Source organism: Lutibacter sp. B1 (genome assembly GCF_012524075.1).
Taxonomy (GTDB): domain Bacteria; phylum Bacteroidota; class Bacteroidia; order Flavobacteriales; family Flavobacteriaceae; genus Lutibacter.
Window position 1 is genome coordinate 57,672 of sequence record NZ_JAAZUI010000004.1, and the last position, 57,671, is coordinate 115,342.

Genomic DNA, 57,671 nt, shown 5'->3' on the forward strand with positions numbered 1-57,671 from the left:
AATAGGTCAAAAAGCATCTACTGTAGCAGGAATAGCTACCTTATTAGAAGAAAAAGGTGCAATGGCTTACACAACTATTGTTGCTGCAAATGCTTCAGATCCTGCATCAATGCAGGTATATGCACCAATGGCTGGAGCTGCTATTGGAGAATATTTTAGAGATACAGGTCGTCCGGCTTTAATTATTTATGATGATTTATCAAAACAAGCTGTTGCTTATCGTGAAATTTCATTATTATTACGTCGTCCACCAGGACGTGAAGCATATCCGGGAGACGTTTTCTATTTACACTCTCGTTTATTAGAGCGTGCTGCAAAAATTATCAATGATGATACTATTGCTGCTCAAATGAATGACGTTCCTGATTCATTAAAAGGAAAAGTTAAAGGTGGAGGTTCACTTACTGCATTACCAATTATAGAAACTCAGGCAGGTGACGTATCAGCTTATATCCCAACAAACGTAATTTCAATTACAGACGGACAAATTTTCTTAGAATCTGATTTATTCAACTCTGGTGTACGTCCTGCGATTAACGTAGGTATTTCGGTGTCTCGTGTTGGTGGTAATGCTCAAATTAAGTCTATGAAAAAAGTTGCGGGTACTTTAAAATTAGACCAAGCTCAATATCGTGAATTAGAAGCGTTTGCTAAATTTGGTTCTGACCTTGATGCTGCAACAATGAATGTTATTGAAAAAGGTAAACGAAATGTTGAAATTTTAAAACAAAAACAAAGCGACCCTTTTAAAGTAGAAGATCAAATTGCAATTATTTACGCAGGCTCAAAAAATTTATTAAAAAAAGTTCCTGTTGATAAAGTAAAAGAATTTGAAAGCGATTATATTGAATATTTAAATGCTAAGCATAGAGATACTTTAGATACTTTAAAATCTGGTAAATTGACAGATGAGTCTATTGAAGTATTAACAAAAGCAGCAAAAGAAGTATCAGCAAAATACGCATAAAACCTAAATTGTCATTCCCGTGAAAGTGGGAATCTCATGATTTGAAGTTCATTTAAAATGATTCCGCATAAAGTTCGGAATGACAAACAAAATTGAAATGGCAAATTTAAAAGAAATACGTAACAGAATTACATCAATTGGATCAACAATGCAAATTACCAGTGCCATGAAAATGGTATCTGCAGCAAAGTTGAAAAAAGCACAAGATGCAATTACTCAAATGCGCCCTTATGCAAATAAGTTGACCGAGCTTTTACAAAATTTAAGCGCAACTTTAGAAGGCGAAATTGGAGGTGTGTATTCTGAACAAAAAGAAGTATCAAAAGTATTATTAGTTGTAATTACTTCAAATAGAGGTTTGTGTGGAGGTTTTAATTCTTCTATAATTAAAGCTTCTGTAAAAAATATTGAAGATAATTACAAAGGTAAACAAGTAGACCTTTTAACTATAGGGAAAAAAGGAAACGATATTTTATCTAAAACGTATACAGTTATTGAAAATGATAATGAAATTTTTGATGATTTAACTTTTGAAAATGTTGCTGTTGTTGCAGAAAGACTTATGAATCTTTTTGCTACAGGAAAATACGATAAAATTGAGTTGGTTTACAACCGATTTAAAAATGCAGCAACGCAAATACCAACTATAGAACAGTTTTTACCAATTATTCCCGTAAAAGAAAGTTCAAATGTAAATATTGATTATATTTTTGAACCATCAAAAGCTGAAATAGTTTTGGAATTGATACCAAAATCATTAAAAACACAATTATTTAAAGCCATTAGAGACTCATTTGCATCTGAACATGGGGCTAGAATGACTGCAATGCATAAAGCTACAGACAACGCTACTGATTTACGTGACGAACTATTATTAACATATAATAAAGCTCGCCAATCAGCTATTACTAATGAAATATTAGAGATTGTTGGAGGAGCTGAAGCTCTTAATAATTAAGTAGAGTTTAATCAAATATAAAAAAGCCTTTTAAATTAATTTAAAAGGCTTTTTTATTTTAAAATACACCAATTAAAGTGTTGATATACAAACATAAAGGGTTATTAGTTTTGTTTATATGTTTTTTGGCATAGAATTTGAATTTTCAATATCATAATCCGTAAAACAAATGATTATGAAAGCTTTAAAATTACTTTTCGCAACTCTTATTATAGGAATATCATTTACATCATGTAGTGATGATGTTCATTATATAGACGATCCATATTATGTGACTTTGGAAGATGTAGTTACAGCTTATGATTTATGGTATATAGATTATAACAGTACTATTGGCACCGGTGATGTTCCTTTTTTATCACGAGCTTTCACAATATCATTTATCAATGGTAAACTGTACGCTAACAATAATTTGGTTGATATAGGATATACAGGAAACGGTTACGGAATACAAATAGGGTATTATGATACCTACGATGGAGTTTTAAAAATAGATCATGATATTTATGGATATTACACTTTAGAAGTTATTCAATTGTCAGATGATAGAATTAAAATAAGAGATAATTATGAAAATGTTACCTATTATTTAGAGGGTTATCAAAAGTATAATTTTAATTATGATCAAATTTTTTACGACAATATAGAGTATTTTTTACAAGAATATGATGCTTGGGAAAAAACGTATACAAGCCAAGAAGGAGAGATAAATGAATTTGATAATGAAAACTTTTTAAAGTTTACACCAGATAATATAACAACCTTTTATTCATCACAAGACGATTTTGGCACAGATATTGGAGAGATATATTGGGATTATGTAGGAGATTATTATGTGGCAAATGTACAAGGATATAACAATCTTAAAATTTTAACATTAGATTATGATTCTTGGGGCAATGAAGAGTTTGAATTGAGCGTTATTAATGATGGAAAAATAAGTTTGTATCATGTAGAATCAGGAACAACCTACGAATTCACAGGAAGAGGGTACATACAATACTTAAAATCAAGTTCGTCAAAAAGTACGATTGATGAAGGAAGAAAACGAACAAAAGTACATAGAGAAACAAAGATTAGAAGAAATTTAAAATAAAGTTTGGTTAGTTGATTTTTGGTTGGTTATTTATTAACCAATTGATGAAAACCGCTCCTTCATCGGAGCGGTTTTTTTGTATCTTTATGGTGCATAAAGTTATATATATGAATCAAAAAACAGCATTTATTACGGGAGCCACATCTGGTATAGGAAAAGCAACAGCAGAAATTTTTGCAAAAAATGGAATTAAATTAATTCTTTGTGGAAGACGGAAAGAAAGATTATTAGCGTTGCAAAAAGAGTTAAGTAAGTTAACACAGGTTACTATTTTAGCATTTGATATAAGTAAAAAAGAGGAAGTATTTGATGCTATAACATCTTTATCAAAAGATTTTCAACATATAGATATTTTAATAAATAATGCTGGTAATGCTCACGGTTTAAGCACAATACAAGAAGGGAATATAGATGATTGGAATGCAATGTTAGATATTAATGTTAAAGGGTTGCTATATGTTTCAAAAGCAATATTGCCTCAAATGGTTGTGAGGAAAAGTGGTTTTGTTGTAAATATTGGCTCTATTGCGGGTAAAGAAGTGTATCCTAACGGAAATGTGTATTGCGCATCTAAACACGCAGTAAATGCTTTAAATAAAGCGATGCGGATAGATTTAAACAAATACAATATTAGAGTTTCGGCAATTCATCCAGGAGCTGTAGAAACAGAGTTTTCTGAAGTCCGTTTTAAAGGTGATGTTGAAAAGGCAAAAAATGTGTATGCAGGTTATAAAGCTTTACAGGCAGAAGATATTGCAGACATTATTTATTTTGTTGTAACTAGACCTTCTCATGTAAATATAGAAGATTTAATTGTTTACCCAACGGCGCAGGCATCGGCAACAATTTTGAATAAAAATTAAGCTTAAAATGATTAACAAGCGTCTATTAATAAAAAATTTATTAGCCTACAATGATGAAAACAGCTTTTACGATAAAAAGCAAAAAATTTCATTAGATTCTAAAGAAGGTAAAGCAAAGTTTTTAAAACATGTATGTGCTTTATCTAACTCTAACCCAGAAAATAATTCTTACATAGTTGTTGGAGTTGAGGATAAAGAGAATAAAATTAAAGGAGTAGATTTTTTTGATGATAGTAAAATTCAGAATCTTATTGATGCCTATTTAAAAAATCCTCCAAAAATTCAATACGAAAATGTAGCTTTTCCTAGGTTACAAAGACATAAAGTTGTTGGATTGGTTACTATACTTCCTAACAACAAAGTTACATCACTAAAAAAAACGATATGGAAATATGTTAGAGGCAAAGTTTTTTATAGAAGAGGAAGCAATTCTATGTCTACTTTAGGTAAGTACGAATTAAGAAGTACAAATAAATCTATTGTTGAAGCTCTAGAAAAAAGTGCCAGCAATAATATTCAGTTAACATTAGACGGTGTTTTTGATTTTTTTGGAAGACATAAAGAAGAATACAATCCAACATATAAAGTATTTAACGAACAAGTTGTACTATGTTGGGCCGGAAATAAAAAAGAAGTTGATGGAAAAACTTTTTACTCTCGTGTAGATATAGAACTTATTAACGAGCAGATTAGATTGTTTTATTCTGCTTTAGATGAAGTTAAAATTGAATTTAACAAACGTTCTTTTATTATAACAGAATATGTGTATTTGGGAATAAAGGATAAATATGATTTTTATCCGTTTGAAAAAACTGTTATAAATTTTAAAGATAACGGCAAACACAATATTGTTAGTGAAATGCTTTTTCAACCACCTCAGTTTGATAGGTTTGTTTTGTTACATCTATTTAATAGCTGTAATGCAATTTTAGAAAAAATGAAGAAGAATTTACCCTTAACTCAAAACGAATTATTTGACGCTCAAGAGTTACCTACAAATTATATGATTTGTGTTTTGAATAAAATACCTAACGCTTTTGCTAAATTAAATGAAGCAAAAATCTACTTAAAAGAATTAGAAGATAAAACTAGTTATATAAAATATAAAGAAGCTGTTAGAGTTTTAAGAAAAGTTAAGTACAGATAAAAACGCTCCTAAAATGGAGCGTTTTTAATTGAATATTTTTTACAGATCGAATTTAATACCCTGCGCTAAAGGCAACTCTGTAGTATAATTTATGGTATTAGTTTGGCGTCTCATGTAAATTTTCCAAGCATCAGAACCCGATTCTCTTCCGCCACCTGTTTCTTTTTCACCTCCAAATGCACCTCCAATTTCAGCGCCAGACGTTCCAATGTTAACATTAGCAATTCCACAATCTGATCCTGTTTGAGATAAGAATTTTTCTGCTTCACGTAAATTATTGGTCATAATAGCAGAAGATAATCCTTGAACAACTCCATTTTGAATTTCAATGGCATTATCAACATCACCAGAGTATTTTAATAAATATAAAATAGGAGCAAATGTTTCGTGTTGCACTATTTTATAATGATTTTCAGCTTCAACAATGGCAGGTTTAACATAGCAACCACTTTCATATCCTTTACCGCTTAAAACACCTCCTTCAACCAAAATAGTTCCTCCTTCTTCCACAACTTTAATCAAAGCATCTTCATACATTTTAACAGCATCTTTATCTATCAAAGGTCCAACATGATTTTTGGCATCAAGCGGATTTCCTATACGTAACTGTTTGTACGCATCAACCAGAGCATTTTTAAGTTTATCATATATTGATTCGTGAATAATTAATCTTCGAGTTGAAGTACAGCGTTGACCTGCAGTACCAACGGCACCGAAAACCGCTCCAATAATTGTCATTTTAATATCAGCATCAGGTGTTACAATAATTGCATTGTTTCCTCCTAATTCTAAAAGCGATTTTCCTAAGCGTTCTGCTACTGTTTTTGCAACAATTTTACCCATTCTAATAGAGCCTGTAGCTGAAATTAGTGGAATATTTTTATCGGCAGTCATAAACTCTCCTACCCTATAATCACCGTTAATTATGTTAGAAATACCTTCAGGTAAATTATTTTCTTTTAGTATTTCAGCAATTATATTTTGACAAGCAATACTGCATAGTGGTGCTTTTTCTGAAGCTTTCCAAATGCAAACATCACCAGAAATCCAAGCTAACGCAGTATTCCAACTCCACACAGCAACAGGAAAGTTAAAAGCTGAGATAATACCAACAATGCCTAATGGATGGTATTGATCGTACATTCTATGTCCCGGACGTTCAGAATGCATTGTAAAACCGTGTAATTGACGAGATAAACCAACGGCAAAGTCGCAAATGTCAATCATTTCTTGTACTTCACCCAATCCTTCTTGCAACGATTTTCCCATTTCATATGAAACTAATTCACCTAAAGGTTGTTTAAGTTCTCTAAGTTTTTCACCAAATTGACGTACAATTTCACCTCGTTGAGGGGCAGGTTTTAATCGCCAAGTTTTAAATGCAGTTTGGGCAGTTTCTATTACTTTGGTATAATCTTCTTTAGTTGTAGTAGTTATTTTGCCTATTAATTTTCCATCAACAGGAGAATATGATTCAATAATTTCACCATTCCCAAAAAAATCATTGCCTGTAGATGTTCCTTTATTTATGTCTTTTACGCCTAATTTGTTTAAGGCATCTTGTATTGTTTTTGTAGTTGTTTCTATTTCCATGATATGGATTTTTATATATGATTCTTACAAATTTACAAATAAAATGTGTTAAAAAAGGAAAGCCGTTTCAAATTTGAAACGGCTTTCTTCATTCAATATTTGGTAACCAACCAAATAATAAACCAACTAAAACTTATAATTTAAACCCGTATAAACTCCTAAGTAATACGGTTGAAAACTCCCGGAGTTTTTTGAAAAGGTATTAGTCTGAACTTTAAACATAGGTGATATATTTATATAAAAGTTTTTCTTGATTGAATAATCTATATCTATTCCAATATTTCCACTAAAATTAAGATCTCTTAAATTATTTGAAGATCCTAAACTTTGACTAAAACTGTTGGTTTCAATAAAAACTTCGTCTCTATTTAAAAGTAATGTACTAAAACCTCCAACTAAATTTACCCCTAATTTACCATCAGTTACACTGTATTTTATTTCAACAGGTATTTCAATATAGCCAAAAACCTGATTTAAACTACCAACATTATCCTCTACTAAATTAGAATTTGCGGCTTGTGAAGACTTTGCATTTTCTGTTCTGGCAACTACAGGATTAGTAGATAAATTTGAAAAACCGACAACGGCAACGCCCGGAGTTACGTAAACATTATTAGTTTTGTAACCCAAATTAATAAGGTTAACGCCTGATTGTAAACTGAATTTATTAGTAATTTGATAAGCAAATTTTACGCCGTAAGAGTATGAAGAACTTATAGATGTAGGATTGTTTTTAAATTGTTCATCAATACCCGATCCATCTCCAAATGAGTTAAAATATATAGGAGCAAATATAGTTGCTACAGTAAATTTACTTTCTTTAACACTTTCTTTTTCTGGACTTTCAATGCTATTAATATCTTTAAGAGGTAAATTTTTTGTGTCTGCCAACAAATTATTTGTTATGGTTTTTTTATTAAATGTAGTTTCTTTTTCAAGTTCGGTTTGTTTATTTTCTACATTAGTAAGTTTCTCTTCCTTAAAGGTTTTAATATTATCTATTTTTTGTAATTTTTTTGTAGTTGGGCTTATTTTATTTTGTGAATTTGTATCAACAGAATCTTTATCATTAATAATTTCATTAGGGTTGTCAATTTTAGACATCAAATTTTTGGTGAAATTATTTTCAGGTATAAAGTAAATTGCTCCAACGGTAAAAAGTAACATTAAAACAGCAGCAATACTAGATAACTTTACCCAAATAGGTATGCGTTTCTTTTTTGGGGTCGAACTTAATCTTTTTTCAATAGCATCCCAAGATTTATTAGGTGGGAAAACTTCAAAATCTTTTAAGTTTTCTTGAAAAATTCTATCAATATTTTTATAATCTCTCACAACTCTCTTTTATCTTAAATAGATTGTCGATCTTGTTGATGCAATTCAATCTTTTGTTTTAAAATAGCTCTTGCTCTGGCCAAATTAGATTTGGATGTACCCTCGGCAATGCGCAACATTCCGGAAATCTCTTTATGAGAAAACCCATCTAAAACATAAAGGTTAAAAACCAATCTGTACCTTTCGGGTAACTCAGTTATGAGATTTAACAAAAAATCTAAAGAAATTGCTTCATCATCAACATCAACAACCACTTCATCGGGTATCTCTTCAGTAACAATATTTAATACATTTTTTTGTCGATACTTTAACAAAATTGTATTTACCATAACACGCTTTAGCCAACCTTCAAATGATCCTTTGAATTTAAACTGCCCAATTTTATCAAATATGGTTATAAAACCGTCTTGAAAATTATCTTGAGCCTCTTGTCTATTTCTAGAATATTTCAGGCATATCGAAAACAACTTACCCGCAAAAAGCTGGTAAATTTCTTTTTGTGCTTTTCGATCATTATTAGCACATTGTTTTATGAGTTTATTTAAACTCAAATGCTAGCGTTTTAATTGTTAATAAGATACCTAAAAAGACAATAGGTTGCGTAAATTTACATTACTTTTGCAATGATTCCCAATTTTTATGAAAATAAACAATATTTTTAATAATACTATAATTGATAATTTTGAAGATGCTGCACTTGAAATATTTCGATTTCAAGCAAAAAATAATAGTGTTTATAATGAATTTTTAAATCATTTAAAAGTTGATATAAATGAAGTAAAGCAATTAAATCAAATTCCTTTTTTACCAATACAGTTTTTTAAATCGCACCAAATTCTTTCTTCCAAAGAAAAAATTCAACAAGTTTTTTTAAGTAGTGGAACTACAGGGAGTGAGCAAAGTAAGCATTATGTTACAGATTTAAAGATTTATAAAAACAGTTTTACAAAAGGCTTTGAACTTTTTTACGGACCAATTAAAAATTACACTGTTTTAGCTTTATTGCCTTCTTATTTAGAAAGAGAAGGTTCTTCATTAATATATATGGTTGATAATTTTATTAAAAAATCAAACAACCCAAAAAGTGATTTTTATCTAAACAATTTAGACGAATTATACACAACTTTAACTGAGTTGGATACTGCAAATGAAAAAGTATTGCTTATTGGTGTTTCTTTTGCTTTGTTGGATTTGGTTGAGAGCTATAAATTCAACTTAAAAAATACAATTGTAATGGAAACGGGCGGTATGAAAGGCAGAAGAAAGGAATTAATTCGAGAAGAATTACATAAAATTTTATGTGAAGGTTTTGGCGTTGAAAAAATTCATTCGGAATATGGAATGACAGAATTGTTGAGTCAGGCGTATTCTAAAGGAGACGGAATTTTTCAATGCCCACCTTGGATGAAAGTGATGACTAGAGATACCGAAGATGCGCTTACACTTTTACCTAACGGAAAATCAGGAGGAATAAATGTAATTGATTTGGCAAATATAAACTCATGCTCTTTTATTGCTACGCAAGATTTAGGTAAAGTTTATGCAAACAATACTTTCGAAATTATTGGCCGTTTTGATAATTCTGATATCAGAGGCTGTAATTTAATGGTACTTTAAAATTAGTCACCTATAAAATAAGAACTTAATTCTTGCGTATTTGTTATTGATTGTGAAGTTGGTATATCAAACTCAACTCCTAATGTTTCAAGTAATAAAATTGTTGTAGAATCCAATTCAAATTCAATAATTGCATTAGCTTTTATCAAACCAATATTTTCTGCATAATAAGAATCAATAGACAATATATCTTGACTGTCAATTAAAGAGAATTCTGTTTCATTACCTTGAACTTCAATTGTTGTATGCATTGAAACATTTAAAGCAATATTTGTACCTATAACGTTTGTATATGTGTTGTTATTAACTTTTAAGGAGTTTTGATTGTCAATTTTAGTGAAAACAAGTTTATATTCAATAGTTATTGGGAAACCCTGAAGTTCTTTTGTAAATTCTCCATCATATAATGATAAGGTTTCGTTTCTGTCTGCATTTAAATCGTATAAAACAGCACTGTTAAAGTCTATTGAAAAATCATCAAAACCTTCAATTGGCAATTGCAATTTTCCTTTTTCGGTTAAAGTAGATTCAGTTTTATAAAGCGTACCATTAGTTAACAAAATATTCATTGTACCATTAGCTATATTGCCGCTGTTAGCTTCTAATACAAAACTTGTTGAAGAACTCGATTTAACTGCAATAAAGTCTTGAGATTGTGTATCATCGGCATTATTATCTTTTGTTTTCACATCATAATTCCAATAATTATTTTCAGTTGACGGGTAATAATCGCCTGTAACAGATTTTTTGTCATTATCATCATCAGAACATGCTGTTAAAAACAGTAATGCAATAATTGTTGTTAGTAGTTTAAATTTTTTCATGACTTTATTTTTTTAAAGTTATACAATTTTCAATATAAAATAACTTTTTTTACCTCGCTGTAATAAAACATAATTATTTGCTATTAAATCTTTTATGGCTATAATACAGTCTTCATTTACTTTTTCTTTATTAACAGAAATAGAGTTTTCCTTTAAAGCTCTTCTAACTTCACTGTTCGATTTTAAAAATCCGTTATCTGCAAAAGCAGGTACAATTTCTAAACCATTTTCTATAATTGAACGTTCAATTTCTGCTTGTGGTACACCTTCAAAAACATCTAAAAAAGTTTGTTCATCTAATGTTTTTAAATCTTCAGCAGTTGACTTTCCAAACAAAATACTTGAAGCTTTGATAGCATTATCAAAAGCCTCTTTACCATGAGTCATAATAGTTACTTCTTCCCCAATTTTTCGTTGTAAAATACGTAAATGAGGCGATTCTCTGTGTTCAGCAATTAAAGTATCAATAGTTTCTTTATCCAAAAAGGTAAATATTTTAATGTACTTTTCTGAATCTTCATCAGATGAATTTAACCAATATTGATAGAACTTATAAGGCGATGTTCTTTTTGCATCTAACCAAACATTACCGCCGGCAGTTTTACCAAATTTTGTACCATCAGCTTTTGTAATTAATTTACACGTTAATGCAAAGGCTTTTCCTTGAGCTTTTCTTCTTATTAACTCAGTTCCGGTAGTAATATTGCCCCATTGATCGGAACCACCCATTTGAAGCATACAATTTTTTTCTTTGAATAAGTGGTAAAAATCGTAACCTTGAAATAATTGATAGGTAAATTCGGTAAAACTCATTCCGGTTTGAGAGTCGGAATCCAAACGTTTTTTTACTGAATCTTTTGCCATCATGTAGTTAACAGAAATGTGTTTTCCTACATCTCGAACAAATTCAATCAATGAAATTTCTTTCATCCAATCGTAATTGTTAACCATTTCTGCTGCGTTTTCCGATGTATTATCAAAATCTAAAAAACGAGCTAACTGTGCTTTAACTCCAGCAACATTTTTATTTAAAGTTTCTTCGTCTAACAAATTTCGTTCTTCGGATTTTCCTGACGGATCTCCAACCATACCTGTTGCGCCTCCAACTAAAGCTATTGGTTTATGTCCGGCTTTTTGAAAATGCATTAATATAATAATTGGCACCAAGCTGCCAATGTGCAGTGAATCGGCAGTTGGGTCAAAACCTATATAACCAGTTGTTTTATTTTCTAATAAATATTCTTCAGTTTCGGGCATAATATCGTGTAACATGCCTCTCCAACGTAGTTCTTCAACAAAATTCATTCTAAAATTTTTAAATTTTAGCAAAGATAAAATTTTAGTTATTAGTTAATGCCTTTTAACAGGTAGTTTTTTATATTTTAGTTCCATGATTTTAGTAACAGGCGGAACCGGTTTTGTTGGCTCACACTTATTGTATCTTTTAACTTTAGAAAATGATGCCGTAAAAGCTATTTATAGAAAAAAAAGCACTTTAAATGCTGTAAAAAAAATATTTAGCTATTATTCTGATAATTTTGAATCACTTTTTAATAAAATTGAATGGATTGAAGCTGATCTAATGGATGTTTGCTCCTTAGAAAACGCTTTTAAAAATGTTACGCACGTATATCATGCAGCCGCCTTGGTATCTTTTAACCCAAAAGATTATAAGTTAATGCGTAAAATAAACATTGAAGGAACTTCAAATATTGTGAATTTATGTGTAACTGGTGGTGTAAAAAAACTATGTTTTGTAAGTTCCATTGCAACGATTGACAAATCGTTAAACACTAAAATTATAGATGAAAATTGCGAATGGAATACCGAAAATAACAATTACAGTTATGCAATTACAAAATATGGAGCCGAAATGGAGGTTTGGAGAGCAACTCAAGAAGGTGTTGATGTAGTAATTGTTAATCCGGGAATTATTTTAGGTGCCGGTTTTTGGAAAAGCGGCTCGGGAGAAATGTTCTCAAATATTTATAACGGTTTCAAGTTTTATGCTGATGGTGTTACCGGTTTTGTTGCAGTTAAAGATGTTGTTTTTGCCATGATACAATTAATGAAAAGTGACATTAAAAATGAACGTTATATTCTGGTTTCAGAAAATAGGAGTTTTCAAGATGTGTTTTTTCAAATTGCCGACACTTTTGGCGTAAAAAAACCTTCAATAAAAATTACTAAATTAATAAGTTCTATTGCTTGGAGAGTAGATAAAATAATAACTGTTTTAACCAACAAGTCTCCAATAATTACTAAGCAATCGGCAAAATCAATTCATAGCAACTATTATTATTCTTCAAAAAAAATAACAGAAGCACTAAATTTTAGATTTCAACCAATTTCTGAAACTATAAAAGACGTTTGCAGTTTGTATAAAAAAGATTTATAATGAACTTGAATTTACATCAAATTATTAAAGAATGGACTGATAATCAATCTTTTGATGATAAAATTATCACGCTTTTTAATAAAGTTCGTGATATACCTTATGGAGATATAGGCTCCAGAAATCCGCTTGATGTTATTAAAAATAATAAAGGAACATGTTCCGGTAAACACGAATTGCTAAAAGCTATTTATAAAGAATTGGGTTTTGAGGTTAAAGATTTTATAATTATACATAAGTTTAACGATTTACCTGTTAGATTTCCCGAAAATATTAGAGCAATACTTGATAAAAACCAAATAGTTGACCCACATAATTTTTTTAAAATTAAAAGAAATGATAATTGGTTTGTTGTTGATGTTACTTGGGATAGTAATTTAGAAAAATTAGGTTTTCCTGTAAATAAAAATTGGGATGGTGTATCTGATATGAATATTTCAGTTGCTTTGGGAGGTGAAATTTATGAAACAGTAAAACCACTTGAGTTAAAAAGAGATTTGATTGCTAAACTTCCAACAGAAGTTCAAAAAGATAGAACGTTGTTTTTAAAAGAACTCACTAAATGGTTAGATTTTGAAAGAACAAAAGCCGAAGTGTAAATTATTTTATTTTAGGCAAATCGGGCCTACTAATTTTTTTAATAGGTTTTTTAAGCCTATTTATCGAATCTTGTATTTTACGTTCATCATCATATTGCTTTTTTAAAGCCTTAAGTCGTTCTTCAACCTTTGCTAAAATTTCATCATAATCATCTATTCTCGAAGTATAGTAATAATTGCTTTCCTTAAATCTAGTGCTGTCAATATTGTATTTTTCAAAAACCAAAGGAAAATAATTTACATTTCGTTCAAGATTTAAATTTTTGATATTTTCGGCTCCGGCAGCAATATACATATCGGTTAATAAATCAACCATTTGTTTTTTAGGAATTAAATTATCGGGTTTTTTTATAATTGTATTACTGGTACAGCTTACAAAAAAAGCAATAAAAAGTAGTATGTATATTGGTTTATTCATTTGTTCTATTAAACAATAAACGTTTCCCTTTTATTGTATCATTAAATTTTCCGTTGTCATAAATTAAATTTCCATTAACAAAAGTGTGGGTAATTTTTGAATAAAATGTAGTTCCTTCAAAAGGAGACCATCCGCATTTATACAAGATATTATCTTTAGTAACAGTCCAAGGCGAAGCTATATCAATTAATACCAAATCGGCATAATATCCTTTTCTTATAAATCCTCTTTTTTCAATTTTGAATATTTTAGCAGGATTATGACACATTTTTTCAACTATTTTTTCAATTGAAATTTTTCCGTTCCTGTACACTTTTAATAATGCCGGTAATGCGTGTTGTACTAATGGTCCGCCACTTGGTGCTTTTGTGTAATTTTGTTGTTTTTCTTCTTTGGTGTGTGGAGCATGATCTGTAGCAATAACATCTATTCTGTCATCTAACAATGCTTTCCAAAGTCCTTCTTTGTCTTTTGTAGTTTTTATAGCAGGATTCCATTTTATAAAAGTTCCTTTCTCGGCATAATCACTTTCGTCAAACCAAAGATGATGCACACAAACCTCAGCGGTAATTTGTTTTTTTTCTACAGGAATTTTATTTGTAAAAAGCTCTGTTTCTTTAGCGGTTGATAAATGAAAAACATGCAAACGTGCACCTGTTTTTTTTGCTAATTTTATTGCTTTTGATGATGAGATATAACAAGCTTCTTCACTTCTTATTTTGGGATGTAATTCTATAGGAATTTCATCACCATATTCTTGCAGGTAAGTTTCAAGATTATTTTTTATGGTTGTTTCATCTTCGCAATGTACAGCTATCAACATTTTAGTTGATGAAAATATTTTTTCTAACACGTTTTCATCATCAACCAACATATTTCCGGTTGAAGAGCCTAAAAATAATTTAATTCCCGCTACATTAGAAGGATTTGTTTTTAATAATTCTTCTAAATTATCGTTTGTTCCACCAAACATAAATGAATAATTGGCGTACGATGATTTTGAAGCAATATCAAACTTTTGTTCCAATAACTCTTGAGTAGTTGCCTGCGGAACAGTATTTGGCATTTCAATAAATGAAGTAATACCACCTGCAATAGCAGCTTTACTCTCCGTTTCAATTGTTGCTTTATGAGTTAAGCCGGGTTCTCTAAAATGAACCTGATCGTCAATTGCTCCCGGAATCAAATATTTTCCCTCAGCATCAATAACTTTTGTGTTAGAAGATTTTAAACTTATTGAAGTATCAATATCAACAATGTACTCTCCGTCAATCAATACATCACCTTCAATAATTTTTCCTTCATTAACTATTTGAGCATTTTTAATAAGTATTAAACTCATAATGGTACATTTCTTTTTATTTAAGCAATTCTCGAAATCTCATTTTAATAACACCAAAAACAGCTTCAGAAATTATTGAAGCGCTCATTTTGGATGTTCCCTTTTTTCTGTCTGTAAAAATAACTGAAACTTCTTTATGTTTGAAATTTCTTTTCCAAGATTTGAATTTCATTTCAATTTGAAAAGCATAACCTACAAATTTAATTTCATCTAATTCTATGTTTTCCAGCACTTTACGTTTATAGCATACAAATCCAGCAGTTGTGTCAAAAATAGGAATTTGTGTAATAAATTTAACGTATCGGGAGGCAAAATATGATAAAAATAACCGTTTAAAATCCCAATTAACAACATTAATTGAATTATTTAAATACCTTGAGCCAATTGAAAAATCGGCACCATCTTTGTCACAAGCATTGTAAAGTTTAATTAAATCGTTAGGGTTATGAGAAAAATCGGCATCCATTTCAATTATATATTCATAATTTTTATTTAAAGCCCATTTAAATCCATGTATATAAGCAGTTCCAAGTCCTGTTTTTTCATTTCTTATTTCCAAAAATAAATTAGGAAATTCTTTCTGTAACCTTTGAACAATTTTTGAAGTTCCGTCAGGAGAATTATCGTCAACAACCAGTATGTCAAATAGCATTTCTTGAGAAAATACGGCTTTAATTATAGCCTCAATATTTTCTTTCTCATTGTATGTAGGTATTATTACAAGCGTGTTCGACATATAAAAAATTTACCGCCAAAGATAAAACAAATTATTGCTAATTTTGCTGAAATTAAAAACTTAACCTAATGTTTGAATCATCTGAAATAATTTATCAAAACAAAGATTGGATGGCTCTTGTTTTTTTAATTATTTTTTTTGTTTTAACTACGCTTAAAATATTGTTTAATGAAAGATTGTTTAATACAGGAACATTATTTTTCTCTAAAAAATATCTTTCTATTTATTTTAATAAAGAAAAAAGTAATGTATTAAACCTGTTTCAAGCTTTATTTTTTTTAATACAAGTTTTAATACTGTCATTACTATTTTATTTTATTGAGGCACACTATGAGCTTTTTAGAGAGTATTCTAATTTTGAAGCGTATGTATTTATTTTTATAATTATTGCAGACTATTTTTGTTTTAGGTTTTTAATAGGTTTGTTTTTGTCTTATATTCTAGATTTAAAACCTATTTATAATAAAATTTTATATCAAAAGATAAGCTATTTTAATAATGTAGTTTTATGGATATTACCATTTTTAATAGCCACTGCTTACACACCAATTTTAAGAGATTTCTTTTATAATATAACAATTATTTTGTTCATATTTTTATTGATTTTCAGGTATAGTTTAATGATTTACAACAATAAAAACCTCATTTTTAACAACTTGTTTTATTTTATTTTGTACCTTTGCGCACTTGAAATTACACCTTTAGTAATTATTTTAAAATTAACTATTTAAAACAAAATTGAAGTTTATGAAAGTGAAAACAATTTTGGTTTCTCAGCCAGCACCAAAAACTGAAAACTCACCTTATTTAGAATTAATGGAAAAACAAAAAGTTAAAATTGACTTTAGACCATTTATTCATGTAGAAGGAGTGCCAGCAAAAGAGGTAAGGGCTCAAAAAATTGACCTGAAAAATTACACTGCAATTATTTTAACCAGTAGAAATGCGGTTGATAATTTTTTTAGAATTGCAGAAGAAATGCGTTTTAATGTTCCGGATGATATGAAATATTTTTGTGAATCTGAAGCTGTTGCGTATTACTTACAAAAATATGTTGTTTATCGTAAACGTAAAATTTATGTTGGTGAGCGTACATTTATGGATTTGGCTAAAATTATTAAAAAATATAAAGACGAAAAGTTTTTATTACCATCATCTGACAAATTAAAAGATATTGTTCCTGAGACTTTAAATGAAATTGGCGTAAACTGGACCAGAGGTATTTTTTATAGAACTGTTGTAAGTGATTTATCAGATTTGGAGAATGTTTTTTATGATATTTTGGTTTTCTTTAGCCCTTCAGGAATAGATTCATTATTTAAAAATTTCCCTGATTTCAAACAAAACAATACACGAATAGCCGTTTTTGGAAATTCAACTGTAAAAGCAGCAACTGAAGCAGGTTTAAAGTGTAACATAGAAGCTCCAACACCAGAAACACCTTCTATGACAATGGCTTTAGAAAAATATATCTCTGAAGTAAATAAAAAATAATTTTTAATAAATAAAATAAAAAAACCGAGATTAATCTCGGTTTTTTTATGTGAATAAATTAGCAAAAATATCTTCAACCTTTGTAACCTTAACAATTTTAATGGTATAATTAGGTTTACTTATTTTATTAAATTTTGATATAAATATTTTATGAAATCCAAGTTTTTCAGCTTCTAAAATACGTTGCTCTACTCTGTTAACAGGACGTATTTCTCCGGCAAGACCAATTTCGGCAGCAAAACAAAAATCTTGTGGAATTGCCTCATCTTCATTTGATGATAAAATAGCACTTATTACAGCCAAATCTATTGCAGGATCATCAACTTTTATACCTCCCGCAATATTTAAAAACACATCTTTTGCTCCTAATCTAAAACCTGCTCTTTTTTCTAGAACAGCTAAAAGCATGTTCAATCTTTTTAGGTCGTAACCTGTTGCTGATCGTTGAGGTGTGCCATAAACAGCAGTGCTAACCAAGGCTTGCACTTCAATCATTAAAGGTCTAACTCCTTCTAAAGTTGCTGCAATAGCGGTACCACTTAAATCATCTTCTTTTTGAGATATTAATATTTCTGAAGGATTGTCAACTTCACGTAAACCAATGCTTTGCATTTCGTAAATTCCAAGCTCTGAAGTTGATCCAAACCTGTTTTTATTTGCTCTTAAAATTCTATACGTATGATTTCTATCTCCTTCAAATTGCAATACAACATCAACCATATGTTCTAAAATTTTAGGTCCCGCAATATTTCCATCTTTAGTAATATGCCCAATTAAAAGTACCGGTGTAGCAGTTTCTTTAGCAAATTTTATAAGCTCTGCTGTTGTTTCTCTAATTTGTGAAATAGAGCCCGGAGAAGCATCAATATAATCGGTATATAAAGTTTGGATAGAATCAATTACAATAACTTCAGGAGTTACTTCTTCAATAGCTCTAAAAATATTTTGAGTATTAGTTTCAGTTAAAATTAAACAGCTAGTGTTGTTTTTTTGAATACGTTCAGCTCTCATTTTAATTTGAGACTGGCTCTCTTCTCCCGAAACATACAGCACTTTTTTAGGCATTGTTAATGCAATTTGCAACAACAATGTTGATTTTCCAATACCGGGTTCTCCACCTAATAAAAGCATTGATCCTTTTACTAAACCGCCTCCTAATACTCTGTTTAGTTCGTTATTTTTTGTTGAAATTCGGTCTTCTTTATCTAAAGAAATTTCATTTATCGCTAAAGCTTTGTTTGCTTTTTTGATAGATGTTGTTTGTTTCCAGTTTCTTTTCTCCTCTTTTTGAATTACTTCTTCAACAATGGTATTCCATTCATAACACGATTTGCATTGTCCCATCCATTTTGCATATTGAGCACCACAATTTTGGCAAAAAAAAGATGTTTTGGTTTTAGCCATTTTTAAGTTTTATTGTAAAAAGTAAATATAGAAAGAAATACCTGTTATTTTTTGTATTTGTTATAGATTGGTATTAAAAAGAAAGATAAACTTCCAAAAATAATAATCATCAAAGTTTGAGCAGTCCACATTATCCAACCAAAAGCGCGTGCCGGATTGTCTTCAACACTATATAAAATAAGTGCACTTGCTACAAATATTGGATATGTTCCCAAACCTCCGTTGGTTAAAGCCATGCTTAAGCTCCCTACTACAAATCCAACAATAATTGCCGCAAAAGGTAAGTTTGTGGTTTCTGGTAAAGCAAACGTTACTACGTAAAACATAAGTACATACATCACCCAAATAAAAATAGTATGAAAAATGTATTTCCATTTCTTTTTCATGGTTAAAATACTTTTTACTCCTGATATGAGTCCGTTTACAAATGAAATTATTTTTTTTACAAAGGTGTTTTGCGAATTTTTAAAAAACCTGTAAATAAAAAACCCGAGTATAGGAAGTACAACAAAAAAGAATATTTTAGAATAAATACTACTTTCTTTTTCGTTATTAAAAATATAGCTTCCTATTAACTCCGTTTGAAAGAAAAATGCAATTCCAATAGTAAACAACAACATAATTACATCTGTTACTCGTTCAGCAACTATAGTTCCAATTGCTTTTTCAAAAGGAATTTTTTCGTATTTTTTTATGCTTGCTGCTCTGGCAATTTCTCCTGATCGAGGAATAAATAAGTTTAGTAAATAAGCAATTAAAACAGCCATAATGCTATTGACATATTTAGGTTTATAACCCAAAGGTTCTAACAAGAACTGCCAGCGATAAGCTCTGGATAAATGACTTAAAATACCAAAAAGTAACGAAACTGCAACCCACCAATAATTAGCGGTTTTAAACGATTCTTTTATAGATTGAATATCACTTGGTGTAAGTCTGGAAAAAGAGTACCAAATTAAAAAAACTCCCAATGCTATTGGGAGTGTAATGAAACTTATTTTTTTTAAATGCTTATTCAATTTATGTTAATGAATTGTCGTTTTCATTAGGGAAAATAAGCGTTGGTTTAAACGATTTTGCTTCTTCAAAATCCATAATTCCATATGAAATAATGATTACAATATCGCCTTTAGCTACTTTTCGTGCAGCAGGACCGTTTAAAGTTATTTCTCCACTTTTTCTTGGGCCTGGTATTGCATATGTTTCAAGACGCTCTCCATTGTTAATATTTACAATTTGAACTTTTTCTCCTTGAATAATATTAGCAGCCTCCATAAGATCTTCATCAATAGTTACACTGCCGATATACTGTAAATCAGCACCGGTAACTTTAACTCTGTGAATTTTTGATTTTACTACTTCTATTTGCATGGTGCAAAATTAATAATTTTGTGTTAATTAGTTAGTATTTATAAACTTATATTATCAATAAGTCTAATTTTTCCAGCAAAAACGGCTATAAAAGCTCTATACTTTTGCGATGTTTTTTTATTTTCAATTGGTTGAAGGGTTTCTTCATTTGCAATTTCAAAATATTCCAGTTCAAGTAATGGATGTTTTTCAAATTCATTTTTAACCCATTCTGTTACTTCTAATGCATTTTTTATGCCAAACTCAATTTTTGCTTGTTTTAGTGTTTTATAAATAAATGGGGCGGCCTTTCTTTGTTCATATGTCAGTCTACTATTTCTTGAACTCATTGCTAAGCCATCTTCTTCTCTAAATATATCACAGCCAATTATATTTACAGGAATCTGATTTTTTTGCACCATTTTTTTAATGATTTGCAACTGCTGAAAATCTTTTTCGCCAAAATAGGAGTTATCAGGCGTTACAATTTCAAATAAACGTTTAACAATGGTGCCAACGCCGTCAAAATGTCCTTTTCTGAATTTCCCTTCCATTTGATGTTCTAAGCCGTCAAAATCAAACTGTTGAGATTTAATATTATCGGCATAGATTTCTTTTGCTGTAGGAACAAAAACAATATTGCAACCAACAGATTTTAAAAGAGATAAATCTTTATCAATTGTTTTTGGGTAATTTATTAAGTCTTCTTCTTTATCAAACTGAGTGGGATTAACAAAAATACTAACAACTACTATGTTATTCTCAATTTTTGCTTTTTCAATAAGCGATAAATGTCCACGATGTAATGCTCCCATAGTAGGAACAAAGCCTATCTTAGTTCCTTTATTTAAGGAATTTATTTTTTGTTGTACAGATTTTATTTTTGCGAAAACTAACATAACGATTTGTTAATAAACGTTAAAAGCGTGCAAACTTACATTTTTAAAGCTAAATTCTGCATAAATTTTCGTAATTTTGCATATTCTTTATAATAAGAGTTGATATATGAAAGATAAGAGAGTATTGATTGTTTCTTCAGAGGTTGTACCATATTTACCCGAAAATGAATTGTCAACAACTTCATTTGAAGCAGCAAAAATAATTCATAGTAAAGGGGGGCAAACAAGAATTTTTATGCCTCGTTATGGTCTAATTAATGAAAGAAGACATCAATTACACGAAGTGATTCGCTTATCGGGGATGAATTTAGTAATTAATGATATGGATATGCCATTAATTATTAAAGTAGCTTCAATTCCAAAGGAAAGAATGCAGGTTTATTTTATTGACAATGATGAGTATTTTAAAAGAAAAGCTTTATACTCTGATGAAGATAATAATTTATTTGATGATAATGACGAAAGAGCCATATTTTTTGCTAAAGGTGTGGTAGAAACGGTTAAAAAATTAAATTGGTCTCCGGATATTATCCATGTACATGGTTGGATGGCTTCACTTTTGCCACTGTATATCAAAGAATATTATAAAGACAATCCGCTGTTTTCTGAAAGTAAAATAGTTACTTCTTTATACGATAATGGTTTTGAAGGTTCATTAAATGCCACATTTAATGAAAAAGTTAAATTTGATAATATAAATGAATCTAAAATTGAATCACTTACTACTCCAAATTATACAAATATTTTAATAAATGCAATTGAAAATTCTGATGCAGTTATCAAATCGAGCGAAAAGATTCCTGAAGAATTGTCGGCGTTTTTAAAAACAAGTAACAAACCTGTTTTAGAGTACTTTAAAGAAGAAGATCGTAAAGATGCCTATGCAGATTTTTACTTAAACAAAGTTTTATAGCTTAATTATTAAAAAAATCAATAAAAATATATGACAACAAGAGTTGTAGATGCATTAAAATACTTTGGACTATTTTCTTTAGTATTTTTTACCTTAATATCTTGCGAAAAAGAAATCGAAAGTATAGGAGTAAATTTAGTAGATAGCAATAACTTTAGTACCAATAAATTTATTTCAGAAGTTATAACAACTAATATAAATATTGAAAGAGTTCCAACAAATGGTGCACAACAATATTTACTGGGAGTTTATTCTGACAAAGAATTTGGGAAATTAAAAGCATCAATTGTAACACAGTTAAGTTTACCTTTAATTACAGATGAATATACGTATGGTACAAATGCAAAAATAGATTCTGTAATTATGAGTATTCCATACCAATCTACTGCTGAAGATGATTATAGTGATGGAAAACCAAAATTTTCGATTGACTCCGTATTTGGGAATACTGATACAGAATTTCAATTAAATGTTTATGAACTTAAAACATTTTTAAATACATTAGACCCTGAAGACCCAACAAAAAATGCTGTTTATTATTCTGATAAAGTTTTTGAAAAGGGAGAAACTCCTTTTTATTCAGGTAATTTTAAAATAAATCCTGATGATACTGTTTCTTACATAAACAGATATTTAGCCGATGGAAATACTGTTTTTGATAAGGATACAATAAAAGAAGATAGTAAAAAGCCGGTAATCAAATTACCGTTAGATGAAGATATGATTAAACAAATTTTTGTTGATAATGCTAATGATGCCGGATTTGATTCATATAATGATTTTATTCATTATTTTAGAGGATTTTATATTGAAGCTAAAGAATTAACAACTGATAACTCACATTTGATATCTTTAGATATGTCAAATTCTAAAATGACTATTTACTATTCAAATGATGAAGATGAAGCAGCTGAAGAAGATTTAAATGAAAATGGAATTAATGGAGAACAAGGTATTAGAATTAAACATGATTATGAGTTTTCTTTTGGAAGTCTTAAAACAAACGTAATTGAAAGGGATTATACAGTTTCGCATGAAAGTGGAGAAGAAAGACTATACCTTCAAGGAACTGCCGGTTCAATGGCTACAGTAGAATTGTTTAGTAATGAAGATTTAGCTGAATTACAAAATAAAAATTGGTTGATTAATGAAGCAAATTTGAGTTTTTATGTAGATAAAAACGCTTCAAGTGATATTTTGCCAGAGCAATTGTATGTGTATAATTATAGTGATAATGAACAGATTTTAGATATTCTATCAAGCGGAGGCAGTTTATCGTCAATTGGAGGGACTTTAGAAAGAGATGATGATGGTAATCCATATCGATATGTTATCAAAATAACAGATTATATTTCAGAATTATTAAAATCGGATGAACCTCTTGATTTGGTAAAATTAGGAATTAAGGTATATAATCCTGGGGACTTACCAACTGATTATACCGATATAAAAGTTCCTGAATATAGTTGGACTCCGAAAGGTGTTGTTTTATTCGATAATAATACTAATTCAGGAGATAAAAGAGTTAAACTCGAAATATTTTATACAGAATTGAATAATTAAATAGTATGTGCGGAATTGTTGGTTATTTAGGTTTTAGAGAAGCATATCCAATAGTTATTAATGGATTGCAACGTTTAGAATATAGAGGTTATGACAGTGCAGGAATTGTTTTAACATCTAATAAAAATGCGAACCTATTTAAAACAAAAGGAAAAGTATCCGACTTAAAAAAAATAGCTCAAAAAGGGAATGTTGAAGGTAATTTAGGTTTAGGACACACCAGATGGGCAACACATGGTATTCCAAATAAAGAAAATGCACATCCTCAAGTTTCAAATTCAGGAAATTTGGTGATAGTTCATAATGGAATTATTGAAAATTATGTTGCAATAAAAAAAGAACTTTTAAAAAGAGGGTATACCTTTAGTAGTGATACAGATACTGAAGTATTAGTTAATTTAATTGAAGAAGTAAAAAAACAGAATAATTGTAAGTTAGGTAATGCTGTTCAAATGGCACTAACAAGTGTTGTGGGGGCTTATGCAATAGCCATTTTAGATACCACCAATCCAACCGAAATAATTGTTGCTCGTTTAGGTAGTCCAATAGCTATTGGTATAGGTGAAAACAATAAAGAATTCTTTCTTGCTTCTGACGCTTCTCCTTTTATAGAATATACAAAAGATGCTATTTATTTAGATGACGAGGAACTTGCAATAATTAAGTTAGATAGAGATATTAGGGTTAGAAAAATAAATGATGATTCTTTTGTTGAGCCAAATATTCAAGAACTCAAACTTAATTTAGAGCAAATTGAAAAAGATGGATTTGATCATTTTATGCTGAAGGAAATCCACGAACAACCAAATGCAATTTCAGATACTTTTAGAGGAAGACTTTTAGCAGATCAAGGCATTATTAGAATGGGTAGTGTTGATAATAATATTACTAAATTTTTAAATGCAAACAGAATAGTAATTGTAGCTTGCGGAACATCATGGCACGCAGGTTTAGTTGCAGAATATTTATTTGAAGATATAGCACGAATACCTGTTGAAGTCGAATATGCTTCAGAATTTAGATATAGAAATCCAATTATAAATAAAAACGACATAGTTATTGCAATATCTCAGTCTGGAGAAACAGCAGATACTTTAGCTGCAGTTAAATTAGCAAAATCTAAAGGCGCATTTGTTTACGGAATTTGTAATGTTGTTGGTTCTTCAATCGCTAGAGAAACAGATTCGGGTTCATATACACATGCCGGACCAGAGATTGGCGTAGCTTCAACCAAAGCTTTTACAACTCAAATCACGGTGCTTACTTTAATGGCTTTAAAACTAGGACATTTAAAAGGGGAAATATCAAACTCTAAGTTTCATAGTTGTTTGCAAGAAATGAAACTTATTCCGTCTAAAGTAGAAAAATTATTAGGTATCAATGCCGAAGTTGAAAAAATAGCCGCCATTTATAAAGATGCCCCAAATTGTTTGTATTTAGGAAGAGGATATAATTTTCCGGTAGCATTAGAAGGAGCTTTAAAACTTAAGGAAATTTCATATATCCATGCAGAAGGTTATCCTGCCGCAGAAATGAAACACGGGCCAATTGCCTTAATTGATGAATTTATGCCTGTTGTTGTTATTGCAACTAAAAAAGGACATTATGATAAGGTAGTTAGCAATATTCAGGAAATTAAATCTCGTAATGGAAAAATTATAGCAATTGTAACTAAAGGAGATACCATTGTAAAAGATATTGCAGACCACGTAATTGAAATTCCGGAAACAGAAGAAGCTTTTACACCTTTATTAACCACAATACCTTTACAGCTTTTATCGTATCATATTGCTGTAATGAGAGGTTGTAATGTAGATCAGCCTAGGAATCTAGCAAAATCAGTTACGGTAGAATAAAAAGTAACATTTAAATATAAAAAAAGCCAGTTTTTGAAACTGGCTTTTTTTATTTTATAACATCGTGTATCATTGTATGATTTCCGTCATTCCAAAGAGTTAGAATATCTGTTCCTACCTGAGCTCCACTTCCAGCTGCAATTGCATACTGACTGCGCCACCCTGCCAAAATTCCAGCAACATAAATTCCTTCTTCAATTAAATGATTAAAATTTTTAAGCATAATCTTATCTTTTTCAATTGGTAATTGAATATGAGATTCAACATATTGAGTTAAGCCAACTATATCAAACATTTTAGATGGTCCAACAGCAACCACAACTATTTTTGTCTTATAGGAATCCTTGTTTGTTATAACAAGTAATGATTTATCTTCTAAACGTTTAATTTCTACAACTTTTTCTTTATGAATTTGTTCTACATGAGGAAAATCATTAGCTAATTGCTCAAGACCTTCATTTAAAATTTCATTTCCTTTTGTTCCTTTTTTAAAACCTAGCACATTATTTAACTCCGCATTATTTAAAGCAGCACTTTTTTGATGCGCAAAAATTCCAATTTTTTTATCCTTTGCAAACGGTTTATTAACTGCTGATCCTAAAATTAGAGCGCAAGATAAACCTGCTGCACTCCCTCCAATTATTAAAACATCAAATTTTTTCATTTTTTAAGAATTTAGTTAGTGAAATAATCCTTGAATATTTGAGACAAATAATTTTACAGCAATAGCTAACAATACAATTCCAAATATTTTACGAATTACATCAATGCCTGATTTACCGATAAGTTGTTCTATTTTTTTTGATGATTTTAAAACCAAGTAAACAAAAATTGTATTTATAAAGATAGCAATAATTATATTAATTGTTTCAAATTCAGCTTTTAAAGATAATAAAGTTGTCATTGTACCTGCACCTGCAATTAATGGAAAGGCTAAAGGTACCACACTTGCAGTTTCAGGATGTTCATCTTTAAAAAGAGTGATGCCCAAAATCATTTCAAGTGCAAGAAAAAGAATTACTATGGAACCTGCTACTGCAAATGAATGTACATCAATACCTATTAGTTTTAAAATACTTTCACCTACAAATAAAAAAGCAATCATAATTATAATAGCAACAATTGAAGCTTTTTCCGATTGAATATGTCCAACTTTGTTGCGTAACTCTATTATTATTGGAATACTGCCAATAATATCAATTACTGCAAACAATACCATTGTTGCAGTTAAAATTTCTTTAATATCAAATCCCATTGTTTTCATTTTTTAAAATGTTGGCAAAAGTATATAAATCTAATTAAATTAACAGAAAAAATTATGTGAAAAAATAGTTTATTTTTGTAGCATGTTTCAGTTAGGAAAAACCATAGTTTCAGAAGATATTATAGAGAAGGAATTTATCTGTAATTTAGCTGCTTGTAAAGGTAAATGTTGTATAGATGGTGAAGCAGGTGCGCCTTTAGAAGAAAATGAACTTCAAATTCTTTTAGATATTTATCCAAGAGTAAAACCTTTTTTGCGAAAAGAAGGAATTAAAGCTATTGAAGATCAAGGACTCTTTATAACTAATGAAGGGGAGTATGAAACTCCTTTGATTGATGATAAAGATTGCGCTTATGTTATTTTTGACAAGAATAATATAGCTAAATGTGGTATTGAGGAAGCTTACAACCAAGGAGTTATAAAATGGAAAAAACCTATTTCCTGTCATCTTTATCCAATTCGCATTATGGATTACAGCGAATTTTCAGCAGTTAACTATCATAAATGGCCAATTTGTGATGATGCTTGTACTTTAGGAAAAGAATTACAAGTTCCGGTATACAAATTTGTAAAAGAAGCACTAATTAGAAAATTTGGTAAAGATTGGTATGCCGAACTTGAAAGTGTAGCCATAAAATATTGTAAAGAATGAAATAATTATTTAATACGAAGTATCGCCTCAAAAAAGAGTACATTTTTTTGTACTCTTTTTTTATAATCAGTTGTTTTTAATTAATCTCAATAAAACCGGCTTACACAGCTGTTTTTTATTCATAACTACAAGTGTATCAATCAGTTGTATATATTTAATTTTATAAATTTCTCTAGTAATGTTAAAAACTTGTAAGCAAATGTGAATAAGTAAGTCTTTTTTGGTGTTTGTTTTTTTTCAATATTTGTTTTTCCCAATTCTATTAAAAATAACTATTAACTAACAACCCAATTAAAACTCTAATTAATGTCGTTTATTGAGCCTATTTTAAAAGAAAATAAAGATCGATTTGTAATTTTTCCTATTCAACACCAAGATATTTGGGAATGGTATAAAAAGCAAGAAGCCAGTATTTGGACTGCCGAAGAAATTGATTTACATCAAGATGTAATAGATTGGGAATCAAAATTAAATGATGACGAACGTTATTTTATAAAACATGTATTGGCATTTTTTGCTGCTTCAGACGGTATTGTAAATGAAAATTTAGCCGAGAATTTTGTAAGCGAAGTACAATATACTGAAGCTAAATTCTTTTACGGTTTTCAAATAATGATGGAAAATATTCATTCTGAAGTTTATTCATTATTAATTGACACCTATGTTAAAAATGAAGTAGAAAAAAGTCAGTTATTTAAGGCAATAGAAGTTTTTCCTGCCATAAAGGAAAAAGCAGAATGGGCTTTAAAATGGATTGACAGCCCTAATTTTTCTGAACGATTGATTGCATTTGCAGCTGTAGAAGGAATCTTTTTTTCAGGTAGTTTTTGTTCTATATTTTGGTTGAAAAAAAGAGGGCTGATGCCTGGATTAACATTTTCTAACGAACTTATTTCTCGTGATGAAGGATTGCATTGCGATTTTGCAGTGCACTTACACAATAATCATATTGTAAACAAAGTACCTAAAGAACGTATTACTGAAATTTTAACTAATGCTTTAGACATAGAGCGTTCATTTATTACGGAATCTCTTCCTGTTAGTTTAATTGGAATGAACGCAAAATTAATGACACAGTATCTGGAATTTGTAACAGATAGATTATTGGTTGAATTTGGTTGTGAAAAGGTTTATAATTCAACAAATCCTTTTGATTTTATGGAAATGATTTCTTTAGAAGGAAAAACAAACTTTTTTGAGAAACGTGTTTCCGATTATCAAAAAGCAGGCGTTAAAAGTGGTGGTACAGGAAATATAAGTTTCGACGCAGATTTTTAGTGTTATTTAAAAAATAATCATCAATTCAAATTATAACTTTATCATTATTGAGATTTGAATCATTCAAAAATCAATGATATACGTTATGCTTTTGATTTTAAAAGAATTACAAATAAACAAACAAGTATAATTTATGTATGTATTAAAAAGAGACGGAAGAAAAGAGCCTGTGATGTTCGATAAAATCACGGCAAGAGTTAGAAAAATGTGCTATGGTTTAAATAGCCTTGTTGACCCTGTAAAAGTTGCCATGAGAGTTATTGAAGGCTTATACGACGGTGTAACAACCTCTGAGCTTGATAATTTAGCTTCTGAAATTGCAGCAACTATGACAGTCCAACACCCGGATTATGCCAAACTTGCAGCTCGTATTGCCGTATCAAATCTACATAAAAATACTAAAAAAACGTTTTCTGATGTAATGACGGATTTGTACAATTATATAAATCCACGTACAGGAAAAAAAGCACCATTATTATCTGATGAAACCTATAAGATAATTATGAATAATGCTTCAAAATTAGACTCTACAATTATTTATAACAGAGATTTTGGATACGATTACTTTGGCTTTAAAACATTAGAACGCTCGTATCTGTTAAAAATTAACGGTCAAATAGCTGAACGACCACAGCACATGTTAATGCGTGTTGCAGTAGGAATTCATCAAAATGATATTGATGAAGCTATTGAAACATACGAATTAATGTCTAAAAAAATATTTACACACGCCACACCAACTCTTTTTAATGCAGGAACTCCAAAACCTCAAATGTCATCGTGTTTTTTACTGCAAGTTCAAGACGATAGTATTGATGGAATTTATGACACTTTAAAACAAACGGCTAAAATATCGCAATCTGCCGGTGGTATTGGTTTATCAATTCATAATGTACGAGCAACGGGCTCTTATATTAGAGGAACTAACGGTACTTCAAATGGAATTGTACCCATGCTAAAAGTATTTAATGATACAGCTCGTTATGTTGATCAGGGTGGAGGTAAACGCAAAGGTTCTTTTGCAATTTATATGGAACCTTGGCATGCTGATGTTTTTGAATTTTTAGACTTGCGCAAAAATACCGGAGCTGAAGAAATGCGCGCACGTGATTTGTTTTACGCTATGTGGATTCCTGATTTATTTATGAAACGTGTTGAGGAAGATGGAGAGTGGACATTGATGTGTCCGAATGAATGTCCTCATTTGTTTGATACTTATGGAGATGAGTTTGAGAAATTATATACAGGTTACGAAAAAGTTGGAAAAGGACGCAAAACAATAAAAGCACGTGAACTTTGGGAAAAGATTTTAGAAGCTCAAATAGAAACGGGTAATCCTTATATGTTGTATAAAGATGCGGCTAACCGTAAATCTAATCAAAAGAATTTAGGAACTATCCGTTCATCAAACTTGTGTACTGAAATTATGGAATATACAGCAAAAGATGAAGTTGCTGTATGTAATTTAGCTTCAATTGCAATTCCTATGTTTGTAGAGCAAAATGAGAAGGGTGTTAAATTCTTTAATCATCAAAAATTATTTGAAGTTACCAAAAAAGTTACCAGAAATTTAGATACAGTAATTGACCAAAATTATTATCCTGTGGTAGAAGCTGAAAATTCGAATTTAAGGCATAGACCAATAGGACTGGGAATTCAAGGATTAGCAGATGCATTTATATTATTACGTTTACCTTTTACAAGTGATGAGGCCAAAAAATTAAATCAAGAAATTTTTGAAACCATTTATTTTGCTGCTGTAACGTCATCAATGGAAGTTGCTAAAATAAAAGAACCTTATTCAACCTTTAAAGGTTCTCCTATTTCACAAGGAGAATTTCAATTTAACATGTGGGGAGTTTCAGAAGACGATTTAAGCGGAAGATGGGATTGGAAATCATTACGTAAAGATGTGATGACGTACGGAGTTAGAAATTCATTATTGGTAGCCCCTATGCCTACAGCTTCAACATCGCAAATTTTAGGAAATAATGAAGCTTTTGAGCCTTACACCTCAAACATATACACTAGAAGAGTATTAAGTGGTGAGTTTATTGTGGTAAATAAACATTTGTTAGAAGATTTAGTAGAGTTGGGTTTATGGAATAATGATATGAAAGAGGATATTATGCGCGCTAACGGTTCAATTCAACATATTGAAGAAATTCCACAAAACTTAAAAGATTTATACAAAACAGTTTGGGAAATGAGTATGAAAGATATAATAGACATGTCTCGCCAAAGAGGTTATTTTATTGATCAATCCCAATCGTTAAATCTATTTATGCAAGATGCCAATTATGCTAAATTAACATCAATGCATTTTTATGCTTGGAAATCAGGTTTAAAAACAGGGATGTATTACTTACGTACTAAAAGTGCTGTAAATGCAATACAGTTTACTGTGTCTAATAAGAAAAAAGAAGAAGAAAAACCTCTTTCTCCTGAAGAATTAAAGCAAATGATTATGCAATCAAAAGATAACCCTGATGATTGTTTAATGTGTGGTTCGTAAAACAATAAATAATTAACCCTATTTTTAAACAAGCCCTAACTTTTATAATTAAAAGTTAGGGCTTGTTTTTAGTAAAAAGTTTAATTTTACAGTTAATTGCAATCATTAATTCTGGCTGTTAAACAATTCGCCATTGTTAACATTAATTTAATATATACTACTTATAATGAAAGTAATTTTGCATAACAAATTTTAAATACAAAATGGGAGATATTTACATTTTAATGCTTGTAGCTCTTACGGTACTTGCAGTAATCGATTTAGTTGTTGGAGTTAGTAATGATGCAGTAAATTTTTTAAATTCGGCAATAGGTTCCAAAGCAGTTTCAATACGTACACTTATGATAGTGGCAAGTATTGGAATTTTTTTTGGTGCAGTTTTTTCAAGTGGAATGATGGAAGTTGCCAGAAAAGGAATTTTTGTACCTAGCCAATTCTATTTTAATGAAATCATGATCATTTTTATGGCTGTGATGATTACAGATGTTATACTGTTAGATTTGTTTAACACCCTTGGTATGCCAACATCTACTACTGTATCTATAGTATTTGAATTATTAGGTGCTGCTGTAGCAATGGCTTTAATTAAAATAGGCGGTTCTGATACAGAAACTATGGCTAATTTAGGAAAATACATTAATTCTGAAAGTGCATTGTTGATTATATCAGGGATATTATTATCTGTTGTAATAGCTTTTACAGTAGGAGCCATTGTTCAATATTTTACACGATTAATTTTTACATTTCATTATGAAAAAAGAATGAAATATTTTGGAGCTATTTTTGGTGGTTTAGCTTTAACCGCTATAACATACTTTATATTCATGAAAGGATTAGGCGGAACACCATTTTATGATGATATCAAGCATTTATTGGTTGGAAATGAATTTATCATTATTGGAATTAGTTTCGTTTTTTGGTTGATTGTTTCTCAACTTTTTTCAATCCTGTTCAAAAAGAATATACTTGTTTTAGTTATTCTTGTTGGAACTTTTGGACTTGCATTAGCTTTTGCAGGAAATGATTTGGTAAATTTTATTGGGGTACCAATGGCTGCCTTACATTCTTATAGAGCATGGAGTGTTTCGGGTATTGAAGCAACTGAATTATCAATGGGAGTTTTGGCTCAAAAAGTACCAACAGAGTCTTTACTATTATTTATAGCAGGAGCAATAATGGTTGTGACATTATGGTTATCTAAAAAAGCTAGAAGTGTAACAGAAACAGAAATTGGTTTAGCAAGACAAGGTGACGGACATGAAAAATTTCAACCCAACTTCTTTTCAAGACTTATTGTAAGAGGTTCAGTAAATATTTCACAAGCTTTTAAATTTATAATTCCTAACTCTGTTGTAGATAAAATTGATCAGCAGTTTCAAAAACCTGTAGTTACATTACCAAAAGATAAAGAGTACGAATTACCGGCTTTTGATATGATAAGAGCTTCAGTTAATTTAATGGTCGCAGGTATATTAATTTCTATAGCAACATCCTTTAAATTACCATTATCTACAACATATGTAACTTTTATGGTGGCAATGGGTACATCTTTAGCCGATAGAGCTTGGGACAGAGAAAGTGCAGTTTATAGAGTTGCCGGAGTTGTAAATGTTATTTTAGGATGGTTCTCTACTGCTATAATTGCTTTTTTAGCATCAGCTACATTTGCGTACTTAATTTATTTGGGAGGAGGTATTGTAATTGCCTTATCACTTATTTTAGTTGGATTTTTATTGGTAAGAGGTTATTTGGTTCATTCTAGAAAACTAAAAGAAAAAAATAAAAAGCGCTATATGAAAAGAGCCGAATTAATTACTATAAGTGGTGTAATTGAAGAAAGTTCAGGTCATATTTCAGAAGTTATTAAACGTGTAAATAAGCTATATACAAGTGTTGTTGATGATTTAGCATCACATGATTTAAATAAATTAGCAAAAACCGAAAAACATGTAAAGAAACTTAATAAAGAAGTGAATGAACTAAAAGAAGATGTTTTTTACTTTATCAAATCTTTAGATGATGCTTCTGTTAAAGCCAGTAGATTTTATATTTTAGTTTTAGGGTACTTACAAGATGTAACACAATCTATAGAGTACATATCTTCTTCAAGTTTTAGGCATGTTAATAATCATCATAAAAATTTAAAGAAAAGTCAGATTAACGACTTAAAATCTATTAATGAAAAACTAAAAGAACTATTTGATCAGATAGAGATTGATTTTAGCGAAAAATCCTTCCAAGATTTATCTAGAATTCTTGAAGAAAAGCAAGAGTTACTTAATCATGTTTCTGAATCTATTGATAATCAAATTGGAAGAATTAGAACAGAAGAAACAAGTCCAAAAAATACCACTTTGTATTTTGGAATTTTACTAGAAACTAAAGATCTAATTTCTGCTTTAATGAACTTATTGCAACTATACCATGAGTTTTATGTTCTTGAAAAGAAAAAGTTGGGGAATAACTAAAAAAACTACAACAGTATAAATAAAAAAGCCTTCAAATTTTTGAAGGTTTTTTTTATTTCCTATGGTGTAAAAACTATTTTTTTATAAGTATTAATAGCGATTCTTAACTTAAATTTTATGTTAACAAATACATATATTTTAAAAAACCAAATTTTTAAGCATTAAACAATTTTGACATAATATACTGTGTATCAAAACATTAAATATTATAATAAAAAATTTAATGTAAACTTAACGTTAAGAAAGGATTAAGTAAAGGTAAATTATATACATTTGTTATGTAGTTCAAAATTAGTATTAACTTAAAACCAAAAGGTATGAAAGCATTAATAAACATAGTAGTATTGTTATTCTGTGTAACAGCATTTTCACAAGAGCAAAAGGTAGATTATAAAAAAATTGAAGATAATATGGTAAAAGCTACGTATTATTTTGCAGATAACAGTAATGTAATTGAACGTGAAGGGTTTTTTAATAGTGAAGGGAAGTTACATGGTACTTGGATAAGTTATGATTTACAAGGAAATAAAACAGCAATTGCAAATTATAAAAATGGAGTAAAAGATGGTGTATGGACTTACTTTAAAAAAGATAAAATTAGTTTAGTTACTTATAAAGAAAATAAGATAACAAATGTTGAAGAAAAAGCAGTTGCTTTTAACTAAAACAACAAAGTGTTGTGCAAAAAATAAAAGAGGCTCATTTGAGCCTCTTTTATTATATAAAAAACATTAAATTTAAATTGTTATTCAACTGTCCAACCAGCTCCCCAGCTATCATAATCTGTTCCAGTACCATTACCATCACCTGAAATTAAATCAGCTTCAGTAAAATCAAAGCCAGTATTATTACTCATTTTTACAGTAACATTTGTAAAAGTTACATCAACTATTTGTAAAAGATCATCAACAACACCTTGACCGGTTGGGTTATCAGTAGCATCTCCATCTAATTTAATAGCTTCTTCATAGTTTTCAATAAGAATATTTGTAAAAACCCCTTGAGTTCCAGCTCTTAAGTGCATAGCAGAACCTCCATTTCCAACAATAGTAACATCACTTACAGTTGGAGCAGAGAAATATATTGGATTGGAGTTATTACCTATATCAGTATTATAACCGTCACATTCAAAAGCTTTGTCGTGATCAGCACCATGCTTTACGTAAGCGTTAGTGATAGTTCCTGAGTAACCTTCAGTCCAGTCGATAGAATCATCTCCTGCATTTACAACTGAAACATAATTTACATTAACAGTTCCTCCAAAAAATTCAACACCATCATCTAAACCTTCAAACATTTGAATGTACTCTACAGTAGTACCATTACCTACTCCATAAAAAGAAAATCCATTGTTTTCTGATTGTCCATCAGCTTTACCTCCGGAATATTGTACACGTACGTAACGGATAGTTCCTGAGTTATCAGTTGCATCAGTTCCTCCGTAAGGTAATTGTCCTATTTCAGAAGTTGCAGTACCTTCAGCAACTGAATTTATTGGAGCTTTTCCTAAAATAATTAATCCACCCCAATCACCTGCTTTTGGTGTAGTAGAGTTAGAAGTCATAATAATTGGTTTGTCTTTAGTTCCTTCAGCAATTATTTTAGCTCCTTGAGCGATAGCTATATAAACATCAGAACCAGCAGCTAAAGCTTTAATAGTAGTTCCTTCTTCAATGGTTAAAGTTGTACCTTGCTCCATAATAAAAGGACCTTTTACTGTATATTCATTTTTAGCTTCCAGTGTTAAATCACTAGTTTGTGAACCTACAAGGTCTATTTTTTCCACTGCATCTGGGTCAGTTTCGCCACCACCAGTAGTGTTATTATTAGTAGTAGAAGTTGTTGAATTGTCCGTGTTGTTGATTATGATGTCAGACGTATCGTCTTCACCACATGAAATTAATAGCATTGATGCTATAGCTAAAGTTAAAAAAGTATTCTTCATTGTTTTTAATTTGTTTAATTGTTTATATTTTGATTTTTAAAATTTATACTTGAATTGCAGTCCGAAATCAATTCCGCGTTTATACCTTTCAAGTATTATTTCCTCTTTGTTTGTAATTTCTCTTATAATATCAATTTTTGGGTCTAATATATTTTTTGCTTTTAAGTTTAATTCTATATGTTCTCCAATTTCATTTTTCCAAACAAAATCTAATGTTGTAAACCCTTTTTCAATTTTATTTCCTAATTGTCCGGAACCTAAAGCGTAAATTCTATCAGAAAAGTAATTGGCAATTACGTTAATGGTTGGTTTAACTTTTTCACCAAAGTTTGGTGTAAAGTTTAAATCGGCATTAATTAACAAAGGAGAAGCACCTTGTAATTCTTCATTCTTTTTATTAAATGATGTACTGTAAGCACCTTGTATTGTACTGTATAAATCCTGATCGGTATACATATAAGAAACATTGAAACCTCCTGATAAAATTGATTCCTCATCACTATTTCTTAAAATATCTTTCTTTACCTCAACTTCAACACCATAAACTTCTGCTTTTTTACCTGTTCTAAAGAAACGTTGTGTACCTGTTGCATCATTAGCAACAACCAAGTTTACCGGGTCTTTAATTTCTTTTGCAAAACCCGCTACCGAAAATAATTCTCCTCTACTTATAAACCACTCAAATTTTAAGTCTAGATTTAAAACTTTTGAGTATGAAACATTTTTTACATTAGTATACTCTATTCCTTCCTGGTGGCCAAGCAAATCCGGATTACCTCCTAATCTTGAAGTTACACCTTCATATACATAAGGAGCCATTTCTTTGAATTCAGGGAATGATGCTGTATTACTGTATGAAAATCTTAAATTGATATCGTCTGATAATGCGTATTTAATATTTAATGTAGGTAATATTATTTCTTCGGTAGCTTCAACTTCACCGGGATTTTTGAGTACGTTTATAACATCGTAATTAATTTTTTGGTTAAACCATTCCGATCTTACACCCGGAACAAATAACCATTTATCTCCTAAAGTTAATTCTAAAGATGTGTAAGCAGATATTACATTTAGCTCACCTTTATACGTATTTTCTAATTTACCGGGATTGTTTGTAGGTCCTATAAAGAAAATTCCTTCTCCTTCCGGATATAAAGCTCTAAACACATCGGTTTCATAAACTCCATTAGCCCAACTTCTGTAATTAAAGATTGAATTGAATCTGTCCGGATTAATATCAATGGTATTATCCATATTTTTATAACCGTATCTTATGTTTTCAAAATCACGTTCTTTAGTTCTTCCGTTAAAACCTAAATTAAGTTTAGTAGCGTCAGTTATATTATATTTTAAATTGAATCTGCCATTAAACTCTTCATCAATAATTTTTTCAAAATAGCGTTGGTTATCAAATGAATTATTAGTGTAAAAAGAAGCTCCGGTAGTAGGATCGTTATCTAATTCGTAGCTATATTCCACTAATGAGATACGTTTTCTGTCCGGTTCATGAGAATAAACATTGTTATAGCCTAAGCCCCAGTCAATTTCAAACATATTATCATTTATTTTGTGATTACCGGTAAGTTGGTTCACAAAAACAAGATCTTGATTAAATTGAACATTCATCTGGTAAAAACCACCATCAACAGCATCTTTATCAGAACCAAGTCCTTTTACACCGTAATATCCAACTTCATCTTTTGAACTATTTATAAACAATGAATTATAAGATAATTTATTGTCGCTATTAATTTTGTATAAAATGTTACCCATAGCAGTTGTATTTGTTGAGTAACTATACTTTTCTACATTTGGAAATGATCTTTTTAGAACGTTTGTATAATCATTTTCAATACCGTCAGAATAAACATAGCCATTCCCAAATGAACCGGTAATAAATAAACTTAAGCGCCCATCATCACCAACATCGAATGATTTTCCTGCCGATAAGCTTACACCTGTATTTATTGGTTCTCCTCCATTTACAGGATCTACACCATGAGAAAGCACAATTGCATACGGATTATGATTATATCTACCATAAAAACCAAAAAAGCCAGTACCGGAACTTTTCACAAAGTCTTTATCTACAGCTTTAGAGTTGATACCAACATCAACACCGGCATCAATAAAACCATCTCCTGTATATTCTTTTGAAGTAATATCTACATTACCTGCTGCAAAGTCTGAATAAAAATTAGAAGAATATGCTTTACTTACTGAAACGTTTTGTATAACATCTGAAGTAAATAAATCTAAATCAATATTCTTTTTATTGATATTGTTAGATGGCATAGATAAACCATTTAAAGTTGTATTTAAATATCTGTCGCCCAAACCACGTACATAAACGTTGCTCGACCCTTCTTTTGAGATACCTGAAATTTTAGTTATGGCAGTAGCTGCATCACTAACACCTTTACGTGTTAATTCTTCAGCTCCAATGCTTTGTTTAATTGCAACAGCCTTTTTTTGTTCGGTTAATAATGCAGTTTCAGATTCTTTTTTTGTAGTTGCTTGAATCTCAACTTCATTTAATGAAACACCTTCACTAGCACTTAAAGTTTGATTAATTTTGGTTGTTTCTCCTGATTTTACTACTACATTTGGCACTTCAATAGTTTTATATCCTATAAAGCTAAAAACCAAAGTGTATGTTCCGGGATCAACTTGAAAGGAATATGTTCCTTCAAATTCAGTTGTTGTACCTATTGATGTTCCTTTTATAAAAACATTTGCAAAAGGTAAAGGGGCATTTGCCGCTTCTTTATCATATACTGTCCCTGAAATAGTTCCTTTGGATTGTCCGAAAGTTAGTGTAGTAATAAGTAGTAATAGAATTACGATTATTGTTTTATTCATTTTAGGTTTTATTTCTTACGGCAAAGAAATTGTAACAAAGTAAATGAAAGGTTAATCGGTTGTTATATAATGTTAACAATAATGTTAAGTTAATGTTAATCTGTAAAATCAAAAAAGTATGTCTAATACTTGTATTTAATGAAAAAAATTAATTTAATTTATTTCTCAAAAAAATTGTTTGAAGAAATATCAGAATTCATCTCTAAAGCAATTAGCTTTTGATTAAATTTTAAAGGTTGGTTTGAAGTAACAATTACGTTAGAAACTTCAGTAGTTTTATAACCAATAAAACTTATAATTAAAGTGTATTTGCCCGGTTTTAAATTTAAAGAAAATGTCCCGTCAATTTCGGAAGTTGTTGATATAGATGTATCTTTTACTGAAATGTCAGCAAAAGCTAAAGGGTTTTCTTCATTTTCACTGTCAAGTATTACACCTTCAATTTTACCATTTCTATTTGAATCAGAAAAAAAGGAATCAACCTTAAAAGATTGCCCAAAAAATTGTGTGCTTGTAAATAATAAAATGGTAAAAAGTATTACTCTCATTAAATGGTAAATTAAATGTTTACAAAAATAAGTGCATGTGTGTAAAATTATTGTTAAGACTACTTTATAAATTTGTAATAACAATGTTAAATTTGCTTTAAAAGAGATAGCTTTAGAAATCTAAATTATTAAGTATATTGCACCAAAATAGTAAACAATGAAAATGAATTGGAGTCAATTACTATCATTAAAAAGATATAATGATAAACAAAAACGATTACGTAAAAATCAAGATGAAACCCGATTGGGTTTTGAAGTAGATTACGATAGGATTATTTTCTCAGATTCATTTAGAAGTTTACAAGATAAAACACAGGTTGTACCTTTATCTAAAACCGATTTTGTTCATACTCGTTTAACACATAGTTTAGAAGTTAGTGTTGTAGCACGTTCATTAGGTAGAATAGTAGGTGAAAAAGTGCTCAAAAAACACTACGGTTTAGTTGAAGAAGGTTATAAAATGAACGATTTTGGAGCTATTGTTGCAACAGCCGCTTTAGCACACGATATTGGGAATCCTCCATTTGGCCATAGTGGCGAAAAAGCCATAGGTGAATATTTTAAAAACAGAAACGGACAAAAATATAAAAGCTCATTGTCTGAAAAACAATGGCAAGATTTAATTGATTTTGAGGGGAATGCAAACGGATTCAGAATTTTAACTGAAAGTAAAGAAGGAGTTGAAGGAGGTTTGCGTTTATCTTATGCTACATTGGGAGCTTTTATGAAATACCCAAAAGAATCTTTACCTAAAAAACCTACACCTCATATTTCCGATAAAAAATTTGGGATATTTCAATCTGAAATAACTTTTTTTGAAGAAGTAGCTAAGGAATTAGGACTTATTTCAACAGGTAAAAACGGAAATGTAGCTTATAAAAGGCATCCTTTAGCATATTTAGTTGAAGCTGCTGATGATATTTGTTATACGATAATTGATTTTGAAGATGGCATTAATTTAGGATTAATTGAAGAGGAATTTGCATTGGAGTATTTAATTAAATTGGTAAAAGACACCATTAACAGTGAAAAATACTATCAGCTTAAAACAAAAAAAGATCGTTTAAGTTATTTAAGAGCACTAGCTATAGGAACTTTAATAAATGAAGCGGCAACAGTATTTTTAGATAATGAAGATGCTATTTTAAAAGGTGAATACCCACATTCCTTATTAGATAAATGCAAATATGAAGCACAAATTAATGATATAATAAAAATAAGTGTTGAAAAAATTTATCAGAGTAGAGAAGTGATAGAAAAAGAATTGGTTGGTTATAATATTATTGATAAATTATTAGATATTTTTTTAACTGCAATTAATAGTAAGTTTGAAGGAACTTTAACTAATTACGACAAATTAGTAATTAATTTATTGCCCGAAAGCGTTCAACAACCTAAAGAAACTCTATACTTAAGAATTTTAACTGTTTGTGGCTTTGTGGCAAGTTTAACCGATGGTTTTGCTTTGCAGTTATATAAAAAATTAAATGGATAAAATATTTTTTTTAATTAAAAAGAATAAGCAAATCCAACGCCTAAAAGTTGTTTAAGTTGAATTTTTGGACCTAAAATATCTAATTCACCATCATTATCAATATCTTCTTTGTAAAGATCATCATCATCAAATAACATTTGGGCTCCAACATTTGCTTTAACGTATTTATTAATTGTTAAATCAAAATTTACTTCCCAGTTTACATCCACATTTCCATAATCATGTAAATAATCGGAATACAAACTGAGTTTGTTAGCCATTGTTATATTTTTCATAACATCTGTTTGCCATTCTCCTGCTATAAGCGTACCGAACTCTATTTTGGTATTTTCGCCTTCTTCCAGTAAATTCTCGTTTTCATCATAAACAGCCGGATCAACACCAAAAGCACCTTCATTTGCCAATGTTTGATCGTACACAAAAGTTGTTTTATTGGTTATAGGTGAAAGATAGATTTTTAAATTATTTTGTTTTGAAGAATACTCTGATCCAACACCTAAAAACAAATAAGCGGGAGAAAAGAATTTAGAGATTGGTTTATCTGTATTTGGGTACTTATATCCGTTTGTGAATTGTGTTTTAAAGTTAAATTTTGCAGAATAATACCAATTAGAAGTAGTATTATCTCTATAGCCAAAAGTGGAGTTTATTTCAACTAAATCTTCAGTTTTTCTAAGCTCTCTTTTCTCTTCTTTATTTAAACCGTAGTTACTTTTTATTTCATTTGTCCAAGATAAATGACTGTTTTTATAATTTCTTACAAAACGCACTTTTAATATTCCTGATACAGAGTTATTACCTCCGGCACTCCAATTAACAAATGAGTTCTGAGTAAAAATTAAATGTATGTCGTTTTTATTTGTCCAATTACTTTTAGAGTCTTGATCTGTTGCTATAGAATCTTTTAAAATTGTTGCTTTTAGCGGTAAGGTAATTAATGCTGTAAAAATAACGAATATTCTAAATTTCATTTTAATAATTGTTTGTAGAAAACAAGAAACAACAAAGTAACGTAAAATATTATTTTTAATAAAATTAAAGTTTTGTTAAAAAGTCAATTAAAAATTCTTTAGACAGTTTAATACTTTTATACAATTCATAAACTTTTCCATGCTCAATAAAGTTGTCAGGAATGCCTAAAACTTTTAAATTAATACTTTTATAGTTATTTTTAAATGCAAATTCTGAAACAGCACTTCCAAAACCACCTATTATAGTACCATCTTCAACAGTAACAATGGTTTTAAATTTTTTAAATATTGTGTGAAGCAATTCTTCATCTAAAGGTTTTATAAACCTCATGTTATAGTGAGCAACTTTATTTTTCGGCAGTTCCGATTGTATGTTAATTAAAGTATTTCCTATAGAGCCAACACTTAAAACTGCAATTTCATTTCCTGCTATAATACATTCGCCTTTACCGATTTCTATTTTGGTAAATGGTTGTTTCCAATCAATAATTGTTCCTTTGCCTCTAGGGTAACGTATTGCTAAAGGAAAATCGATACCTAGTTGAGCTGTAAACATAATGTTGCGCAATTCTATTTCGTTTAAAGGCGCAAAAATTACCATATTTGGAATACATCTTAAGTAAGCAATATCAAAAACACCATGATGTGTAGCTCCATCTTCACCAACAATTCCGGCTCTATCTATACAAAAAATTACGGGGAGGTTTTGCAATGCTACATCATGAATTATTTGGTCGTAAGCTCTTTGTAAAAAAGTTGAATAAATGGTGCAAAAAGGAATAAGGTTTTGCGTTGCCATTCCTGCAGCTAATGTTACGGCATGTTGTTCTGCAATTCCAACATCAAAAGCTCTTTCCGGAATTTCATTCAGCATTATTTTTAGTGAACTTCCGGTAGGCATCGCAGGTGTAATTCCTACTATTTTTTTGTTACTTTTTGCCAATTCAACAATAGTTTCTCCAAAAACATCTTGATATTTTGGAGGCTGTATATTTTCATTTTTTAATAATATTTCACCTGTAACTTTATCAAATTTACCTGGAGCATGATATGTTACCTGGTCTTGCTCTGCCTGATATAAACCTTTCCCTTTAGTGGTAATTATATGTAAAAATTTTGGACCTTTGATTTGCTTTAACCTCTCTAATTCTGTAATAACAGCGTTTATATCATGCCCATCTATTGGTCCAAAATAATTAAAATTTAGAGTTTCAATAATATTGTTTTTTCTAACTTTTTTACCGGCTTTAACATCGGTAAAGTAGTTTTTTAATGCACCAACACTTGGGTCAATTCCCATAGTGTTATCGTTCAAAATTATTAACAAATTAGCATCGGTAACTCCTGCATGATTTAAACCTTCAAAAGCCATACCGCTAGCAATAGAAGCATCTCCAATTACAGCAATGTGTTGTTTTTCAAAATCACCATTTATTTTTGAGGCAATTGCCATTCCTAAAGCAGCAGAAATGGAAGTAGAAGAATGTCCTGTTCCAAAAGCATCATATACACTTTCGCTTCTTTTTGGAAAACCTGAAATTCCGTTTAATTGTCTGTTTGTATTAAATATATTTTTGCGTTCGGTTAATATTTTATGTCCGTATGCCTGATGGCCAACATCCCAAACCAATAAATCTTTAGGTGTATTAAAAACATAATGTAGTGCAATTGTTAATTCAACCACACCCAAACTGGCTCCTAAATGTCCTTCTTTAGTGGCAACAATATCAATAATAAATTCGCGCAACTCCTTTGCAACTTGTTCAAGTTGACTTTTAGAAAGCTTTCGCAAATCTTTAGGGGAATTTATATGTTCTAGTAAATTTATTTTCACAAATGCAAAACTACAATTTTTAAATTGTTAGTTGAATTAAAATAATTTACTTTTGGTTTATGATGAATCCGTTTGACGATATCTATTTTATGAAAAAAGCCTTACATGAGGCCGAATTAGCTTATGCAAAAAACGAAGTTCCAATTGGAGCTGTAATTGTTATGAACAATCAAATTATTGCAAGAGCACATAATTTAACCGAAACGTTGAACGATGTTACTGCTCATGCCGAAATGCAGGCTTTTACTGCTGCTGCAGATTTTTTAGGCGGAAAATATTTAAATGATTGTACATTGTATGTTACTTTAGAACCTTGCCAAATGTGTGCAGGTGCCAGTTATTGGGCGCAATTAGGTAAAATTGTGTATGGTGCTTCTGAAGAAAAAAGAGGTTTTTTAGCAATGAATACTACCTTACATCCTAAAACAAAAGTTGTTGGTGGTATTTTGGAAAACGAATGCAGTAAATTATTGAAACGATTTTTTATAGAAAAGCGTAATTTGAATTAATCCTTGTCAGATTTCCCTTCTTCATGTTCTTTTATTCGTTCTCTAAAATTTTTAATTTCGAAACTACTCAAATCTTTATTTTTATATCTATGAAAAATAAACAAAGGCATTAATATAAAAGCAATAATTAAAACTGCAACACCTATAATAATTTCACCATTTGTATCTCCAGAGTTTTTTAAATAAAAACCTACACCTATCATCCCAACAACTAAAATCAATATAGTACTTAACACAAATTTCATAGTAAAACAATTATTTATTGTGTTGTAAAATTACAAAAAGTAATATATTTAATTCTATTTTAAATTTTAAATATGTTTCGGTTTTTAGTAATACCTTTAATTATATGTTTAGTGAGTTGTAATAACCAAAACGCTACTACAAACAAAGTGGAAAACAAAAATGAAAAAATAGTTATTGCTCATAGAGGAGCTTCGGGCTATTTACCTGAACATACTATGGAAGCAAAAGCTATGGCTTATGCTATGGATGTTGATTTTATTGAACAAGATTTAGTGTTGAGTAACGACAATGTTCCAATAGTAATACACGATATACACTTAGAAACAGTAACCGATGTTGCTATTAAGTTTCCTGAAAGAAAAAGAACAGATGGCAAATATTATGTTATTGATTTTACTTTTGATGAGCTAAAGCAATTAAATGTTACTGAAAGATTTGATGTAACTACCAATAAAGCTGTTTACCCTAACAGATTTCCAATAAACAAATCATCATTTAAACTTCACTCTTTACAAGAAGAAATTGAATTAATTCAAGGATTAAACAAAAGTACAGGGAAAAATATTGGGATATATCCTGAACTTAAAGACCCGGCATTTCATTTAGAAGAAGGAAAAGATATTTCAGTAATTGTATTAAATATTTTGAATGAATATGGTTATACAACTAAAAAGGATAACTGTATTTTACAATGTTTTGATGCAAACGAACTAAAAAGAATTAGAAAAAACCTTAAAAGCGAATTGTTTTTAGTTCAATTGATAGAATTTAAAGAAGATGAACAAAAGTTAGAGGAATTTTCAAAATATGCCGATGGAATTGGTCCTTGGTACAAACAAATTATAACAGGAAAAGACAATGATGGAAATTGGCAAATTTCTAACCTTGTTTCTGAAGCACATAAGTTTAATTTAAAAGTACATGCGTATACTTTTAGAGCAGATCAATTAGATGATTTTAAAACTTTTGATGAATTATTAAACGTAGCTCTATACCAAGCAAATATAGATGGTGTTTTTACTGATTTTCCAGATAAAGTTGTAAGCTTTGTTAAAAAAACTAATTAGTTACATCAATTAATTTTCTGCGATAGGCTGTTAGTAATCTCGATTTTGATATAAATCCGAAATATTTACCATCTTTAATAACAGGTAAATTCCATGCTACGGTGGTTATAAATTTATTCATTATAACCTCCATGGTATCTTTATCATAATCAATAACTTCAGGCACACTTTGCATTAAGCCTGATACACAAACTTTATCGTATAATTTTGTTTCAAACATAATGCTTCTAATATCATCAAGAGTAAGAATTCCTATAAACTCATTATCTTCATTTACAACAGGGAAATGATTTCTAGACGATTTTGAAACAGCGTTTTTAACAACTTCTCCTAATTTCATTTCAGGAGTAAGAATAATAAAATTGGTTTCAATTACTTTATCAACATCCATTAACATTAAAACATTCTTGTCTTTATTATGTGTTATCAGTTGTCCTTTTTTAGCAAGTTCTGCTGCGTAAATATTATGAGGAATATATTTTTTAGTTACAATAAATGAAATGGAAGCTACAATCATAATAGGTACAAAAAGCTCATAACCTCCTGTTATTTCTGCAATTAAAAATATTGCGGTTAATGGTGCTTGTAAAATACCCGCCATTAAACCGGCCATACCTACCATGGCAAAATTGGTTAAAGATAATTGGTGGCTAAATAAATTACTATGGTTCATTATCATTGCAAAAACATAACCTGTTACACTACCGGTAAAAAGTGTAGGAGCAAAAATACCACCTATACCTCCGGCTCCAAAAGTTAATGACGTTGCAATTATTTTAAATAGAATTAAACCAACCAGTAATGAAATTATAACAACATAATTATCTGTTGTTGTATGAAAAATATTATTAGTTACAACCTTTAAAACGTTACCTCTTAAAACGTTGTTTATAGTTTCGTAGCCTTCACCAAAAAGTGGTGGTATAAAAAATACGATTATACCCAATAAAAGTCCGCCAATTACTAGTTTTTGATAAGGATTCTTTATTTTTTTGAAAAATCCGCTAATAGCAAAATAAACTTTACTAAAATATATAGATGCCGCCGCCGACACAACTCCTAAAAGGACGAAAAAAAGTACATCGTTTAGTTCAAATTTATCTTGAAGTTTAAAATGTAGTAAAACATCATCACCAAAAAAGAAATAAGATGTTAAAATTGCTGTAATTGATGCCAATAATAACGGAATCATTGAAACTAAAGTAAGCTCTAAACTAAATATTTCTACAGCAAAAACTATAGCAGCAATAGGTGCTTTAAAAATAGAAGACATTGCTCCTGCCGCCGCCGCACCAATTAATAAGGTTCTGGTTGTTTGATTTAAATGAAAAAATCGTGCAAAGTTAGATCCTAAAGCAGCTCCGGTTGCAACTGTAGGTCCTTCTAACCCAACAGAACCTCCAAAACCAACAGTTAGCGGAGCAGTAATTAATGAAGCCCACATTTGATGCCTTGGCATAATTCCTTTTAGCTTAGAAATAGCATATAAAGTTGAAGGGATACCATGACCTACTTTTTTCTTCACAATATGTCTTATGGTAAGTAGAACCAAGAAAAAACCAATAATTGGAAAAATAAAATAAAAAGCTTGATGTATTTCTTTTATAAGTTCACCTTCAAGTAATTGCTGAATAAGATGCGTTAGGTTTTTTAAAGTAACAGCCCCTAAACCTGCCATTAAGCCAATTATTGCACTTGAAATATATATAAACTGGCGCTCAGAAATGTGCTTATATTTCCAAATTAAGAATTTTCGTAATAAATCTTTTAAACTGTTCGGCATGTAAGTTTAAATAAAAAAGTCGATGCAAAAGTACCAAAATATAGACACTAAGCGACTAATTTTGGGCAATTTTTACATTGTTTTTTTCCTTTCTTTTTAAATTTTTTGCAACACTTTTCTTTTGTGCTGCAATTTGAAGTACAAATACCTTTAGTATAGCATTCAAATTCGTAATTAAAAATATTTAAAGTCTTTGGGTTTGCCACTTTCTTATTTAGAATAATTTTAAACAAAGGTACAAATACTTTGAAAATCAGCATAAAAAAACCTCAATAATTTTATTGAGGGTATAAGTTTTAAATGAAAATGAGTTAATTAAATAGTAATTATATTATTAATCTAACGCCACCTAATTCTTCAATTTTATAAGGAAATTTTTCACTGGGAGATCCAATAAACATAAAGTTGATAGGTATTTTCCACTTATTGGAAAGTTCTCTAATAAGTTGTGGACTAAATTTTCCATCAATCACATTGAAATCAATTTTAATTTCGGGATATTCTTTCCCTAAAAATTCAATTTCATTTGGTAAGTTTGCCGGAACTTTATCACCTTTATCAAGTGCTAATACAATTTTAATTCTTTTTGTATGCTCATTTTTTATAATGTACATCATAACCTTGTTTAAAGTAGCTATATTATCTCCTTTTGTAAAAAACACAAATTCTTGAGCATTAATTTTGTTAATTGTACTAATTATTCTTTTGTCTGTTTTTAAAACAAAACTTCTAACAGGATCAAAAACAGAGTGTATTACATTAAGTAAAAATTTAAGTAAAAGAGTTCTATTAAGCATAATAACTATAAATATTACTGAAGGAATAAAATAATCTAAAAATATTGCTAGGTTACTTGGTAAATCACCTTTAGGTTCCATTAAAATATTTCCTATTAAAGCAATTACTACAGCACTAATAGCAATAAAAAGGCCTAACCATGAAGCTCTTTCGGGCCTAGGTAATTTACTTCTTCGTACTTTAAGTAAAATATTACCAATACCAAATAAAGCCATTACCGATAAGAAAGAAATGGTGTAAACTCCTGCAAGTAATTTTACGTTACCATTGGTTATGAGTAGTACAGAAACAGAAAGAAACAAGAACATAATAATAATTCTGTATGAACTTCCTCTTTTATTTTTCTTTAGAAAAAATTGAGGCATAATTCGGTCAAGAGTCATTCGTTCCAATAAACCTGAAACACCTACAAAACTTGTTAAAACAGCACCACTTAAAACTAAAAAGGCATCAACAGCAACTAAAGTTGCAACCCAATTACCACCAACATGATTTGTCATTTCTATCAATAATGTATTTTGATAAGCATCGCTTTGTAAAACAGGAATTGTAAATAATGCCAAAGCCAAAATTGCCATTAACGGATTTATTATACTTACAATAGCCCACATATTTCTTAGCGTTTTTGGAAAAACACCATGTTTTTGTTCTTCAACAAAGTTAGCTGAACTTTCAAAACCTGAAACTCCTAACATAGAAGCCGCAAAACCAAAAAATATTGCGTTGGTAATACTGCCTCCTTTTATTGAAAAATGCCAATTCTCAAAAAACAAATCAACACCATTATAGGTTAAATAGTAAAAAATAAACCCGGCTAAAATAGCAAGTGATGTTAAATGAAATAGAAAAATTCCAATAGCTACTTTTGCTGATTCTGTTATACCTCCAATAGTAAGTAATGCAAAAACCAGCAGTAAACAAATTGTTGCTATAATAATTGGCATTGAAGGGATTAAATGATGTAAATAATGTATTGCTTCGTTGGCAGAAATTACTGCAGTAGCCATGTACGACAATAATGTTAAGGTTGCAGCAAATGAAGCCATCGATTTACTTGTAGTATTAAGTAATGCATTATAGGCTCCTCCGTTTAAAGGTAGCGCACCAACAACCTCTCCGTAAATTTTTCTAAAAAGAAATAATACGAAAGAGACAATAAGTAATGTTATCCATGCATATTGGCCGGCAAAGGCAATGGCAAGAGCTGATACGTATAAAACGGAAGAACTAATGTCGTTACCACAAATTGCTGTTGCTGCCAGCTCGTTTAACTTTTTGTGGACTTTAGTTTCCATGTTTAAAATTTATAAGTCTATTTTTAAATTCAATTCTTTTAATTGTTCATCATCAATAGCAGAAGGAGCGTCAATCATTACATCTCTACCACTATTGTTTTTAGGAAATGCTATAAAATCTCTAATGGTTTCTTGTCCGCCTAAAATTGCTACCAATCTATCTAAACCAAAAGCTATACCGCCGTGAGGAGGAGCTCCAAACTCAAAAGCATTCATTAAAAAGCCAAATTGTTCCTTGGCTTTTTCAGGAGTAAAACCTAAATGATTAAACATTAAGGCTTGTGTAGCTTTATCGTGAATTCTAATTGAACCACCACCTATTTCATTTCCGTTTAAAACCAAATCATAAGCATTTGCTCTTACTTTTCCGGGATCGGTATCTAACAATGCAATATCTTGTGGTTTAGGTGATGTAAAAGGATGGTGCATAGCGTGGTAACGTTTAGTTTCTTCATCCCATTCCAATAAAGGAAAATCAACCACCCAAAGTGGTGCAAAAACATTTGATTTACGCAAACCTAAACGCGTAGCCATTTCCATACGTAAAGCACTTAGTTGAGCTCTAACTTTATCTGTTTCACCTGAAAGGAGACAAATTAAATCACCCGGTTTAGCACCTGTAATTGTAGCCCAGTTTGCTAAATCATTTTGATCATAAAACTTATCAACAGATGATTTGTAAGTTCCATCTTCATTACAACGAACATATACCATTCCTAAAGCACCAACTTGCGGACGTTTTACCCAATCAATCAGTTTATCAATTTCTTTTCTTGTATAACTATTTGCTTCAGGAACAGCAATTCCAACAACCAATTCGGCATTATTAAAAACACCAAAATCTTTATGTTTTGCTACTTCGTTTAATTCACCAAATTCCATTCCAAATCTAATATCAGGCTTGTCGTTTCCGTAGCGTCTCATAGCTTCATCAAACGACATTCTTGGAAATTTATCAACCTCAACACCATTTACTTCTTTTAATAAGTGTCGTGTTAAACCTTCAAAAGTGTTTAAAATATCTTCTTGCTCAACAAAAGCCATTTCACAGTCAATTTGCGTAAATTCCGGCTGTCTGTCGGCACGTAAATCTTCATCTCTAAAACATTTTACAATCTGAAAGTATTTATCCATTCCGCCAACCATTAGCAACTGCTTAAAAGTTTGTGGAGATTGAGGTAATGCATAAAACTGACCTTCATTCATTCGGCTTGGTACCACAAAATCACGCGCACCTTCAGGAGTAGATTTTATCAAATAAGGAGTTTCAACTTCAATAAAACCTTCATCAGAAAGGTACTTTCTGGTTTCCATAGCCACCTTATGGCGAAACATTAAGTTGTTTTTTACCGGATTTCTTCTAATATCCAAATAACGATATTTCATTCTAAGCTCATCACCACCATCAGTTTGGTCTTCAATAGTAAAAGGCGGAACAATAGATTTGTTTAAAATAGTAAGTTCTTTAACTAAAATTTCAACATCACCTGTAGGCATATTGCTGTTTTTAGATACACGCTCTATAACTTCGCCTTTAACCTGAATTACAAATTCTCTTCCTAGAGTTTTTGCGCGGTTTACCATTTCTTTAGGTGTACGCTCTTCATCAAAAATAAGCTGCGTAATTCCGTATCTATCGCGCAAATCAACCCAAATCATAAAACCTTTATCACGAGATTTTTGTACCCATCCGGCCAAAGTCACCGTTTGCCCTACATTTTCTATTCGTAATTCTCCGTTAGAATGTGTCCTGTACATTGTATTTTTTTTAAAAAGAATGTGCAAATTTAATCAATTCCAATATAGTATAAGCAGTAATTAATTATTTTTTGGGCGTTCCATTTGCAAAAGCAAATGTCAGGCTCTCGGCACTCGCTTTTTAGCTGTTGCTAAAAGAGCTCATACAAAGCCTCCATCCTTAACGCAAAACGGTTAAAACGCAAATTTTATGAAAACATTAAAGCTATTATTATAATTAGGTAATATAAACATCATTATATTTGCATTCGCTTTAGTTTAAAGCACAACAATTTAATTTAAAAGTATGGGTTACAAGCATATTGGAGGATTCATTAAAGAAAGAGCAGCAAAGTACCAACAAAAAAATGCCCTTTATTACAAAGGTAAAACAACTAAAGATTGGATAGGAATTTCTTGGATAGCATTAGAAGAAAAAATGCAAAAAACATCCAAAGCTTTAGTTCACTTCGGAATACAAGAACATCAAAATATAGCTATTTTTTCTCAAAATAAACCGGAATGGATTATTGCAGATTTAGCCATAATGGCGATAAGAGGCGTTACTGTACCGCTCTACGCTACAAATTCAAAAGCTGAAGTTGAATACATAGTAAATGATGCTGAAATTAGTGTATTGTTTGTTGGTGAGCAAGAACAGTTTGATAAAGCAATTGAACTTTCAAAAACGAATAAATATTTAAAACTAATAGTTGCTTTTGATACTAAAATCGATCTAAAAAATGCTGCAAACGCTGTATATTTTAACGATTTTATTGAACAACCGTTTACCAAATCTGTAGAAACAGAACTTCAAAAAAGATATTACGAAAGTGAATTGGACGATTTGGCAAGTATTATTTACACATCCGGTACTACAGGAGAGCCAAAAGGTGTTATGCTAAATCACCATAATTTTTCTGAAGTTTTAGAAGCACATGATTATGATTTAAACGTTACTGATGAAGATACTTCATTAGGATTTTTACCTTTAAGCCACGTGTATGAACGTACTTGGGTGTTGTTTTGTTTGTATAAAGGAGTTTCAATTTATATCAATCAAAATCCAAAATTAATAGCCAAAGTAATACAAGAAGTTAAGCCAACTTTAATGTGTACAGTACCACGTATTTTTGAAAAAATTTACGCAGCTATTGACGATAAAAGTAAGGAAGCTTCCCCTATAAAAAAGAAATTTATGGTTTGGGGATTAAAAGTGGGTAATAATTACTACAACTGGCATAAAAGAATTGACAAACCGGTTCCTTTCATTTTAAAATTAAAATACAAAATAGCACATAAGTTGGTGTTAAGTACATTGCAAGGTGTATTTGGTGGAAGAATCAAATTTATGCCATGCGGAGGTGCTCCTTTATCAAAAGAATTGGTTAAGTTTTTTCACTCCTTCGGTTTAAATATCAAATGTGGTTATGGTTTAACTGAAACTACAGCAACGGTAAGTTTATTTAGCGATACAAATTTCGAATTTAACTCAGCCGGAAAACCTTTAAAAGGCACACAAGTTAAAATTGGAGAAAACAACGAAATTTTAGTAAAAGGTCCCGGTGTAATGCAAGGCTATTACAAAAAGCCTGAAGAAACAGCTAAAGTTTTTAAAAACGGATGGTTTTGTACAGGCGATGCAGGTAAAATTGATGAAAAAGGTAATTTAATTATTACCGACAGAATTAAAGATTTAATGAAAACTTCCGGAGGAAAATACATTGCTCCTCAAAAACTGGAAACTGCCCTAATCAACGATTCTTTTATTGAGCAAATTGCCGTAATTGGTGATCAACAAAAATATGTAACCGCTTTAGCAGTTCCAAGTTTTGAAAATTTAAAAGAATATGCTTTAAAACACAAAATAAACTTTAACACTATTGAAGAGTTAATTGCTCACAATCAAATTAAAGATATGTTTGAAAAACGTTTTGAAGAATTACAAAGAGAATTTTCTGTTTTTGAAAAAATTAAAAAATTTACTTTATTACCAAAAGAGTTTAGTATTGAAGCCGGTGAAATAACTGCAACACTTAAGTTAAAGCGTAAAGTTATTGAACAAAGATATCATGAGCTCATCAAAAAAATGTATGCAGAATAACAACTTTATGTTGTATTTTTAATTCAAAACTTTCAGATTTTGGACTCAAAATTATATTTAGTACCTACACCTATCGGTAATTTAGAAGATATGACTTTTAGAGCTGTAAAAGTTTTAAAAGAAGTTGATGTTATTTTAGCAGAAGATACGCGTACAAGCGGTAAGTTATTAAAACATTTAGAAATTACAACACCTATGCAAAGTCACCATATGCATAATGAGCATAAAATGGTTGACAGAATTGTACAACGTATTAAAAATGGTGAAACAATAGCGTTAATTTCTGATGCCGGTACACCCGCAATTTCAGATCCCGGTTTTTTACTAAGTAGAGCTTGTATTGAAGCAGGTATAGAAATTGAATGTTTGCCCGGTGCCACAGCTTTTGTTCCTGCATTGGTAAACAGTGGTTTGCCAAATGATAAATTTGTTTTTGAAGGTTTTTTACCGGTAAAAAAAGGAAGACAAACGCGTTTAACTTTTTTAGCTGAAGAAACCAGAACAATGATTTTTTATGAATCTCCACATAAATTAGTAAAAACGCTAACCAATTTTGCCGAATATTTTGGTGAAGAGCGTCCAATTTCCGTTTCGCGTGAATTAACTAAATTGTACGAAGAAACAGTTCGGGGAACTGTTGCCGAAGCAATTGTACATTTTACCAATAAACCGCCAAAAGGTGAATTTGTTATTGTAGTTGGTGGAAAAAAATAATTTATTCTTCTATATCAAATAAATATTCAACCGTAACATTAAAAAACCGAGCCATTTTTATAGCTAAAGTAACAGATGGGTTAAATTTATTCTTTTCAATTGCGTGTATAGTTTGCCTCGATACATTTAACTTTTCAGCCAAATCAGCTTGAGTTAAATCATGTCTTGCACGTTCTACTTTTACTAGATTCTTCATTAATCCATTCTTTTTTTAATTGAAAAAATGGTAAAATAAAATATTAGATAAATCATTATAAAATAATCTAAAGTTAATTTTAAATCTTTTGAAAAAGAATATAACAAAATAGAAAGTATCAATCCAATAATTGCTGAAAGTTGATAAGATTCTAATCGTAATTTGTCAATATAATCATCTTCTATTTTCTCTTTTGAAATCATATAAATCAGTATGCCAATAATTCCTAATATTTCAAAGAAATGAGTTAAGTTTTCTCCAAAATAGGATGAAAATGTAAATACGTTTTCATTTATTGGGAGTATGTGATTTCTACTACTGGCTACATTGTATCCTGAATTAAATCCATCAATAAAATCATCCCCAACACCCAAAAAGGAGAATACAAGAAATACAACTAATCCTAATTTTTTACACCAATTTGGTAATATTTGTAATTTCATAATCTATTATTTTTATACAAATGTAAATAAAACTTTACATTTAGTTATAAAAAATAGAAAATAATTATAAAATTTATTAAGGATGATTTGAATAAAAAGCATCAAAAAGAGTATAGAATCAGCTCTATTTCCCTTTAAAAAGTTGTTGAATTTAATTTATTTTTAAGTGATTTAACATCAATTGATTCAAGTAACTCTAATACATTTGGATATAATAGTTTATGATAACCAAAACGTTTATCAGTAAATTCTGCGATAGCTTTATCTTTTGGCCAGTTTTCAAATACCATTCTGTAAGCAGCTACAATTACACCTGTTCTATCAGAGCCATACCAACAGTGTATAAGAATTGGTTTTTCTGCTTCTTTAATAATTTTTAATGACTCAAAAATATCGTTATTGCTAAATTTAGAAGTTTTTATAGGAAAATGCATTAATTTTAATTGAGTATTTTTTGATTTTTTTAAATCTTTATTCTTCTTTCTCAAATTAAGAACAGTTTTAATATCCGCATTTTCAATTTCTTGCATACCTTTTTTTGAAGGTTGCTCAGATCTATATAAAAAATCATTTAATTTATAGAGATTATCAAAATTAGCTGATTCTATTTTTTCAATTACAGGAATAGGATTACTACCAAAATTTATAGTAAAACTAAAAGAAAATACTGATAGTAAAACTATATATTTTAATTTTTGCATTGTTGTTGTATTTTTAGTTAACGATTTATAAGCAATAAGTTTAAAAATTATGAATACTGTAATTTTATCAATCGTGTGACATAGTGTTTTGTTGGTTTAATTATCAAAAATTAGACCATAAAATTTATGCTTGTAAAACAATAGCTTGTAATTTAATTGAAACATTATTTTAATAACTCATTCCTACAATTTTTTCAACATCAGCAGGAGTTAATTTTTGGTATTCACCTAGTCCAAGCCAACCTCGTTCTGTAAAACGTTTTGAAATTATTTCAGCAGTTCCTTCATATTCATCAGTATATTCAGAAAGCTTCGTTTTAATATCTAAAGACTGGAAAAAATCTCTTGTTTTTTCAATTCCGGCTTTTGCTTTTTCTTCAGTAGTTCCTTCAGTAACATTCCAAACACGCTCTGCATATTGTGCCAATTTTTCCTTTTTACTTTCAAAATTATAGGTGTAATGGTTTGGTGCAATAATTGCTAAGGTTCTTGCATGATCTATGCCAAATAAAGCAGTTAGTTCGTGTCCCATTGCATGTACAGCCCAATCATTAGGCACTCCTTTTTGAATGAGTCCATTTAATGCCATAGTACAACTCCACATAAAATTTGCCGCAGCTTTATAGTCAGAAGGGTCTTTTATAATTGCAGGAGCCACTTCAATTAATGTTTGTAAAATGCTTTCAGCAAATCTGTCTTGTAATAAAGCGCCTATAGGATATGTCATGTATTGTTCTAAAACATGCGTATAAGCATCTGTAACGCCGTTTGCCAATTGTCGTTTTGGAATTGAATGTACTACTTGTGGGTCCAAAATTGAAAATACAGGAAATAAACCGGGACCTCCCATAGCTAATTTTTCTTTGGTTTCTTCACGGGTAATCACTGAGCCTGAATTCATTTCCGATCCGGTAGCAGGTAAAGTTAAAACTGTTCCAAATGGCATACCTTTTAAGGTGCGTACATTGTTAGCTAATATATCCCAAGGAGAATCGCCTTTATATAAAGCTGCAGCCGACAAAAACTTGGTTCCATCAATTACAGAACCTCCTCCAACAGCTAATAAAAAAGTAATGTTTTCACTTTTAATCACTTTTAAAGCATCCAATAAAATTTCATATTCCGGATTTGCAGGAATTCCTCCAAATTCAACAACTTCAAAGTTCGAAAGGGCTTTTTTTACTTGGTTGTAAATGCCATTCTTTTTAATACTTCCACCTCCGTAAAGCATTAATATTTTAGCATTTTCGGGTATTTCTTTTGTAAGATTTTCTATTTGACCTTTGCCAAAAAGTATTTTGGTAGGGTTTATTAATTCAAAATTATTCATAATAAGGAATTTATATTTTTATAGTATTATTTTAAAGTAATCCATCCTGTTCTTGTAAGTAAACTATCCCACATTGGAATAGGTATTACTAAGCCTTTTTGATTATTTACATCTAATCCTGTTTCAATTAGTTCAGGAGTTTCATTTTTTACTTTATCTAACCAATTAGGTTCAATTAAAAGTTCACGACCTAAAGCAAATAAAGGAATCCCTGTTTTTAAAATTTTTTCAGCATCTCCAGGAGTACTAATACCTCCAACTGCAATAACAGGAATGGAACCGTTTAATTTTTCATAAATTAATAGTGTTCTAGAAGCAGTATCATTTTTATCACGTAGAGAGCCACTCCAAAAATTCATGGTAGAAACATGTAAATAATCTAATTGTTTTTTAGATATAGCTTCTACTAATTCAAGAGTGTCTTCAATAGTAATTCCCGGATTTTCTATTTCTTCAGGAGAAATACGATAGCCTATTAAAAATGGTGTTTTCGCGTTTTCTTTTACGGCTTGTTTTACGGCATTAATTACAGCTAAAGGGAATGTCATTCGTTTTTCTAAACTTCCGCCCCATTTATCTGTTCTTCTATTTGAATGAGGCGAGAAAAATTGTTGTATTAAATAAGTGTTTGCTCCATGAATTTCTACGCCATCAAAACCAGCTTCAATTGCTCTTCTAGTTGCATCTCCATAAGCTTGTATAGTTTTAATAATTTCATCTTCAGTCATTTTTCTAGGAACTTGAGTATCTTCTCTTTCAGCAGCTACAGCACTGGCACTTATAGATTGTTTGTCTAAAAGTTCATCCGGTGGACACATTCTTCCTCCATGATAAATTTGAATTACTGCTTTTCCACCATTTTCTTTTAACGTATCAGCAATACGCTTTAAACTTGGAATCATTTCATCTGTATGTGCACCTATTTGCCCGTGAAATCCTTTTCCTTCTCTTGTAACATAAGCACACGCTGTAATTAATAATTCGGCACCTTTGTTGCGTTTTCGGTAATAGACTATTTCGCTATCAGAAACAGTTCCGTCTTCATTACCGGAAAAAGTTGTCATTGGAGCCATTACAACTCTACTATCCAATTTAATTCCTGACACAGGAAAAGTGAAAGGAGAAAGTATATTTTTAAAATTTGAATTAGACATAATAAATCTCTTTTAATTACTCAATAATTGTAACTAAATCTTCAGTACTTTTTCTCACTTTAGGCAAGTTCACGAGCCAATCTTTTTCAGCATCTCTATAACCCAAAGGAAGAAGTAGGCAGCTTCTTAATCCTTTTTCTTTCAATCCTAAAATTTTGTCGGCAGCAGGCGGATCGAAACCTTCAATAGGAGTACAATCTACACCTTCAAATGCAGCAGCAACCATTGCTATACCAAATGCAATATATGCTTGTTTAGAGGCGTGTATAAAATTTTCTTCCGGATCTCTTTGCGGATATAAATTCAATAAACGTTGTCTGTAAGCATCTGCAGCTTCTTTGTTTGAAAAATTTCTAACTTCATCCGATAGGTCATACATTTTATGAATACGTT

52 protein-coding genes (2 of these 52 cut by a window edge) are annotated in these 57,671 nt (G+C 30.2%); 23 read left to right on the forward strand and 29 right to left on the reverse strand.

All coding sequences use genetic code 11. The features are described from left to right. From atpA to HGB55_RS03480, 5 genes are all read left to right on the forward strand, one after another. Positions 1-967 carry the 3' portion of a F0F1 ATP synthase subunit alpha gene (atpA, locus tag HGB55_RS03460; RefSeq protein ID WP_168814682.1) on the forward strand. Its footprint begins 611 nt before the window's first position, so 967 of the gene's 1,578 nt are visible here — the last part of the coding sequence; its start codon lies off the left edge, out of view; it ends in the stop codon at positions 965-967. Positions 968-1,064: 97 nt separating this feature from the next. After that, a complete protein-coding gene (gene atpG / locus HGB55_RS03465; protein ID WP_168814843.1) occupies positions 1,065-1,925 on the forward strand; it encodes an ATP synthase F1 subunit gamma in 861 nt (286 codons plus the stop codon). Between the two features lie 175 nt (positions 1,926-2,100). After that, entirely contained in the window at positions 2,101-3,021 is a 921-nt protein-coding gene (locus tag HGB55_RS03470) for a hypothetical protein (protein WP_168814683.1), read from the forward strand. A gap of 107 nt (positions 3,022-3,128) precedes the next feature. Continuing rightward, positions 3,129-3,884: an SDR family NAD(P)-dependent oxidoreductase gene (locus tag HGB55_RS03475; protein WP_168814684.1), complete on the forward strand. Its 756-nt coding sequence runs from the start codon at positions 3,129-3,131 to the stop codon at positions 3,882-3,884. 7 nt (positions 3,885-3,891) lie between these two features. Then, complete coding sequence (locus HGB55_RS03480; RefSeq protein ID WP_168814686.1) at positions 3,892-5,031, forward strand: ATP-binding protein; 1,140 nt, start codon at positions 3,892-3,894, stop codon at positions 5,029-5,031. A 39-nt stretch (positions 5,032-5,070) separates the two neighbouring features. Here the strand turns inward: HGB55_RS03480 and HGB55_RS03485 are convergent, their stop codons facing one another. The 3 genes from HGB55_RS03485 to HGB55_RS03495 form a co-directional block, all read right to left on the reverse strand. Next, entirely contained in the window at positions 5,071-6,624 is a 1,554-nt protein-coding gene (locus HGB55_RS03485) for an aldehyde dehydrogenase family protein (RefSeq protein ID WP_168814688.1), read from the reverse strand. A 126-nt stretch (positions 6,625-6,750) separates the two neighbouring features. Then, the gene (locus HGB55_RS03490; RefSeq protein ID WP_168814690.1) at positions 6,751-7,959 is read right to left on the reverse strand and encodes an outer membrane beta-barrel protein; all 1,209 of its coding nucleotides are present in this window, start codon (positions 7,957-7,959) and stop codon (positions 6,751-6,753) included. 14 nt (positions 7,960-7,973) lie between these two features. Then, a complete protein-coding gene (locus HGB55_RS03495; protein ID WP_168814691.1) occupies positions 7,974-8,510 on the reverse strand; it encodes an RNA polymerase sigma factor in 537 nt (178 codons plus the stop codon). An 88-nt stretch (positions 8,511-8,598) separates the two neighbouring features. Between HGB55_RS03495 and HGB55_RS03500 the strand changes: the two genes are divergently transcribed. After that, complete coding sequence (locus HGB55_RS03500; protein ID WP_168814692.1) at positions 8,599-9,576, forward strand: acyl transferase; 978 nt, start codon at positions 8,599-8,601, stop codon at positions 9,574-9,576. A 2-nt stretch (positions 9,577-9,578) separates the two neighbouring features. Here the strand turns inward: HGB55_RS03500 and HGB55_RS03505 are convergent, their stop codons facing one another. Together HGB55_RS03505 and tyrS are read right to left on the reverse strand one after the other, a co-directional pair. Continuing rightward, the gene (locus HGB55_RS03505; RefSeq protein ID WP_168814693.1) at positions 9,579-10,400 is read right to left on the reverse strand and encodes a hypothetical protein; all 822 of its coding nucleotides are present in this window, start codon (positions 10,398-10,400) and stop codon (positions 9,579-9,581) included. An 18-nt stretch (positions 10,401-10,418) separates the two neighbouring features. Beyond that, complete coding sequence (tyrS, locus tag HGB55_RS03510; protein WP_168814694.1) at positions 10,419-11,705, reverse strand: tyrosine--tRNA ligase; 1,287 nt, start codon at positions 11,703-11,705, stop codon at positions 10,419-10,421. 85 nt (positions 11,706-11,790) lie between these two features. Between tyrS and HGB55_RS03515 the strand changes: the two genes are divergently transcribed. Beyond that, positions 11,791-12,798, forward strand: a complete 1,008-nt coding sequence (locus HGB55_RS03515) for an SDR family oxidoreductase (RefSeq protein ID WP_168814695.1) — start codon at positions 11,791-11,793, stop codon at positions 12,796-12,798. Beyond that, the gene (locus HGB55_RS03520; protein WP_168814696.1) at positions 12,798-13,394 is read left to right on the forward strand and encodes a hypothetical protein; all 597 of its coding nucleotides are present in this window, start codon (positions 12,798-12,800) and stop codon (positions 13,392-13,394) included. The genes HGB55_RS03515 and HGB55_RS03520 overlap by 1 nt, the downstream gene beginning before the upstream one ends. Position 13,395: 1 nt before the next feature. Here the strand turns inward: HGB55_RS03520 and HGB55_RS03525 are convergent, their stop codons facing one another. The 3 genes from HGB55_RS03525 to HGB55_RS03535 are packed head-to-tail and all read right to left on the reverse strand — an operon-like array spanning position 13,396 to position 15,890. Next, positions 13,396-13,812 carry a DUF4296 domain-containing protein gene (locus tag HGB55_RS03525; protein ID WP_168814697.1) on the reverse strand — a complete coding sequence of 139 codons (417 nt, stop codon included), beginning with the start codon at positions 13,810-13,812 and terminating at the stop codon, positions 13,396-13,398. After that, the gene (locus tag HGB55_RS03530) at positions 13,805-15,154 is read right to left on the reverse strand and encodes a dihydroorotase (RefSeq protein ID WP_168814699.1); all 1,350 of its coding nucleotides are present in this window, start codon (positions 15,152-15,154) and stop codon (positions 13,805-13,807) included. Before HGB55_RS03530 ends, HGB55_RS03525 begins: the two co-directional genes overlap by 8 nt. 16 nt (positions 15,155-15,170) lie before the next feature. Continuing rightward, positions 15,171-15,890 (reverse strand): polyprenol monophosphomannose synthase, encoded by a 720-nt coding sequence (locus HGB55_RS03535; RefSeq protein ID WP_168814701.1) that lies wholly within the window; start codon positions 15,888-15,890, stop codon positions 15,171-15,173. 68 nt (positions 15,891-15,958) lie between these two features. On the opposite strand from HGB55_RS03535, the gene HGB55_RS03540 reads away from it, so the two are divergent. Together HGB55_RS03540 and HGB55_RS03545 are read left to right on the forward strand one after the other, a co-directional pair. Continuing rightward, entirely contained in the window at positions 15,959-16,621 is a 663-nt protein-coding gene (locus HGB55_RS03540) for a DUF4271 domain-containing protein (protein ID WP_168814703.1), read from the forward strand. Positions 16,622-16,637: 16 nt separating this feature from the next. Then, entirely contained in the window at positions 16,638-17,384 is a 747-nt protein-coding gene (locus tag HGB55_RS03545) for a uroporphyrinogen-III synthase (protein ID WP_168814705.1), read from the forward strand. Between the two features lie 45 nt (positions 17,385-17,429). Here the strand turns inward: HGB55_RS03545 and radA are convergent, their stop codons facing one another. From radA to panC, 4 genes are read right to left on the reverse strand one after another with little or no spacing between them, the layout of a single operon-like run. Then, the gene (gene radA / locus HGB55_RS03550) at positions 17,430-18,788 is read right to left on the reverse strand and encodes a DNA repair protein RadA (RefSeq protein WP_168814707.1); all 1,359 of its coding nucleotides are present in this window, start codon (positions 18,786-18,788) and stop codon (positions 17,430-17,432) included. 44 nt (positions 18,789-18,832) lie between these two features. Further along, positions 18,833-19,807, reverse strand: a complete 975-nt coding sequence (locus tag HGB55_RS03555; protein WP_168814709.1) for a lysylphosphatidylglycerol synthase transmembrane domain-containing protein — start codon at positions 19,805-19,807, stop codon at positions 18,833-18,835. Between the two features lies 1 nt (position 19,808). Next, a complete protein-coding gene (gene panD, locus HGB55_RS03560) occupies positions 19,809-20,159 on the reverse strand; it encodes an aspartate 1-decarboxylase (RefSeq protein WP_168814711.1) in 351 nt (116 codons plus the stop codon). A 38-nt stretch (positions 20,160-20,197) separates the two neighbouring features. After that, positions 20,198-21,037 (reverse strand): pantoate--beta-alanine ligase, encoded by an 840-nt coding sequence (gene panC / locus HGB55_RS03565; protein ID WP_168814713.1) that lies wholly within the window; start codon positions 21,035-21,037, stop codon positions 20,198-20,200. Positions 21,038-21,143: 106 nt separating this feature from the next. Here panC and HGB55_RS03570 point away from each other — a divergent pair, with 106 nt between their 5' ends. Genes HGB55_RS03570 through glmS form a run of 3 tightly spaced genes read left to right on the forward strand, consistent with a single transcriptional unit; the run spans position 21,144 to position 25,369 of the window. After that, positions 21,144-21,950 (forward strand): glycogen/starch synthase, encoded by an 807-nt coding sequence (locus tag HGB55_RS03570; protein ID WP_168814715.1) that lies wholly within the window; start codon positions 21,144-21,146, stop codon positions 21,948-21,950. A 30-nt stretch (positions 21,951-21,980) separates the two neighbouring features. Continuing rightward, positions 21,981-23,513 (forward strand): DUF4270 domain-containing protein, encoded by a 1,533-nt coding sequence (locus tag HGB55_RS03575; RefSeq protein WP_168814717.1) that lies wholly within the window; start codon positions 21,981-21,983, stop codon positions 23,511-23,513. Between the two features lie 5 nt (positions 23,514-23,518). Beyond that, the gene (glmS, locus tag HGB55_RS03580) at positions 23,519-25,369 is read left to right on the forward strand and encodes a glutamine--fructose-6-phosphate transaminase (isomerizing) (protein WP_168814719.1); all 1,851 of its coding nucleotides are present in this window, start codon (positions 23,519-23,521) and stop codon (positions 25,367-25,369) included. Positions 25,370-25,418: 49 nt separating this feature from the next. On the opposite strand, the gene HGB55_RS03585 is transcribed toward glmS, so the two are convergent. Both HGB55_RS03585 and HGB55_RS03590 read right to left on the reverse strand, forming a co-directional pair. After that, positions 25,419-26,033 carry an NAD(P)/FAD-dependent oxidoreductase gene (locus HGB55_RS03585; protein WP_168814721.1) on the reverse strand — a complete coding sequence of 205 codons (615 nt, stop codon included), beginning with the start codon at positions 26,031-26,033 and terminating at the stop codon, positions 25,419-25,421. Between the two features lie 15 nt (positions 26,034-26,048). After that, positions 26,049-26,624 (reverse strand): MarC family protein, encoded by a 576-nt coding sequence (locus HGB55_RS03590; RefSeq protein WP_168814844.1) that lies wholly within the window; start codon positions 26,622-26,624, stop codon positions 26,049-26,051. A gap of 91 nt (positions 26,625-26,715) precedes the next feature. Here HGB55_RS03590 and HGB55_RS03595 point away from each other — a divergent pair, with 91 nt between their 5' ends. The 5 genes from HGB55_RS03595 to HGB55_RS03615 all read left to right on the forward strand — a co-directional run bounded on the left by HGB55_RS03595 (position 26,716) and on the right by HGB55_RS03615 (position 34,211). Next, entirely contained in the window at positions 26,716-27,285 is a 570-nt protein-coding gene (locus HGB55_RS03595) for a DUF3109 family protein (RefSeq protein WP_168814723.1), read from the forward strand. Between the two features lie 306 nt (positions 27,286-27,591). Next, a complete protein-coding gene (locus tag HGB55_RS03600; RefSeq protein WP_168814725.1) occupies positions 27,592-28,563 on the forward strand; it encodes a ribonucleotide-diphosphate reductase subunit beta in 972 nt (323 codons plus the stop codon). Between the two features lie 133 nt (positions 28,564-28,696). After that, a complete protein-coding gene (locus tag HGB55_RS03605; RefSeq protein ID WP_168814727.1) occupies positions 28,697-31,078 on the forward strand; it encodes a ribonucleoside-diphosphate reductase subunit alpha in 2,382 nt (793 codons plus the stop codon). A gap of 203 nt (positions 31,079-31,281) precedes the next feature. Further along, entirely contained in the window at positions 31,282-33,546 is a 2,265-nt protein-coding gene (locus HGB55_RS03610; protein WP_168814729.1) for an inorganic phosphate transporter, read from the forward strand. Between the two features lie 317 nt (positions 33,547-33,863). Further along, positions 33,864-34,211 carry a membrane-binding protein gene (locus HGB55_RS03615; protein ID WP_168814730.1) on the forward strand — a complete coding sequence of 116 codons (348 nt, stop codon included), beginning with the start codon at positions 33,864-33,866 and terminating at the stop codon, positions 34,209-34,211. Positions 34,212-34,291: 80 nt separating this feature from the next. Here HGB55_RS03615 and HGB55_RS03620 read toward each other — a convergent pair whose 3' ends face one another. The 3 genes from HGB55_RS03620 to HGB55_RS03630 form a co-directional block, all read right to left on the reverse strand. Beyond that, on the reverse strand, positions 34,292-35,491 hold the full coding sequence (locus HGB55_RS03620; RefSeq protein ID WP_168814731.1) for a multidrug transporter: 1,200 nt from the start codon (positions 35,489-35,491) through the stop codon (positions 34,292-34,294). A 36-nt stretch (positions 35,492-35,527) separates the two neighbouring features. Further along, complete coding sequence (locus tag HGB55_RS03625; protein WP_168814732.1) at positions 35,528-38,353, reverse strand: TonB-dependent receptor; 2,826 nt, start codon at positions 38,351-38,353, stop codon at positions 35,528-35,530. A gap of 158 nt (positions 38,354-38,511) precedes the next feature. After that, a complete protein-coding gene (locus HGB55_RS03630) occupies positions 38,512-38,901 on the reverse strand; it encodes a carboxypeptidase-like regulatory domain-containing protein (RefSeq protein ID WP_168814733.1) in 390 nt (129 codons plus the stop codon). A 163-nt stretch (positions 38,902-39,064) separates the two neighbouring features. Between HGB55_RS03630 and HGB55_RS03635 the strand changes: the two genes are divergently transcribed. After that, positions 39,065-40,396, forward strand: coding sequence for a deoxyguanosinetriphosphate triphosphohydrolase (locus HGB55_RS03635; protein WP_168814845.1), 1,332 nt, complete (start codon positions 39,065-39,067; stop codon positions 40,394-40,396). A 14-nt stretch (positions 40,397-40,410) separates the two neighbouring features. Here HGB55_RS03635 and HGB55_RS03640 read toward each other — a convergent pair whose 3' ends face one another. After that, a complete protein-coding gene (locus HGB55_RS03640; protein ID WP_168814734.1) occupies positions 40,411-41,367 on the reverse strand; it encodes a DUF3078 domain-containing protein in 957 nt (318 codons plus the stop codon). Positions 41,368-41,431: 64 nt separating this feature from the next. Beyond that, positions 41,432-43,201, reverse strand: coding sequence for a 1-deoxy-D-xylulose-5-phosphate synthase (locus HGB55_RS03645; RefSeq protein WP_168814735.1), 1,770 nt, complete (start codon positions 43,199-43,201; stop codon positions 41,432-41,434). Between the two features lie 59 nt (positions 43,202-43,260). Between HGB55_RS03645 and HGB55_RS03650 the strand changes: the two genes are divergently transcribed. Beyond that, positions 43,261-43,710 carry a nucleoside deaminase gene (locus HGB55_RS03650; protein WP_168814736.1) on the forward strand — a complete coding sequence of 150 codons (450 nt, stop codon included), beginning with the start codon at positions 43,261-43,263 and terminating at the stop codon, positions 43,708-43,710. On the opposite strand, the gene HGB55_RS03655 is transcribed toward HGB55_RS03650, so the two are convergent. Next, complete coding sequence (locus tag HGB55_RS03655; protein ID WP_168814737.1) at positions 43,707-43,955, reverse strand: hypothetical protein; 249 nt, start codon at positions 43,953-43,955, stop codon at positions 43,707-43,709. The genes HGB55_RS03650 and HGB55_RS03655 overlap by 4 nt on opposite strands. Positions 43,956-44,027: 72 nt before the next feature. Here HGB55_RS03655 and glpQ point away from each other — a divergent pair, with 72 nt between their 5' ends. Further along, entirely contained in the window at positions 44,028-45,023 is a 996-nt protein-coding gene (gene glpQ / locus HGB55_RS03660; RefSeq protein ID WP_168814739.1) for a glycerophosphodiester phosphodiesterase, read from the forward strand. On the opposite strand, the gene HGB55_RS03665 is transcribed toward glpQ, so the two are convergent. From HGB55_RS03665 to aspS, 3 genes are all read right to left on the reverse strand, one after another. Further along, on the reverse strand, positions 45,016-46,806 hold the full coding sequence (locus tag HGB55_RS03665; RefSeq protein ID WP_168814741.1) for a chloride channel protein: 1,791 nt from the start codon (positions 46,804-46,806) through the stop codon (positions 45,016-45,018). The genes glpQ and HGB55_RS03665 overlap by 8 nt on opposite strands. Positions 46,807-47,132: 326 nt before the next feature. Continuing rightward, positions 47,133-48,899: an APC family permease gene (locus tag HGB55_RS03670; protein WP_168814743.1), complete on the reverse strand. Its 1,767-nt coding sequence runs from the start codon at positions 48,897-48,899 to the stop codon at positions 47,133-47,135. A gap of 9 nt (positions 48,900-48,908) precedes the next feature. After that, positions 48,909-50,657 (reverse strand): aspartate--tRNA ligase, encoded by a 1,749-nt coding sequence (gene aspS, locus HGB55_RS03675; RefSeq protein ID WP_168814745.1) that lies wholly within the window; start codon positions 50,655-50,657, stop codon positions 48,909-48,911. Between the two features lie 286 nt (positions 50,658-50,943). Between aspS and HGB55_RS03680 the strand changes: the two genes are divergently transcribed. Then, a complete protein-coding gene (locus HGB55_RS03680) occupies positions 50,944-52,740 on the forward strand; it encodes a long-chain fatty acid--CoA ligase (protein WP_168814747.1) in 1,797 nt (598 codons plus the stop codon). Between the two features lie 39 nt (positions 52,741-52,779). Further along, complete coding sequence (rsmI, locus tag HGB55_RS03685; protein WP_256368415.1) at positions 52,780-53,454, forward strand: 16S rRNA (cytidine(1402)-2'-O)-methyltransferase; 675 nt, start codon at positions 52,780-52,782, stop codon at positions 53,452-53,454. A 1-nt stretch (position 53,455) separates the two neighbouring features. Here the strand turns inward: rsmI and HGB55_RS03690 are convergent, their stop codons facing one another. The 6 genes from HGB55_RS03690 to HGB55_RS03715 all read right to left on the reverse strand — a co-directional run. Then, the gene (locus HGB55_RS03690) at positions 53,456-53,650 is read right to left on the reverse strand and encodes a helix-turn-helix transcriptional regulator (RefSeq protein WP_168814749.1); all 195 of its coding nucleotides are present in this window, start codon (positions 53,648-53,650) and stop codon (positions 53,456-53,458) included. Next, on the reverse strand, positions 53,650-54,093 hold the full coding sequence (locus HGB55_RS03695) for a hypothetical protein (protein ID WP_168814751.1): 444 nt from the start codon (positions 54,091-54,093) through the stop codon (positions 53,650-53,652). Before HGB55_RS03695 ends, HGB55_RS03690 begins: the two co-directional genes overlap by 1 nt. 134 nt (positions 54,094-54,227) lie before the next feature. Continuing rightward, positions 54,228-54,794, reverse strand: coding sequence for a dual specificity protein phosphatase family protein (locus tag HGB55_RS03700; RefSeq protein WP_168814753.1), 567 nt, complete (start codon positions 54,792-54,794; stop codon positions 54,228-54,230). 169 nt (positions 54,795-54,963) lie between these two features. Continuing rightward, a complete protein-coding gene (locus HGB55_RS03705; protein WP_168814755.1) occupies positions 54,964-56,124 on the reverse strand; it encodes an iron-containing alcohol dehydrogenase in 1,161 nt (386 codons plus the stop codon). Positions 56,125-56,150: 26 nt separating this feature from the next. Beyond that, positions 56,151-57,278 (reverse strand): NADH-dependent flavin oxidoreductase, encoded by a 1,128-nt coding sequence (locus HGB55_RS03710; RefSeq protein ID WP_168814757.1) that lies wholly within the window; start codon positions 57,276-57,278, stop codon positions 56,151-56,153. 16 nt (positions 57,279-57,294) lie between these two features. Further along, positions 57,295-57,671, reverse strand: the 3' portion of a protein-coding gene (locus tag HGB55_RS03715) for an NAD(P)H-dependent oxidoreductase (protein WP_168814759.1). The gene runs 259 nt beyond the window's last position; 377 of the gene's 636 nt are visible here — the last part of the coding sequence; its start codon lies beyond the right edge, outside the window; the stop codon is at positions 57,295-57,297.

Coding starts and splice junctions, on each gene's coding strand:
- HGB55_RS03540 (WP_168814703.1), top strand. CDS start 15,959: ATGTTTGAATCATCTGAAATAATTTATCAAAACAAAGATTGGATGGCT.
- HGB55_RS03535 (WP_168814701.1), bottom strand. CDS start 15,890: ATGTCGAACACGCTTGTAATAATACCTACATACAATGAGAAAGAAAAT.
- HGB55_RS03480 (WP_168814686.1), top strand. CDS start 3,892: ATGATTAACAAGCGTCTATTAATAAAAAATTTATTAGCCTACAATGAT.
- HGB55_RS03500 (WP_168814692.1), top strand. CDS start 8,599: ATGAAAATAAACAATATTTTTAATAATACTATAATTGATAATTTTGAA.
- HGB55_RS03665 (WP_168814741.1), bottom strand. CDS start 46,806: ATGCCGAACAGTTTAAAAGATTTATTACGAAAATTCTTAATTTGGAAA.
- HGB55_RS03485 (WP_168814688.1), bottom strand. CDS start 6,624: ATGGAAATAGAAACAACTACAAAAACAATACAAGATGCCTTAAACAAA.
- HGB55_RS03595 (WP_168814723.1), top strand. CDS start 26,716: ATGTTTCAGTTAGGAAAAACCATAGTTTCAGAAGATATTATAGAGAAG.
- HGB55_RS03470 (WP_168814683.1), top strand. CDS start 2,101: ATGAAAGCTTTAAAATTACTTTTCGCAACTCTTATTATAGGAATATCA.
- HGB55_RS03575 (WP_168814717.1), top strand. CDS start 21,981: ATGACAACAAGAGTTGTAGATGCATTAAAATACTTTGGACTATTTTCT.
- HGB55_RS03680 (WP_168814747.1), top strand. CDS start 50,944: ATGGGTTACAAGCATATTGGAGGATTCATTAAAGAAAGAGCAGCAAAG.
- HGB55_RS03590 (WP_168814844.1), bottom strand. CDS start 26,624: ATGGGATTTGATATTAAAGAAATTTTAACTGCAACAATGGTATTGTTT.
- HGB55_RS03525 (WP_168814697.1), bottom strand. CDS start 13,812: ATGAATAAACCAATATACATACTACTTTTTATTGCTTTTTTTGTAAGC.
- HGB55_RS03630 (WP_168814733.1), bottom strand. CDS start 38,901: ATGAGAGTAATACTTTTTACCATTTTATTATTTACAAGCACACAATTT.
- tyrS (WP_168814694.1), bottom strand. CDS start 11,705: ATGAATTTTGTTGAAGAACTACGTTGGAGAGGCATGTTACACGATATT.
- HGB55_RS03655 (WP_168814737.1), bottom strand. CDS start 43,955: ATGAAATTTGTGTTAAGTACTATATTGATTTTAGTTGTTGGGATGATA.
- HGB55_RS03650 (WP_168814736.1), top strand. CDS start 43,261: ATGATGAATCCGTTTGACGATATCTATTTTATGAAAAAAGCCTTACAT.
- HGB55_RS03700 (WP_168814753.1), bottom strand. CDS start 54,794: ATGCAAAAATTAAAATATATAGTTTTACTATCAGTATTTTCTTTTAGT.
- HGB55_RS03610 (WP_168814729.1), top strand. CDS start 31,282: ATGGGAGATATTTACATTTTAATGCTTGTAGCTCTTACGGTACTTGCA.
- HGB55_RS03530 (WP_168814699.1), bottom strand. CDS start 15,154: ATGAGTTTAATACTTATTAAAAATGCTCAAATAGTTAATGAAGGAAAA.
- HGB55_RS03670 (WP_168814743.1), bottom strand. CDS start 48,899: ATGGAAACTAAAGTCCACAAAAAGTTAAACGAGCTGGCAGCAACAGCA.
- HGB55_RS03505 (WP_168814693.1), bottom strand. CDS start 10,400: ATGAAAAAATTTAAACTACTAACAACAATTATTGCATTACTGTTTTTA.
- HGB55_RS03545 (WP_168814705.1), top strand. CDS start 16,638: ATGAAAGTGAAAACAATTTTGGTTTCTCAGCCAGCACCAAAAACTGAA.
- glpQ (WP_168814739.1), top strand. CDS start 44,028: ATGTTTCGGTTTTTAGTAATACCTTTAATTATATGTTTAGTGAGTTGT.
- HGB55_RS03605 (WP_168814727.1), top strand. CDS start 28,697: ATGTATGTATTAAAAAGAGACGGAAGAAAAGAGCCTGTGATGTTCGAT.
- HGB55_RS03475 (WP_168814684.1), top strand. CDS start 3,129: ATGAATCAAAAAACAGCATTTATTACGGGAGCCACATCTGGTATAGGA.
- HGB55_RS03635 (WP_168814845.1), top strand. CDS start 39,065: ATGAATTGGAGTCAATTACTATCATTAAAAAGATATAATGATAAACAA.
- HGB55_RS03585 (WP_168814721.1), bottom strand. CDS start 26,033: ATGAAAAAATTTGATGTTTTAATAATTGGAGGGAGTGCAGCAGGTTTA.
- radA (WP_168814707.1), bottom strand. CDS start 18,788: ATGGCTAAAACCAAAACATCTTTTTTTTGCCAAAATTGTGGTGCTCAA.
- HGB55_RS03690 (WP_168814749.1), bottom strand. CDS start 53,650: ATGAAGAATCTAGTAAAAGTAGAACGTGCAAGACATGATTTAACTCAA.
- atpG (WP_168814843.1), top strand. CDS start 1,065: ATGGCAAATTTAAAAGAAATACGTAACAGAATTACATCAATTGGATCA.
- panC (WP_168814713.1), bottom strand. CDS start 21,037: ATGTTAGTTTTCGCAAAAATAAAATCTGTACAACAAAAAATAAATTCC.
- glmS (WP_168814719.1), top strand. CDS start 23,519: ATGTGCGGAATTGTTGGTTATTTAGGTTTTAGAGAAGCATATCCAATA.
- HGB55_RS03625 (WP_168814732.1), bottom strand. CDS start 38,353: ATGAATAAAACAATAATCGTAATTCTATTACTACTTATTACTACACTA.
- HGB55_RS03710 (WP_168814757.1), bottom strand. CDS start 57,278: ATGTCTAATTCAAATTTTAAAAATATACTTTCTCCTTTCACTTTTCCT.
- HGB55_RS03615 (WP_168814730.1), top strand. CDS start 33,864: ATGAAAGCATTAATAAACATAGTAGTATTGTTATTCTGTGTAACAGCA.
- HGB55_RS03620 (WP_168814731.1), bottom strand. CDS start 35,491: ATGAAGAATACTTTTTTAACTTTAGCTATAGCATCAATGCTATTAATT.
- aspS (WP_168814745.1), bottom strand. CDS start 50,657: ATGTACAGGACACATTCTAACGGAGAATTACGAATAGAAAATGTAGGG.
- HGB55_RS03705 (WP_168814755.1), bottom strand. CDS start 56,124: ATGAATAATTTTGAATTAATAAACCCTACCAAAATACTTTTTGGCAAA.
- panD (WP_168814711.1), bottom strand. CDS start 20,159: ATGCAAATAGAAGTAGTAAAATCAAAAATTCACAGAGTTAAAGTTACC.
- HGB55_RS03695 (WP_168814751.1), bottom strand. CDS start 54,093: ATGAAATTACAAATATTACCAAATTGGTGTAAAAAATTAGGATTAGTT.
- HGB55_RS03600 (WP_168814725.1), top strand. CDS start 27,592: ATGTCGTTTATTGAGCCTATTTTAAAAGAAAATAAAGATCGATTTGTA.
- HGB55_RS03515 (WP_168814695.1), top strand. CDS start 11,791: ATGATTTTAGTAACAGGCGGAACCGGTTTTGTTGGCTCACACTTATTG.
- HGB55_RS03520 (WP_168814696.1), top strand. CDS start 12,798: ATGAACTTGAATTTACATCAAATTATTAAAGAATGGACTGATAATCAA.
- HGB55_RS03640 (WP_168814734.1), bottom strand. CDS start 41,367: ATGAAATTTAGAATATTCGTTATTTTTACAGCATTAATTACCTTACCG.
- HGB55_RS03570 (WP_168814715.1), top strand. CDS start 21,144: ATGAAAGATAAGAGAGTATTGATTGTTTCTTCAGAGGTTGTACCATAT.